This is a genomic window from Pantoea sp. Lu_F5_004 (genome assembly GCF_051136245.1).
GTDB classification, from domain to species: Bacteria; Pseudomonadota; Gammaproteobacteria; order Enterobacterales; family Enterobacteriaceae; genus Pantoea; species Pantoea agglomerans.
Genome location: NZ_CP194946.1, coordinates 3,316,457 through 3,374,127, shown reverse-complemented (window position 1 = coordinate 3,374,127; position 57,671 = coordinate 3,316,457). Strand labels below are relative to the sequence as shown.

The 57,671-nt window shown below is 56.8% G+C and carries 49 protein-coding genes (2 of these 49 running past the window's edge); 22 read left to right on the top strand and 27 right to left on the bottom strand.

What is annotated here, in order from left to right; all coding sequences use genetic code 11:
- The 3 genes from ACR8BN_RS15775 to aroP all read right to left on the bottom strand — a co-directional run.
- Positions 1 to 202, bottom strand: the 5' portion of a protein-coding gene (locus ACR8BN_RS15775) for a glycoside hydrolase family 43 protein (RefSeq protein ID WP_039386521.1). 758 nt of this gene lie to the left of the window's left edge; 202 of the gene's 960 nt are visible here — the first part of the coding sequence; the start codon lies at positions 200 to 202; its stop codon lies beyond the left edge, outside the window.
- The gene (locus tag ACR8BN_RS15770) at positions 199 to 1,611 is read right to left on the bottom strand and encodes a glycoside-pentoside-hexuronide (GPH):cation symporter (protein WP_010253935.1); all 1,413 of its coding nucleotides are present in this window, start codon (positions 1,609 to 1,611) and stop codon (positions 199 to 201) included. Before ACR8BN_RS15770 ends, ACR8BN_RS15775 begins: the two co-directional genes overlap by 4 nt.
- Before the next feature lie 198 nt (positions 1,612 to 1,809).
- Positions 1,810 to 3,165: an aromatic amino acid transporter AroP gene (gene aroP, locus ACR8BN_RS15765; RefSeq protein ID WP_010253939.1), complete on the bottom strand. Its 1,356-nt coding sequence runs from the start codon at positions 3,163 to 3,165 to the stop codon at positions 1,810 to 1,812.
- 515 nt (positions 3,166 to 3,680) lie between these two features.
- Between aroP and pdhR the strand changes: the two genes are divergently transcribed.
- From pdhR to lpdA, 4 genes are all read left to right on the top strand, one after another.
- Positions 3,681 to 4,445: a pyruvate dehydrogenase complex transcriptional repressor PdhR gene (gene pdhR / locus ACR8BN_RS15760; RefSeq protein WP_010253942.1), complete on the top strand. Its 765-nt coding sequence runs from the start codon at positions 3,681 to 3,683 to the stop codon at positions 4,443 to 4,445.
- A gap of 103 nt (positions 4,446 to 4,548) precedes the next feature.
- Complete coding sequence (gene aceE, locus ACR8BN_RS15755; RefSeq protein ID WP_010253944.1) at positions 4,549 to 7,215, top strand: pyruvate dehydrogenase (acetyl-transferring), homodimeric type; 2,667 nt, start codon at positions 4,549 to 4,551, stop codon at positions 7,213 to 7,215.
- Between the two features lie 14 nt (positions 7,216 to 7,229).
- A complete protein-coding gene (gene aceF / locus ACR8BN_RS15750) occupies positions 7,230 to 9,131 on the top strand; it encodes a pyruvate dehydrogenase complex dihydrolipoyllysine-residue acetyltransferase (RefSeq protein WP_039386527.1) in 1,902 nt (633 codons plus the stop codon).
- Between the two features lie 160 nt (positions 9,132 to 9,291).
- On the top strand, positions 9,292 to 10,716 hold the full coding sequence (lpdA, locus tag ACR8BN_RS15745; RefSeq protein ID WP_010253950.1) for a dihydrolipoyl dehydrogenase: 1,425 nt from the start codon (positions 9,292 to 9,294) through the stop codon (positions 10,714 to 10,716).
- Positions 10,717 to 11,058: 342 nt separating this feature from the next.
- On the opposite strand, the gene ACR8BN_RS15740 is transcribed toward lpdA, so the two are convergent.
- Positions 11,059 to 11,958, bottom strand: a complete 900-nt coding sequence (locus ACR8BN_RS15740) for a LysR family transcriptional regulator (RefSeq protein ID WP_083070548.1) — start codon at positions 11,956 to 11,958, stop codon at positions 11,059 to 11,061.
- Between the two features lie 105 nt (positions 11,959 to 12,063).
- On the opposite strand from ACR8BN_RS15740, the gene ACR8BN_RS15735 reads away from it, so the two are divergent.
- From ACR8BN_RS15735 to yacL, 4 genes are all read left to right on the top strand, one after another.
- On the top strand, positions 12,064 to 12,573 hold the full coding sequence (locus ACR8BN_RS15735; protein WP_010253965.1) for a phenolic acid decarboxylase: 510 nt from the start codon (positions 12,064 to 12,066) through the stop codon (positions 12,571 to 12,573).
- A gap of 86 nt (positions 12,574 to 12,659) precedes the next feature.
- Positions 12,660 to 13,517 carry an MBL fold metallo-hydrolase gene (locus ACR8BN_RS15730; protein ID WP_064703404.1) on the top strand — a complete coding sequence of 286 codons (858 nt, stop codon included), beginning with the start codon at positions 12,660 to 12,662 and terminating at the stop codon, positions 13,515 to 13,517.
- Positions 13,518 to 13,942: 425 nt separating this feature from the next.
- Positions 13,943 to 16,540 (top strand): bifunctional aconitate hydratase 2/2-methylisocitrate dehydratase, encoded by a 2,598-nt coding sequence (gene acnB / locus ACR8BN_RS15725; protein WP_031593569.1) that lies wholly within the window; start codon positions 13,943 to 13,945, stop codon positions 16,538 to 16,540.
- Between the two features lie 190 nt (positions 16,541 to 16,730).
- Positions 16,731 to 17,108, top strand: a complete 378-nt coding sequence (gene yacL / locus ACR8BN_RS15720; protein ID WP_010253973.1) for a protein YacL — start codon at positions 16,731 to 16,733, stop codon at positions 17,106 to 17,108.
- Between the two features lie 61 nt (positions 17,109 to 17,169).
- On the opposite strand, the gene ACR8BN_RS15715 is transcribed toward yacL, so the two are convergent.
- From ACR8BN_RS15715 to ACR8BN_RS15695, 5 genes are all read right to left on the bottom strand, one after another.
- On the bottom strand, positions 17,170 to 17,841 hold the full coding sequence (locus ACR8BN_RS15715) for an SDR family NAD(P)-dependent oxidoreductase (RefSeq protein ID WP_031593571.1): 672 nt from the start codon (positions 17,839 to 17,841) through the stop codon (positions 17,170 to 17,172).
- Positions 17,842 to 17,849: 8 nt separating this feature from the next.
- A complete protein-coding gene (locus tag ACR8BN_RS15710; protein ID WP_031593573.1) occupies positions 17,850 to 19,046 on the bottom strand; it encodes a sialidase family protein in 1,197 nt (398 codons plus the stop codon).
- 1 nt (position 19,047) lies between these two features.
- Positions 19,048 to 20,463, bottom strand: coding sequence for a sodium:solute symporter family protein (locus tag ACR8BN_RS15705; protein WP_031292876.1), 1,416 nt, complete (start codon positions 20,461 to 20,463; stop codon positions 19,048 to 19,050).
- Positions 20,464 to 20,542: 79 nt separating this feature from the next.
- A complete protein-coding gene (locus ACR8BN_RS15700) occupies positions 20,543 to 21,427 on the bottom strand; it encodes a dihydrodipicolinate synthase family protein (RefSeq protein ID WP_064703405.1) in 885 nt (294 codons plus the stop codon).
- A gap of 11 nt (positions 21,428 to 21,438) precedes the next feature.
- Positions 21,439 to 22,587 (bottom strand): iron-containing alcohol dehydrogenase, encoded by a 1,149-nt coding sequence (locus ACR8BN_RS15695; protein WP_143789958.1) that lies wholly within the window; start codon positions 22,585 to 22,587, stop codon positions 21,439 to 21,441.
- Positions 22,588 to 22,774: 187 nt separating this feature from the next.
- Here ACR8BN_RS15695 and dtnK point away from each other — a divergent pair, with 187 nt between their 5' ends.
- From dtnK to ACR8BN_RS15680, 3 genes are read left to right on the top strand one after another with little or no spacing between them, the layout of a single operon-like run.
- Positions 22,775 to 24,034: a D-threonate kinase gene (gene dtnK / locus ACR8BN_RS15690; protein WP_434747095.1), complete on the top strand. Its 1,260-nt coding sequence runs from the start codon at positions 22,775 to 22,777 to the stop codon at positions 24,032 to 24,034.
- Positions 24,027 to 25,007 carry a D-threonate 4-phosphate dehydrogenase gene (locus ACR8BN_RS15685; RefSeq protein ID WP_191922660.1) on the top strand — a complete coding sequence of 327 codons (981 nt, stop codon included), beginning with the start codon at positions 24,027 to 24,029 and terminating at the stop codon, positions 25,005 to 25,007. The genes dtnK and ACR8BN_RS15685 overlap by 8 nt, the downstream gene beginning before the upstream one ends.
- A 6-nt stretch (positions 25,008 to 25,013) precedes the next feature.
- Positions 25,014 to 25,778, top strand: coding sequence for a DeoR/GlpR family DNA-binding transcription regulator (locus ACR8BN_RS15680; protein ID WP_033756597.1), 765 nt, complete (start codon positions 25,014 to 25,016; stop codon positions 25,776 to 25,778).
- An 88-nt stretch (positions 25,779 to 25,866) separates the two neighbouring features.
- Here the strand turns inward: ACR8BN_RS15680 and ACR8BN_RS15675 are convergent, their stop codons facing one another.
- The 4 genes from ACR8BN_RS15675 to ACR8BN_RS15660 form a co-directional block, all read right to left on the bottom strand.
- Positions 25,867 to 27,159 carry a glycoside hydrolase family 28 protein gene (locus ACR8BN_RS15675; RefSeq protein ID WP_434747094.1) on the bottom strand — a complete coding sequence of 431 codons (1,293 nt, stop codon included), beginning with the start codon at positions 27,157 to 27,159 and terminating at the stop codon, positions 25,867 to 25,869.
- A 176-nt stretch (positions 27,160 to 27,335) separates the two neighbouring features.
- Positions 27,336 to 28,145 carry an adenosylmethionine decarboxylase gene (gene speD, locus ACR8BN_RS15670; protein ID WP_010253978.1) on the bottom strand — a complete coding sequence of 270 codons (810 nt, stop codon included), beginning with the start codon at positions 28,143 to 28,145 and terminating at the stop codon, positions 27,336 to 27,338.
- 28 nt (positions 28,146 to 28,173) lie between these two features.
- Positions 28,174 to 29,037: a polyamine aminopropyltransferase gene (speE, locus tag ACR8BN_RS15665; protein WP_083070542.1), complete on the bottom strand. Its 864-nt coding sequence runs from the start codon at positions 29,035 to 29,037 to the stop codon at positions 28,174 to 28,176.
- A 102-nt stretch (positions 29,038 to 29,139) separates the two neighbouring features.
- Complete coding sequence (locus ACR8BN_RS15660) at positions 29,140 to 29,487, bottom strand: YacC family pilotin-like protein (protein ID WP_003854673.1); 348 nt, start codon at positions 29,485 to 29,487, stop codon at positions 29,140 to 29,142.
- A 182-nt stretch (positions 29,488 to 29,669) separates the two neighbouring features.
- Between ACR8BN_RS15660 and cueO the strand changes: the two genes are divergently transcribed.
- Positions 29,670 to 31,265: a multicopper oxidase CueO gene (gene cueO, locus ACR8BN_RS15655; RefSeq protein ID WP_434747093.1), complete on the top strand. Its 1,596-nt coding sequence runs from the start codon at positions 29,670 to 29,672 to the stop codon at positions 31,263 to 31,265.
- On the opposite strand, the gene ACR8BN_RS15650 is transcribed toward cueO, so the two are convergent.
- Positions 31,266 to 32,549 carry a cystathionine gamma-synthase family protein gene (locus ACR8BN_RS15650; RefSeq protein ID WP_010671844.1) on the bottom strand — a complete coding sequence of 428 codons (1,284 nt, stop codon included), beginning with the start codon at positions 32,547 to 32,549 and terminating at the stop codon, positions 31,266 to 31,268.
- A gap of 235 nt (positions 32,550 to 32,784) precedes the next feature.
- Here ACR8BN_RS15650 and hpt point away from each other — a divergent pair, with 235 nt between their 5' ends.
- Positions 32,785 to 33,321 (top strand): hypoxanthine phosphoribosyltransferase, encoded by a 537-nt coding sequence (gene hpt / locus ACR8BN_RS15645; RefSeq protein WP_010254010.1) that lies wholly within the window; start codon positions 32,785 to 32,787, stop codon positions 33,319 to 33,321.
- Positions 33,322 to 33,401: 80 nt separating this feature from the next.
- Here hpt and can read toward each other — a convergent pair whose 3' ends face one another.
- A complete protein-coding gene (can, locus tag ACR8BN_RS15640; protein ID WP_029519477.1) occupies positions 33,402 to 34,058 on the bottom strand; it encodes a carbonate dehydratase in 657 nt (218 codons plus the stop codon).
- A 108-nt stretch (positions 34,059 to 34,166) separates the two neighbouring features.
- Here can and ACR8BN_RS15635 point away from each other — a divergent pair, with 108 nt between their 5' ends.
- Positions 34,167 to 35,096 (top strand): ABC transporter ATP-binding protein, encoded by a 930-nt coding sequence (locus tag ACR8BN_RS15635; RefSeq protein WP_010254017.1) that lies wholly within the window; start codon positions 34,167 to 34,169, stop codon positions 35,094 to 35,096.
- Positions 35,093 to 35,863, top strand: coding sequence for an ABC transporter permease (locus ACR8BN_RS15630; RefSeq protein WP_010254018.1), 771 nt, complete (start codon positions 35,093 to 35,095; stop codon positions 35,861 to 35,863). The genes ACR8BN_RS15635 and ACR8BN_RS15630 overlap by 4 nt, the downstream gene beginning before the upstream one ends.
- Before the next feature lie 228 nt (positions 35,864 to 36,091).
- Here the strand turns inward: ACR8BN_RS15630 and panD are convergent, their stop codons facing one another.
- From panD to thpR, 9 genes are all read right to left on the bottom strand, one after another.
- Complete coding sequence (gene panD / locus ACR8BN_RS15625; RefSeq protein ID WP_010254022.1) at positions 36,092 to 36,472, bottom strand: aspartate 1-decarboxylase; 381 nt, start codon at positions 36,470 to 36,472, stop codon at positions 36,092 to 36,094.
- A 47-nt stretch (positions 36,473 to 36,519) separates the two neighbouring features.
- Positions 36,520 to 37,374 (bottom strand): pantoate--beta-alanine ligase, encoded by an 855-nt coding sequence (panC, locus tag ACR8BN_RS15620; protein WP_115757997.1) that lies wholly within the window; start codon positions 37,372 to 37,374, stop codon positions 36,520 to 36,522.
- Positions 37,375 to 37,389: 15 nt separating this feature from the next.
- Positions 37,390 to 38,184, bottom strand: coding sequence for a 3-methyl-2-oxobutanoate hydroxymethyltransferase (panB, locus tag ACR8BN_RS15615; protein WP_069025835.1), 795 nt, complete (start codon positions 38,182 to 38,184; stop codon positions 37,390 to 37,392).
- A gap of 83 nt (positions 38,185 to 38,267) precedes the next feature.
- Positions 38,268 to 38,753 carry a 2-amino-4-hydroxy-6-hydroxymethyldihydropteridine diphosphokinase gene (gene folK / locus ACR8BN_RS15610; RefSeq protein ID WP_031591236.1) on the bottom strand — a complete coding sequence of 162 codons (486 nt, stop codon included), beginning with the start codon at positions 38,751 to 38,753 and terminating at the stop codon, positions 38,268 to 38,270.
- Complete coding sequence (pcnB, locus tag ACR8BN_RS15605; RefSeq protein ID WP_203583884.1) at positions 38,750 to 40,168, bottom strand: polynucleotide adenylyltransferase PcnB; 1,419 nt, start codon at positions 40,166 to 40,168, stop codon at positions 38,750 to 38,752. Before pcnB ends, folK begins: the two co-directional genes overlap by 4 nt.
- 86 nt (positions 40,169 to 40,254) lie before the next feature.
- Entirely contained in the window at positions 40,255 to 41,133 is an 879-nt protein-coding gene (gluQRS, locus tag ACR8BN_RS15600; RefSeq protein ID WP_434747092.1) for a tRNA glutamyl-Q(34) synthetase GluQRS, read from the bottom strand.
- A 73-nt stretch (positions 41,134 to 41,206) separates the two neighbouring features.
- On the bottom strand, positions 41,207 to 41,662 hold the full coding sequence (dksA, locus tag ACR8BN_RS15595; protein WP_010254035.1) for an RNA polymerase-binding protein DksA: 456 nt from the start codon (positions 41,660 to 41,662) through the stop codon (positions 41,207 to 41,209).
- A 247-nt stretch (positions 41,663 to 41,909) separates the two neighbouring features.
- Entirely contained in the window at positions 41,910 to 42,614 is a 705-nt protein-coding gene (gene sfsA, locus ACR8BN_RS15590) for a DNA/RNA nuclease SfsA (protein WP_143991217.1), read from the bottom strand.
- Entirely contained in the window at positions 42,592 to 43,149 is a 558-nt protein-coding gene (gene thpR, locus ACR8BN_RS15585) for an RNA 2',3'-cyclic phosphodiesterase (protein ID WP_031591232.1), read from the bottom strand. The genes sfsA and thpR overlap by 23 nt, the downstream gene beginning before the upstream one ends.
- 36 nt (positions 43,150 to 43,185) lie before the next feature.
- On the opposite strand from thpR, the gene hrpB reads away from it, so the two are divergent.
- The 6 genes from hrpB (at position 43,186) to fhuB (ending at position 54,429) form a co-directional block, all read left to right on the top strand.
- Positions 43,186 to 45,669 (top strand): ATP-dependent helicase HrpB, encoded by a 2,484-nt coding sequence (gene hrpB, locus ACR8BN_RS15580; RefSeq protein WP_434747091.1) that lies wholly within the window; start codon positions 43,186 to 43,188, stop codon positions 45,667 to 45,669.
- Between the two features lie 98 nt (positions 45,670 to 45,767).
- The gene (mrcB, locus tag ACR8BN_RS15575; protein ID WP_031591230.1) at positions 45,768 to 48,308 is read left to right on the top strand and encodes a bifunctional glycosyl transferase/transpeptidase; all 2,541 of its coding nucleotides are present in this window, start codon (positions 45,768 to 45,770) and stop codon (positions 48,306 to 48,308) included.
- 199 nt (positions 48,309 to 48,507) lie between these two features.
- The gene (gene fhuA, locus ACR8BN_RS15570) at positions 48,508 to 50,727 is read left to right on the top strand and encodes a ferrichrome porin FhuA (protein ID WP_434747090.1); all 2,220 of its coding nucleotides are present in this window, start codon (positions 48,508 to 48,510) and stop codon (positions 50,725 to 50,727) included.
- A gap of 39 nt (positions 50,728 to 50,766) precedes the next feature.
- Positions 50,767 to 51,561, top strand: a complete 795-nt coding sequence (gene fhuC / locus ACR8BN_RS15565) for a Fe3+-hydroxamate ABC transporter ATP-binding protein FhuC (protein ID WP_033756619.1) — start codon at positions 50,767 to 50,769, stop codon at positions 51,559 to 51,561.
- Positions 51,562 to 51,571: 10 nt separating this feature from the next.
- Complete coding sequence (gene fhuD / locus ACR8BN_RS15560) at positions 51,572 to 52,450, top strand: Fe(3+)-hydroxamate ABC transporter substrate-binding protein FhuD (protein ID WP_425000906.1); 879 nt, start codon at positions 51,572 to 51,574, stop codon at positions 52,448 to 52,450.
- A complete protein-coding gene (gene fhuB, locus ACR8BN_RS15555) occupies positions 52,450 to 54,429 on the top strand; it encodes a Fe(3+)-hydroxamate ABC transporter permease FhuB (protein ID WP_434747089.1) in 1,980 nt (659 codons plus the stop codon). Before fhuD ends, fhuB begins: the two co-directional genes overlap by 1 nt.
- A gap of 252 nt (positions 54,430 to 54,681) precedes the next feature.
- Here the strand turns inward: fhuB and hemL are convergent, their stop codons facing one another.
- Entirely contained in the window at positions 54,682 to 55,962 is a 1,281-nt protein-coding gene (hemL, locus tag ACR8BN_RS15550) for a glutamate-1-semialdehyde 2,1-aminomutase (protein WP_039391370.1), read from the bottom strand.
- A gap of 203 nt (positions 55,963 to 56,165) precedes the next feature.
- Between hemL and erpA the strand changes: the two genes are divergently transcribed.
- Positions 56,166 to 56,513: an iron-sulfur cluster insertion protein ErpA gene (gene erpA, locus ACR8BN_RS15545; protein ID WP_010254064.1), complete on the top strand. Its 348-nt coding sequence runs from the start codon at positions 56,166 to 56,168 to the stop codon at positions 56,511 to 56,513.
- Between the two features lie 30 nt (positions 56,514 to 56,543).
- On the opposite strand, the gene ACR8BN_RS15540 is transcribed toward erpA, so the two are convergent.
- Together ACR8BN_RS15540 and btuF are read right to left on the bottom strand one after the other, a co-directional pair.
- A complete protein-coding gene (locus ACR8BN_RS15540; RefSeq protein ID WP_010254068.1) occupies positions 56,544 to 56,795 on the bottom strand; it encodes a hypothetical protein in 252 nt (83 codons plus the stop codon).
- A gap of 123 nt (positions 56,796 to 56,918) precedes the next feature.
- Positions 56,919 to 57,671, bottom strand: partial view of a vitamin B12 ABC transporter substrate-binding protein BtuF gene (gene btuF, locus ACR8BN_RS15535; RefSeq protein ID WP_434747088.1) — the 3' portion only. The gene runs 42 nt beyond the window's last position; 753 of the gene's 795 nt are visible here — the last part of the coding sequence; its start codon lies off the right edge, out of view — the gene reads right to left on this strand; its stop codon occupies positions 56,919 to 56,921.

The window sequence follows — 57,671 nt, the reverse complement described above, 5'->3', positions numbered from 1 at the left end:
ACTCGCTAAAGGGGCCGCTCTCGGGCTTGCGCCAGACGACCACCGGCTCGGCGCTGCGCAGGCCAGCCAGCGTCGTGGCGCGACGGATCTCCAGCCGGTCATACTCTGGCACCGATGCCACAAAGTAATAGTACTGTTCATGGCGCAGGATAAAGGGGTCGGCGCGCTGCTCGATAAAAGGATTCGGCAAGATTGCGGTCATTTAACATCTCCGGTTGGCGTGACAACACCGTCGCGCAGGCGAACGGTGTGTAACTCATGGAAGTTTTCGCGGCGCAGCGCGAGATCCTGCTGGATGGTAATCATCATTTTGCGGTCGACCTTCATCAGTCGTACCACACCGGCGGTAATCAGATAGCCGACACCCGGAATAATGGTGAACAGCAGCATGATGCCGTTAATTGCCTCAGGGGACTGTTGTTTAGCGCCCGCATTGTAGCCATAGATCGACAGCAGAAAGCCGACCATCGCACCGGCAACCGCCAGTCCCACCTTGAGGAAGAACAGGTTGCCGGAGAAGCTGATGCCGGTGATGCGTTTGCCGGTTTTCCATTCGCCGTAGTCATCCACATCGGCCATCAGTGACCAGTGCAGCGGAGAGGGGATCTGATGCAGGATATTCAGCACAAAGTAGGCGACCACGACCATCACGGTGGCATGGGGATCGATCCAGTAGAATCCGCTGGAGAAGAGTGCCAGCGCGATATTGGTCCAGAAGAAGACTTTGAGTTTGCACCAGCGATCGGTGAGCAGTTTCGCCAGCGTGCTGCCGACCATCATGCCAATCACACCCAGGCTGATAAACAGCGTGGCGAAGTGCGTTGACTGGCCCATGACCCAGGTCACGTAATACATGGTGGCCGCCATGCGGATGAAGCCGGGACAGACGTTACAGAAGGTCAGCAGGAGAATGCGTACCCACTGGTCATTCTTCCAGACGTCACGCAGATCTTTTTTCAGGTCATCATTGCTCGGCACGGCAGGCCGGATACGTTCACGTACCGTGGCAAAGCAGAACAGAAACATCGCCAGGCCAATGGTTGCCAGTACCGCCATCGCCATCTGGTAGCCGCGCGCTTTGTCTTCGCCACCAAACCACTCTGCCATCGGCAGCAGGGACAGAGAGAGTATCAGCGTGGCGATGCCGACCATGACAAAGCGATAAGACTGGCAGGAGACGCGCTCACCGGGATCGTTGGTAATCACGCCGCCCAGAGAGCAGTAAGGAATGTTAATCGCCGTGTAGGTCAGCGACATCAGAAAGTAGGTGACGAAGGCCCAGATCACCTTGTTGTGGTAGGTCCAGTCTGGCGTGGTGAACATCATTACGCTGAAGACGACATAAGGCACGGAAACCCACAGCAGCCAGGGACGAAAACGGCCCCAGCGGCTCTGGGTGCGATCGGCGATCGCGCCCATAATCGGATCGGTTACCGCATCGAGCACTCTGACCGAGAGCAGCAGGGTCCCCACCAGCGCCGGGGCAAGGCCGAAAACGTCGGTATAGAAGTAGTTCAGGAACAGCATGATGGCACCGCCAATCATGTTGCATCCGGCATCGCCCATGCCATATCCCAGTTTTTCCCGAAACGGGAGGGCTGTACCTTTCATGGTTTTCTCCTGCGCATCCAGTGTGAACAGGAATTATTGTCAGGAAATCAGCGAGATGAACGGGAGTAATTCGTTATGAAGATGGACAAAACAGTTGCAGGCAGAGAAGTGTGAACTGGATCGGGGCAGTTGAGACGGGCAGGAGGGCGTGAGTAACGTGCTGCAACCCCGCAGGAGGTCACAGCACGTGGTAAAGCATCAGGCTTTCTGTGTCTGGTTCTTGATAAAGTAACCTACGCCCAGAATCACCAGCCAGACCGGAATCAGCCAGACAGAGATCGCCATGCCCGGCGTGGTCGCCATCAGTACCAGAATCGCCGCCAGGAAAATCAGGCAAATCCAGTTACCCGCCGGATAGAGCAGCGCTTTAAAGCGGGTGGTTACGCCCTGCTGATCTTTCTTACGACGGAACTTAAGGTGCGCCAGGCTGATCATCGCCCAGTTGATCACCAGCGCAGAGACGACCAGCGACATCAGCAGGCCAAACGCTTCACCCGGCATCAGATAGTTGATCAGCACACAGAGTGCAGTGGCGACAGCAGAGACCAGAATCGTTAACACCGGCACACCGCGACGATCGACTTTCAGCAGCGCTTTCGGCGCATTACCCTGCTGTGCCAGACCAAACAGCATACGACTGTTGCAGTAAACGCAGCTGTTATAGACCGACAGCGCCGCCGTCAGGATCACCACGTTGAGCGCATTCGCTACCATGGCATCGCCCAGTTCGTGGAAGATAAAGACAAACGGGCTGACTTCTGACGTGACACGCGTCCACGGCATCAGTGACAGCAGCACCGCCAGCGAACCAATGTAGAAAATCAGAATACGCCACAGCACCTGGTTGGTCGCTTTTGGAATGCTCACTTCCGGGTTATCCGCTTCAGCGGCGGTGATACCTACCAGCTCCAGCCCACCAAACGAGAACATGATAATCGCCATGACCATCACCAGACCGCCGATGCCATGCGGGAAAAATCCGCCCTGTTCCCACAGGTTGCGCACGGTAGCCTGCGGACCCGCGTGACCGCTGAACAGCAACCAGCCACCGAACAGGATCATGCCAATCACCGCAACCACTTTAACGATGGCGAACCAGAACTCCATCTCACCAAACACTTTCACATTGGTCAGGTTGATAGCGTTAATCATCACGAAGAAGATGGCAGCCGAAGCCCAGGTCGGAAAGTCTGGCCACCAGAACTGGACATATTTGCCAACGGCGGTGAGTTCCGCCATGGCGACCAGCACATAGAGCACCCAGTAGTTCCAGCCCGAGGCGAAGCCTGCAAAGTTGCCCCAGTATTTATACGCGAAGTGGCTGAAGCTGCCGGCGACCGGCTCTTCCACGACCATTTCCCCTAACTGGCGCATGATTAAAAAGGCAATAAAACCGGCAATCGCATAGCCCAGAATAACGGCCGGTCCGGCGGATTCAATGACCGATGCACTGCCCAGAAACAGGCCGGTTCCCACTGCACCACCCAACGCGATGAGCTGAATATGGCGGTTTTTGAGACCACGTTTCAGCGCTTCGCCTTGCTGTTGTTCCATACAAACCTCGTGATGTTTTTATTCTTCGTTCGCAGCGCAGGACGCTGTAATGAAGTAGTTACAATAACGTATTGATTATTTTACGGTATCTGGCGTGCTGAATAGTGCCATCTGCTACCCTGGCGACAAGAATAGTGATAAGCGAATCGCTTTGCACCTGCTTTCGCCTTTCGTGCTGAGAGTTGACTGAAAAAACGCCGTCCTGGTCACGTCTGCCCATAGCAACTTCTGCCATGAAATTCCGTTAATGACGAATAGGTTTCACTTATGCCTGCCGCTGCGCTAACGCGCTAAGCGGGTGTAAGGTTTGGTAAAAGTGAAATTATTTAACATTTGCGGTAACGCGAATTTTTCATTTTTTTAACCGCAAGTTAGCGCCAGCACAGGCTTTGGGGGCAGGTGAATGTCGAAGACACCATATAGACACAAGGTGAATACTTTGTTACTTTACCGGCACCTCTTTGCAATTGGTATTACCAATTTACTCCGGACGATTGGCTTAATAAGAAGGGATGATGGCTTACAGTAAGATTCGCCAACCTAAGCTCTCCGACGCTATCGAGCAACAGCTCGAATCGCTGATTATGGAAGGGACCCTGCGTCCGGGAGAGAAGCTGCTGCCTGAGCGCGAACTCGCCAAACAATTCGATGTCTCACGTCCGTCTCTCCGCGAAGCGATCCAGCGCTTAGAAGCCAAAGGATTATTGCTGCGCCGACAGGGTGGCGGAACGTTCGTGCAGGAGAATCTCTGGCAAAGCTTAAGCGATCCACTCGTTGAGCTTCTCGCCGACCATCCGGAATCACAGTTTGATCTGCTGGAAACGCGCCATGCCTTAGAAGGCATCGCCGCCTATTACGCGGCACTGCGCGGCACAGAGGAAGACCTGCTGCGCATTCGCGACTGCCATGTGAATATCCAGCAGGCGCAGGACAGCGGCGATTTAGACGCCGAAGCGGACGCAGTGATGCAGTATCAGATCGCTGTCACAGAAGCGGCCCATAATGTTGTGCTTTTACATTTGCTACGCTCAATGGGCCCTATGCTGGAACAAAACGTTCGCCAGAATTTCGAATTGCTCTACTCGCGCCGGGAAATGCTGGCAAAAGTGAGCGGTCACCGCGCCAGAATCTTTGAGGCGATTGTGGCTCGTGAGCCAGAAAAAGCGCGCGAGGCTTCACACCGTCACCTGGCGTTCATAGAGGAAATCTTGCTGGACAGAAGTCGGGAGCAGAGCCGTCGAGAACGCTCCCTGCGTCGTTTACAGCAACGTAAGGAATAACGTGCGACAAAGATCGTACGGACATGTGCGACGAGCCTGCCTGCATCTGCTTTAACAGGCTCCCGATTATTCAACGTATTAGACACAGATAAGGAACACACCCATGTCAGAACGTTTACACAATGACGTGGATCCGATTGAAACTCGTGACTGGCTACAGGCGATCGAATCGGTCATCCGTGAAGAAGGTGTTGAACGTGCACAGTATCTGATTGATCAGGTACTGGGTGCAGCCCGCAAAGGCGGCGTAAACGTGGCTGCAGGATCTTCTGCAATCAGCAACTACATCAACTCTATTGCCGTTGAAGATGAACCCGACTATCCGGGCAATACCTCTCTTGAACGTCGTATCCGTTCCGCAATTCGCTGGAACGCCATCATGTCGGTGCTGCGCGCATCGAAGAAAGATCTGGAACTCGGCGGCCACATGTCCTCCTTCCAGTCTTCTGCGACGATTTATGAAGTGTGCTTCAACCACTTCTTCCGCGCGCGCAGTGAGAAGGATGGCGGCGATCTGGTCTATTTCCAGGGCCACATCTCTCCCGGCATCTATGCCCGTGCGTTCCTTGAAGGTCGTCTGACCGAAGACCAGATGAATAACTTCCGTCAGGAAGTTGACGGTAAAGGCCTCTCTTCTTATCCGCACCCGAAATTAATGCCGGAATTCTGGCAGTTCCCGACCGTATCAATGGGTCTGGGTCCGCTGTCGGCTATCTACCAGGCGAAGTTCCTGAAGTATCTGGAACACCGTGGCCTGAAAGATACCTCTGCTCAGACCGTTTACGCCTTCCTGGGTGACGGTGAGATGGATGAGCCAGAATCTAAAGGCGCAATCACCATCGCGACCCGTGAAAAACTGGATAACCTGGTCTTCATCATCAACTGCAACCTGCAGCGTCTGGATGGCCCGGTTACCGGTAATGGCAAGATCATCAACGAGCTGGAAGGCATCTTTGCCGGCGCTGGCTGGGAAGTGATCAAGGTCATCTGGGGCGGTCGCTGGGATGAGCTGCTGCGCAAAGATACCAGCGGCAAGCTGATTCAGCTGATGAACGAAACCGTTGATGGCGACTACCAGACCTTCAAATCCCGTGATGGTGCCTATGTGCGTGAGCACTTCTTTGGTAAATATCCGGAAACCGCCGCGCTGGTTAAAGATCTGTCCGATGATGAAATCTGGGCATTGAACCGTGGCGGTCACGATCCGAAGAAAATCTACGCGGCACTGAAAAAAGCGCAGGACACCAAAGGCAAGCCAGTACTGATCCTGGCGCATACCATTAAAGGTTATGGTATGGGCGACACTGCGGAAGGCAAAAACATTGCCCACCAGGTGAAGAAGATGAACATGGATGGCGTGCGCTATATCCGTGATCGCTTCAACGTGCCAGTCGCAGATGACAAAATTGAATCACTGCCGTACGTGACCTTTGAAAAGGGCTCTGAAGAGCACACGTATCTGCACGGTCAGCGTGAGAAGTTAGGCGGCTACCTGCCAACGCGTCAGCCGAAGTTCACTGAAAAGCTGGAAATGCCAGCACTCGAAGAGTTCAGTGCGCTGCTGGATGAGCAGAACAAAGAGATCTCAACCACCATCGCCTTTGTGCGTGCCCTGAACGTGATGCTGAAGAACAAGTCGATCAAAGATCGCCTGGTTCCGATCCTCGCAGATGAAGCGCGTACCTTTGGTATGGAAGGTCTGTTCCGTCAGATTGGTATCTACAGCCCGAACGGTCAGCAGTACACCCCGCAGGACCGCGAGCAGGTTGCTTACTACAAAGAAGACGAGAAAGGCCAGATTCTGCAGGAAGGGATCAACGAGCTGGGCGCAGGTTCATCCTGGCTGGCTGCGGCGACCTCTTACAGCACCAACAACCTGCCGATGATCCCGTTCTACATCTATTACTCGATGTTCGGCTTCCAGCGTATCGGCGATCTGATGTGGCTGGCGGGCGACCAACAGGCGCGCGGCTTCCTGGTCGGCGGCACCTCAGGTCGTACTACCCTGAACGGCGAAGGTTTGCAGCATGAAGATGGTCACAGCCACATTCAGTCGCTGACTATTCCGAACTGTATCTCCTACGATCCTTCTTACGCCTATGAAGTGGCTGTCATCATGCATGACGGTCTGGTGCGTATGTATGGCGAAGCGCAGGAGAACGTTTACTACTACATCACCACGCTGAACGAAAACTACCATATGCCAGCAATGCCCGCTGGTGCAGAAGAGGGTATCCGTAAGGGTATCTACAAACTGGAAACGGTAGACGGCAGCAAAGGCAAAGTGCAGCTGCTGGGCTCAGGTTCTATCCTGCGTCATGTGCGTGAAGCTGCGCAGATCCTGGCGAAAGATTACGGTATCGGCTCTGATGTCTACAGCGTCACCTCGTTCACTGAACTGGCACGTGATGGCCAGGATTGTGAGCGCTGGAACATGCTGCATCCGACAGAAGAAGCGCGCGTACCTTACATCGCTCAGGTGATGAACGACGCACCTGCTGTCGCCTCAACCGACTACATGAAACTGTTCGCTGAGCAGGTTCGTAGCTATGTCCCGGCCAGCGATTATCGCGTACTGGGTACCGATGGCTTTGGTCGCTCTGACAGCCGTGAGAACCTGCGTCATCACTTTGAAGTTGATGCATCTTATGTGGTGGTTGCCGCGCTGGGTGAGCTGGCTAAACGCGGCGAGATCGAGAAGAAAGTGGTGGCCGACGCGATCACCCGATTCAATATCGATGCCGATAAAGTTAACCCGCGTCTGGCTTAAGAGGTAATAGAGTAATGGCTATCGAAATTAAGGTACCGGATATCGGGTCTGACGAAGTTGAAGTCACCGAGATTCTGGTGAAAGTTGGCGACAAGGTGGAAGCCGAGCAGTCGCTGATCACCGTGGAAGGCGACAAAGCCTCAATGGAAGTGCCGTCGCCGCAGGCTGGCGTAGTGAAAGAGATCAAAATCTCTACCGGTGACAAAGTTGAGACCGGCTCACTGATCATGGTGTTTGATGCTGAAGGCGCTGCGGAAGCAGCACCTGCCGCCGCCGAAGAGAAAAAAGCGGACGCGGCGCCAGCGCCAGCCGCTGCTGCGGCCACAGCCAGCAAAGAAGTGGCTGTGCCGGATATCGGCGGTGACGAAGTTGAAGTCACTGAGATTCTGGTTAAGGTTGGCGACAAAGTCGAAGCCGAGCAGTCACTGATTGTGGTGGAAGGCGATAAAGCGTCGATGGAAGTCCCGGCTCCGTTCGCGGGTGTGGTCAAAGAGATCACTATTTCCACCGGCGACAAAGTCAGCACCGGTTCAGCCATCATGGTCTTTGAAGCAGAAGGCGCAGCACCGGCCTCTGACGCGAAGCCAGAAGTGAAAGAAGAAGCGGCATCGGCACCTGCCGCGGCTGCAGGCGCAAAAGACGTTAACGTTCCGGATATCGGCGGTGATGAAGTTGAAGTTACCGAGATCCTGGTCAAAGTCGGCGACAAAGTTGAAGCTGAGCAGTCACTGATTGTGGTTGAAGGCGACAAAGCCTCTATGGAAGTTCCTGCGCCGTTTGCAGGTACCGTCAAAGAGCTGAAAGTAGCGACCGGCGATAAAGTCAGCACCGGCTCACTGATCATGGTGTTCGAAGTCGAAGGTGCTGCTCCGGCTGCCCCTGCGGCCGCGAAACAGGAAGCCGCACCGGCTCCTGCTGCCAAATCTGAAGCTAAAGCCGCGGCACCCGCTCCAGCTAAAGCGGATAGCAAAGGTGAGTTCGCAGAGAACGACGCTTACGTTCACGCTACCCCGGTGATCCGTCGCCTGGCGCGCGAGTTCGGTGTTAACCTGGCGAAAGTCAAAGGCACCGGCCGTAAAGGTCGCATTCTGAAAGAAGACGTGCAGACTTACGTGAAAGAGGCCGTGAAACGCGCTGAAGCAGCACCAGCTGCAGCCAGCGGTGGCGGTCTGCCTGGCATGCTGCCATGGCCAAAAGTTGATTTCAGTAAGTTTGGCGAAATCGAAGAAGTCGAACTGGGTCGTATCCAGAAAATTTCTGGCGCGAACCTGAGCCGTAACTGGGTGATGATCCCGCACGTTACGCATTTCGACAAAACCGATATCACCGATCTGGAAGCTTTCCGTAAGCAGCAGAATGCTGAAGCAGAGAAGCGTAAGCTGGATGTGAAGTACACCCCGGTGGTGTTCATCATGAAAGCGGTCGCGGCGGCGCTTGAGCAGATGCCACGCTTCAACAGCTCGCTGTCTGAAGATGCGCAGAAGCTGACGCTGAAAAAATATATCAACATCGGTGTGGCGGTTGATACGCCAAATGGCCTGGTGGTTCCGGTCTTCAAAGACGTGAACAAGAAAGGCATCACCGAGCTGTCTCGTGAACTGATGGCGATTTCGAAGAAAGCGCGTGACGGTAAGCTGACAGCGGGCGACATGCAGGGCGGATGTTTCACCATCTCCAGCCTGGGCGGCCTGGGCACCACGCACTTCGCGCCGATCGTGAACGCGCCGGAAGTGGCTATCCTGGGTGTCTCTAAATCGGCGATGGAGCCGGTGTGGAACGGTAAAGAGTTTACTCCGCGTCTGATGATGCCGATTTCTCTCTCCTTCGACCACCGCGTAATCGACGGTGCTGATGGTGCGCGATTCATCACCATCATCGGCAATATGTTGTCTGACATTCGTCGTTTAGTTATGTAAATGTAAAGAAGGCCGGCGGAAGCCGGCCTTCCTGTAACGATTCGTCGCGCCGCGGTTGGCAGTTTGTTAACAATTCTGTAAACTCTTGCGGTGAAAGTCCCGGTGGAACAAGGGCATTATAAGAAAGTCTGACCCGCCGGATATCAATTAAGAGGTCATGATGAGTACAGAGATTAAAACCCAGGTCGTAGTACTTGGGGCAGGTCCTGCAGGTTACTCTGCAGCCTTCCGTTGTGCGGATTTAGGTCTGGAAACCGTACTGGTAGAGCGTTACAGCACCCTGGGTGGTGTTTGTCTGAACGTCGGTTGTATCCCATCTAAAGCGCTGCTGCACGTTGCTAAAGTGATTGAAGAGGCGAAAGCCCTTGAAGAGCACGGCATTGTGTTTGGCCAGCCATCTACTGATATCAACAAGATTCGCAGCTGGAAAGAGAAGGTTATCAACCAGTTGACTGGCGGCCTGTCAGGAATGGCAAAAGGTCGTAAAGTCACCGTGGTTAACGGCCTCGGCAAATTCACCGGTGCTAACACCCTGGTGGTTGAAGGAGAAGGCGGCGCGACCACCATCAACTTCGATAATGCCATTATCGCTGCGGGTTCACGTCCAATCGAACTGCCATTCATTCCACATGAAGATCCACGCGTCTGGGACTCTACCGATGCGCTGGAACTGAAAGAAGTGCCGAAGCGCTTGCTGGTCATGGGCGGCGGCATCATCGGTCTGGAAATGGCGACGGTTTATCATGCGCTGGGTTCAGAGATCGATGTGGTTGAGATGTTCGACCAGGTTATCCCGGCTGCAGATAAAGACGTGGTGAAAGTCTTTACTAAGAAAATCAGCAAGAAATTTAACCTGATGCTGGAAACCAAAGTGACCGCCGTTGAAGCAAAAGACGATGGCATTTACGTTTCAATGGAAGGTAAAAAAGCACCAGGCGAAGCGCAGCGTTATGACGCGGTGCTGGTGGCCATCGGTCGTGTGCCGAACGGTAAAGGTCTGGATGCCGGTAAAGCGGGCGTGGAAGTGGACGATCGCGGCTTTATTCGCGTCGACAAGCAGATGCGCACTAACGTGCCACACATCTATGCTATCGGCGACATCGTCGGTCAGCCAATGCTGGCGCACAAAGGCGTGCACGAAGGCCACGTGGCGGCAGAAGTGATCTCCGGTCTGAAGCACTACTTCGATCCGAAAGTGATCCCTTCAATTGCCTATACTGAGCCAGAAGTTGCCTGGGTCGGTCTGACCGAGAAAGAAGCGAAAGAGAAAGGCATCAGCTACGAGACCTCCACCTTCCCGTGGGCAGCCTCAGGCCGTGCTATCGCTTCTGATTGTGCAGACGGTATGACCAAACTGATTTTCGACAAAGAGACGCACCGGATTATTGGTGGCGCGATTGTCGGTACTAACGGCGGCGAGCTGTTAGGCGAAATCGGTCTGGCGATTGAGATGGGTTGTGATGCGGAAGATATTGCGCTGACTATCCACGCTCACCCGACCCTGCATGAGTCAGTTGGTCTGGCAGCAGAAATCTTCGAAGGCAGCATCACCGATCTGCCTAACGCGAAAGCGAAGAAGAAATAAGTTTCTGCTACTAAAGAAAAAAGCTCCCGTTTTGGGGGCTTTTTTTTCGCCTGGATTCTGGTGCTGTACATGCCGGATTCTGTCCTGGATATTAAGTGTGCATTCAGGTTAAGTCAGGGTGTAAAATCTGGTGGAATTATCTGGCCTAGGAAAATTCAGTTTAATCAGCAGCATAGTTTTAGAGTGTTCCCCGCGCCAGCGGGGATAAACCGCCGTGGTGTTGGCGTTCTGCTGTGACATGTTGGTGTTAACCACGCCAGAGGGGTATACTCCGGCAGTTCCCCGCCGATATTATTTTCCAATGCCCGGTCTATCCTTCACAAACCACGACTAACCCTTCATCTAACCACGCATCTCCCATGCAGCCACCCGTTCAATAAACATCTGTGCCAGTGCAGCAATGGCGCTGTTGCCGGGCAGTCTCTCTTCGTTCATATGCATCACCAGCGAACTACTGCGTCGGCGGCCCTGTAACAGTGGCAGTGGACGGAGCTCACCGCTCTCTAAGAGCGCGGCGATATTCTGTTCCGGCAGCCAGCCATAACCTAACTGATGCTGGACCGCTTCAATGGCTGCCGACAGCGTCGTGAAGGACCAGTTTTCCGCCTGATCGCCATTGACCTCTGACTGCTGCTGTTGCTGACGATCCAGAATGGTAATGCAGGGCCAGCGTGCCAGCGTAGCAGCATTAAGCGGGGCGGATTCGCGGTGCAGCGGGTGGTCGCGATGGGCGACGGCGACGAAATCGACACTCATCAGGCTTTCGCCTGCTAACGGCGTGTCGCCATATTGTGCCACCAGCCAGAGATCAGCCTGATTTTCCGCCAGTCTGTCAGGCGTTTCGCTTCGGACGATTTCGCTAAACCAGATGCGGACATGCGGATAGCGTTGCTGAAAGGTCTGAAGCACATCAAACAGCAAGGGTTTGGGCAGCGTCGCATCGACCATCAGATCGATGCGCGACCGTTCGCCGCGTTGCAGTGCACTGGCCTGCGCCTCAAGCGCGCCGAATCCCTCCAGCAGCGGACGCACCTGCGCGAGCAACTGATGTCCCTCTGCACTCAGAACAGCGCGGCGGCCCTCCTGCTGTAACAGTGTCAAACCCAGTCGCTGTTGTAACAGGCTCAGCTGATAACTCAGTGAGGACTGGCTGCGATTGTTCTTCTCCGCTGCCAGCGCAAAACTCCCTTCATTCACTACTGCATCAAGCAGATACCACTGTTCGAGTGTTGTCTTGTACATGATAACTCATCTAAAAATTAAATGATTTAGTGCTAAAAATAGCGTTATTAATCGGTTTTGTAACGCGCAATAATCTTCTCAAGGAAAACAAATGAGGAATTAACTATGAGCACTTTCGATAAACATGACCTGTCTGGCATCGTCGGCAAACATCTGGTTTACACCTATGACAACGGCTGGAATTACGAGCTCTACATTAAAAATGCCAGCACCATCGACTATCGCATTCACAGCGGTATGGTCGGTAATCGCTGGGTTAAAAATCAGCATGTCTATGTCGTTCGTCTGGCGCAGGATGTCTATAAAGTTTCCTGGACTGAACCAACCGGTACCGATGTCAGCCTGGCCGTTAATCTGGCTGATAAAATTTTCCACGGCACCATCTTCTTCCCGCGCTGGGTAATGAATAATCCGGAGAAAACCGTCTGCTTCCAGAATGATCATCTGGAAGAGATGGCAAAATTCCGCGAAGCGGGTCCGGCTTATCCAACCGAAGTGATTGATGAGTTCGCGACGCTGACCGTAATCCGCGATGTGGGTGAAAATAACGAAAGCGTGATCGACTGTCCACCTGACCAGCTGCCCGCCAATTTTCCGGAAAATCTGAAAAATTAAGCATGCACAGAAGAGGTCATGACGACCTCTTCTGAATAGCAGTTTCTGTTTTGTAGCTTCTGACGTGTAACTTGCGAGGACGAAAAATGGATTTATCGACGAAGGTTTTTATCAGTAGTGACCAGCACGACGGTTTCGGTGTCAGTTCCACCCTCATCATGGGCGAGAAAGAGGCGATGTTAGTTGATGCCCAGTTTACGCTGGCGAATGCGCATCGGTTAGTCGCTGAAATTATCGAAACTGGTCTCGACCTGAAACGCATTTTTATTACGCATCTGCACCCCGATCATTTTCTGGGTCTTGAAGTGATTAAATCCGTCTTTCCGGATGCCGAAATTTTCTCTTATAAGCAGGTCGCCGAAGACGTTAATGATGCCTTCGACTTCAAAATTGATTACTGGGGTAAACAGGTATTAAAAGAGAATGGTGCCCGCACCACCTTTCCGATTACTGAACTGGAAGAGGATACAATCTGGCTGGAAGGGCAGCAGATTAAAATTCTGAGCGATCTCAGCGGCGATTGTATCCGGGTCACACCGCTCTGGATCCCCTCGACCAAAACGCTGATTGCCTCAGATGTGGTCTTCGCTGACGCACACGTCTGGATTGCCGATATGCGTACGCCGGAGCGTATGGCGAAATGGATGGAAAGTCTGGATACGCTCGAAGCGCTGGAGCCGAAAGTGCTGATTCCCGGGCACTCGCGAACCACGCCAAGCCTTAGCCCGTCGGCAATTGGCTTTACCCGCACCTATATCAAAGATTTCATTAAGACGCTGCATAAGGTCAATAACAGCGAAGAGCTGGTGCAGGAGATGGAGCGAATTTATCCCAACCTGCCAGTGAAAATCTGTCTCGACTACAGCGCCCGGATTCTGAAAGATCACTACGTCTGGCCGGGTGACTGGCCGGAATCCCTGCGGGAAATGAAAACGACGCTGTAATCCTCTTAAGCGCAAAACAGACCAGGCTGATTTCCGGCCTGGTGTTGTTATCCTCCTGAGCTCACCTCCGCTATAAACCCGATGCGCGCCGGCTTCTATTCCTGTCAGTTATCTATTTCACTGAATCACTTCGCTAAAGTCACGGCAAAGCTGACGTAAACCTGCAGCCATTTGTGCGGAATGCGGTACGCTGCAGAGAGACCCATTCAGCCGACTCAGCTGGCTGATGCGGGGAGTTAAGCGGGCAGAATGGCCGTAGTGGATTATGTTGTATTTTTGTAAACAGATTAACAAACAGACGAAATACTGCTATTCTGCCCTCCGCGAAACCGGGCACCTCAACCTGGACGAGAAAGGGAAGATTGTTCTCCATAAGTGAGCAAGGTGGTCGGAAAGCCCTACATAATGAGAGCGAGGATAACGTCGTGCTAGAAGAATACCGTAAGCACGTTGCCGAGCGTGCTGCCCAGGGAATTGTACCTAAGCCTTTAGAGGCTTCCCAAATGGCCGCGCTGGTTGAACTGCTAAAAAATCCACCTGCGGGTGAAGAAGAATTTTTGATCGATTTATTGGTCAACCGCGTCCCACCTGGCGTCGATGAAGCGGCGTATGTCAAAGCTGGTTTCCTGGCGGCTGTCGCTAAAGGCGAAGCAACCTCTCCTCTGATATCTTCTGAAAAAGCGGTTGAACTGCTTGGCACCATGCAGGGCGGTTACAATATTCATCCGCTGATTGAGGCACTGGACGATAGCAAACTGGCTCCGATTGCCGCTAAAGCCCTTTCACACACGCTGCTGATGTTCGACAACTTCTATGATGTCGAAGAGAAAGCGAAAGCGGGTAATGAATACGCGAAGCAGGTGATGCAATCCTGGGCAGATGCAGAATGGTATCTGTCACGGCCTGAACTGGCAGAGAAAATCACGGTTACCGTGTTTAAAGTCACTGGCGAAACCAACACCGACGATCTCTCTCCGGCCCAGGATGCCTGGTCACGTCCAGACATTCCTCTGCATGCCCTGGCGATGCTGAAAAATGCCCGTGAAGGCATTGAGCCTGATGACGCGGGTAATATCGGCCCTATTAAACAGATCGAAGCTCTGAAGACCAAAGGCTTCCCGCTGGCGTATGTCGGTGATGTTGTCGGAACCGGTTCTTCACGTAAATCCGCCACCAACTCGGTGCTGTGGTTTATGGGCGACGACATCCCGAACGTGCCAAATAAAAAAGGCGGCGGCGTGGTGCTGGGCAGCAAAATTGCACCCATCTTCTTTAACACCATGGAAGATGCGGGCGCACTGCCCATTGAAGTGGACGTAAACAACCTGAACATGGGCGATGTGATCGACATCTATCCATTCAAAGGCGAAGTCCGCAACCACGAAACCAATGAGCTGCTGGCCAGCTTCGAGCTTAAAACCGAAGTAGTGATTGACGAAGTGCGCGCCGGTGGCCGTATTCCGCTGATCATCGGTCGCGGCCTGACCACCAAAGCGCGCGAGTCGCTGGGTCTGCCGCACAGCACCGTATTCCGTCAGGCGAAAGATGTCGCGGAGAGCACCCGTGGTTTCTCACTGGCGCAGAAAATGGTTGGCCGCGCCTGTGGCGTTACCGGCGTTCGTCCGGGTGCCTATTGCGAACCTAAGATGACCTCGGTTGGCTCGCAGGATACTACCGGCCCGATGACCCGTGACGAGCTGAAAGATCTGGCTTGCCTGGGCTTCTCGACCGATCTGGTGATGCAGTCGTTCTGTCACACCGCCGCGTATCCGAAGCCGGTGGATGTGAGCACGCACCATACGCTGCCAGACTTCATCATGAACCGCGGTGGTGTGTCACTGCGTCCGGGTGACGGCATTATCCACAGCTGGCTGAACCGTATGCTGCTGCCGGATACCGTTGGTACCGGTGGTGACTCGCACACCCGTTTCCCTATCGGCATCTCTTTCCCGGCGGGCTCAGGCCTGGTGGCGTTTGCCGCCGCGACCGGCGTTATGCCGCTCGACATGCCGGAATCGGTTCTGGTGCGCTTCAAAGGTAAGATGGAGCCGGGAATTACCCTGCGCGATCTGGTTCACGCCATTCCGCTGTATGCCATCAAACAGGGGCTGCTGACCGTTGAGAAGAAAGGTAAGAAAAACATCTTCTCTGGTCGCATCCTGGAGATTGAAGGTCTGCCGGATCTGAAAGTCGAGCAGGCGTTTGAGCTGTCCGATGCGTCAGCAGAACGTTCCGCTGCGGGCTGTACCATCAAGCTGGATAAAGCGCCGATTATCGAATACCTCAGCTCCAACATTGTGCTGCTGAAGTGGATGATCGCAGAAGGCTACGGCGATCGTCGTACGCTGGAGCGTCGCATTGAAGGTATGGAGAAATGGCTTGCCGATCCTCAGTTGCTTGAGCCGGATGCCGATGCTGAATATGCCGCGGTGATCGAAATCGATCTGGCTGAAATCAAAGAGCCAATCCTCTGTGCGCCAAACGATCCGGACGATGCACGTCTGCTCTCTGACGTTCAGGGTGAGAAGATCGACGAAGTGTTTATCGGCTCATGCATGACCAACATTGGTCACTTCCGTGCAGCCGGTAAACTGCTGGATAGTCACAAAGGCCAGCTGCCAACCCGTCTGTGGGTGGCACCGCCAACCAAGATGGATGCGGCGCAGCTGACCGAAGAAGGCTACTACAGCGTATTCGGTAAGAGCGGGGCGCGTATTGAGATCCCAGGCTGTTCACTCTGCATGGGTAACCAGGCACGTGTTGCAGATGGTTCGACGGTGGTCTCGACTTCGACCCGTAACTTCCCGAACCGTCTGGGTAACGGCGCTAACGTCTACCTGGCGTCAGCGGAGCTGGCTGCAGTCGCGTCTCTGCTTGGCAAACTGCCAACGCCGGATGAGTATCAGCAATTCATGGCGCAGGTCGATAAAACGGCCAGCGACACGTATCGCTATCTCAACTTCGACCAGCTGACGCAGTACACCGACAAAGCTGATGGCGTGATTTTCCAGACCGCGGTCTGATTCTTCACCTTGCAGGCATGAATAAGGGGCGATGATTCGCCCCTTTTTTTCGTCTCAGCATGGGGGAGAGAGACGATCAAAAGCTGGCTTTCGGCAGACAGCCTGTAATAATGCGCGACGTGTCACACTTTGCAGCGAGAGCAGCACGGACACTTATCAGGTGAGGCGACGACGTTGAGAGGAACGGGCGATGGAATATGAATTTTTACGCGATGTGACCGGACAGATTAAGGTTCGCATGTCGATGGATCATGAAGCGGTCGGCCACTGGTTCAACGAAGAGGTCAAAAACGATCCGGGATTGCTGGATGAAGTTGAAGCCGCCATTGAAGATGTCAAAGGCAGCGTACGTCAGTGGCAACGGATCGGCAGCGAGTACACTATTCTGCTGGATGAAGAGGAAGTGATGATCCGCGCCAACCTGCTGGCTCTGGAAGATGACGGTATGGAAGAGGGGATGAACTACTACGACGAAGAGAGCCTCTCATTCTGCGGCATTGAAGATTTTCAGCTGGTGATCGCCGCGTATCGGCAGTTTATGAACCAGTACGGCAAACCCGTACGGTAAGACAGTAAGGCAATCCCTTACGGTTATAAGGCCGGGCGACATCAGCAGCCCGGCCTGTTAACTAACTCAGCGATGCACCGCCGCACATGACCAGCTGCTGGCCGGTGATCGCCGCCGCCGCAGGGGAGAGCAGGAAATCGACCAGTCCGGCCACTTCCTGCGGCTGAATATAGCGGCCAATGGGTGGCAGACGGGGCGGTGAACTGGCCCGGCCCGGCTGTTGCAGCATCGGTGTTTCGGTGGCGCCTGGCGCCACAATATTGGCAGTAATGCCGCGCGGAGCGAGTTCCGCTGCCCAGCTGCGCACCATACCGATCATCGCCGATTTGGTGGCGACATACTGACTGCGGCCTGCCGCGCCGCCTGACGTACGACTGCCCAGCAGCACAATTCTGCCGCCCGCACGCATCCGCGGTGCAAAATGATTCGCCAGCTGTTCTGCGGCGGCAACATGCAGTTGCCACAGACGTGCGCTGGCGCTCAGATCCAGCTCTCCAAGCGGTGCCGCCTGCATCATACCGGCTGCATGGATCACCGCCTGCGGCACCGGCAGCGCGTCCAGCAAAGCCTGCAGTGCCGCGCTGTCGCTGATATCGATCTGATGGCTCTGCCAGCCCGCTTCTGCCCGGCTTATCGCCGAGCGGCTCAGGCCGGTCACATGCCAGCCTTCATTTAGCAGGCGATCCACAACCGCCTGACCGATGCCGGAGCTGGCCCCGGTCACCAGCGCCATCCGTTCAATCACGCATCACCTCCCTGCACCCATGACTCCTCAACCCGTACATATTTAATCGCCTGACGATACCAGGTGTAGGCGATATGCAGTTCGCCATCCAGGCCCTGTTTAATGCTGGGATAGGAGAACTCACGGTTTAATTTCTGCTGGGAGTTATTGGTCATGCAGTAGCCATCGCCCTCATCCAGATTGCGCTGCAGCGGCCAGCTTTTACCGCCATCCGTTGAGATAGCCAGCGTCATCGGCGCACGAGGCGCACCCCAGAAAGCGGTGCGGCCGCTGTGCACCACCGGCTCAGCGGCGACGGCAACATCACTTTCCTCTTCATCATCTTCAATTTCGTCATACAGCGACAACCGGCGTTCGCTGGCACCTTCGGCGCTCATAGCATTGAACACCAGCGCCAGATGACCATTGCGCAGCGTTGTGACCTGAATTGAGGAGTTATTGTTGGGCAGCGACATCGGCTGTGGCGCGCTCCAGCTTTCGCCCTGATCAAATGAGCGGCTCTGGTAAATGTGGTCGGCCCAGCGGCTGCGGTAGAGCGCCAGCAGCGAGCCATCATCCAGCAGGGTAACGTTCATATGAACGCAGCCGGTGCTGTCAGGCACGCTGACGTCACGCCAGCTCTGGCCTTTATCTTCTGAGATTTTTACCGCGCTGACGTCATAGCTGCCGACCCACTTTTCGCCGGGCTGCGTCAGGCAGTAAAACACCGGCAGCAACCAGTTACCGTTGGGCAGCACCACAATCGGCTGACGAATAAAGGTGCCGGGCTTATCCAGCAGCGTTTTGATCTCCCCCCAGCTCTGGCCCAGATCGTGAGACTGGCGATAGCGAACAATCGCGGTGTCCTGATTGCCCGATTTCTGCGCCGTCCACAGCAGCCACAGCACCTGGTCGGGATCGAGAAACAGCACCGGATTCTGTTCTGAACGGCCCGGATCGTCAGAGAGTTTTTGGGCTTCACTCCAGCGATCGCTGCCTTTTTGCAGCCGTGAACACCAGACAGAGATATCGGCAATCCCTTCCTGCGTGCCGCCAAACCAGACGCAAAGCAGATCGCCATCGGGCAGCGGCAGCAGGTTAGCTGCGTGGTTTTGCGGGCAGGAGGAGGGCAGCATCGCAACCTGCTGCGCGCTATCCTGCGGGTGAGGCGCAAGCAGGCCGGTGCGTTCTGCGGTGACGGTTTCCTGAGTCATATTAGGCTCCACTGTTTTGTGCATTGTGTTGCGATTGAGGCTGAGACTGGCGTGACGGGATACAGCGGTCAATCACCATAATAATTGCCGGGGTGATCAGCGCCACGTACATATTGTCGATACCAAACGGGTTACCCATCAGGAACCAGACGGAGGTGACAACGCAGGCGCCAATCAGACCGGCATTGGCGCCGCGTGTGCTCTTAAACCACGGCAGGTAGAACGCCATGATCGCCACAACGGTAATGGACAGGCGAATCGCACGGGTAAAGAACGAGAGCTTCAGCACTTCCGGGAAGAACAGAACAAACAGCAGCGGGAAGAAGCCGATGCCAATCGAGATCCAGCGCGTCATTTTAAATTCGCGCTCTGGCGTAGGATTACGATAAGGCACGTAAAAGTCTTTCACCACCAGCGAGGCGATGGCCAGCGCCACGGTACCGACGCTGACGAATATCGAGGCCACCAGCGAGGTGGTGACAATGCCCGCCAGCCACGGTGACATATCCTGCAGAAATACCGGCAGCGCATAGAGGCTCTTGATATCCGGGTGAGCAAACTTCGCTGCCACGCCAATCAGCGCCATCGCCAGACCAATCGGCAGGCAGAAGAAGAAGGCGACCCAGGTAGCGCGCTTCGCTGACTTCACATCTTTGGTGGAGGAGATCGCCTGGATCACAAACTGGGTACAGAAGATCGAACCTACAGTCCCGATCAGCCAGGCCACAATCGTACTGGCACCGACGTGACCATCCCATGTCCAGTAGAACGCCGGCATTTTCTCCATCATTGGGGCGACGCCCCCGGTCATCTTCAGCGCCACATAGAGGATAATCAGGATCCCCATATACTTGATGGCGCTGTGCAGCAGCGTGACCCAGGCCACGCCTTTCATGCCGCCAAACGCAAAGTAGAAGGTGCTGACCACCGCAGTGATAAAGGCAGCCTGGGTCAGGTCGATCTTCAGCACGGTGGAGATTGCCGCCGCGCCGCTGATGTAGTTACCGACGTTCACCAGCAACAGCGCATAGATCATGATCAGCGAGATAATATTCTTGGTCGAGCTGCCATATTTCTCGGCGATAGCACCGGAGATAGTGATCTTTCCGGTGTTGTAGATGCGCTTAACCAGAATCAGGCCAAACAGCGGGAAACCAATAGCCGCACCAATCACCGACCATGAGGCGGCGAAGCCATCTTCAAACGCCGCCTGCGCGGTGCCGATGGTGGATTTTGCCCCGATATATTCAGACATCAGCATAATGCCGACGATAAAAGCAGGCATGGCGCGCGAGCCTTCCATAAAGTCGCCGCTGGTTTTACTGCGCAGCCGCCAGGTGAGCCAGGTGGTGAACAGGATATAGGCGACCACCATGCCGACGATCAGTAAGGTGCTCTCAGTTGAAAATGCTTTCATCATGACCTCGATTGTTCTGGCAGATGGCGACCATCAGGTTCGTTCTCATCTGACCGGTAGGGTGCAAAGGTGATGGACGTTATCGCAGGTAGTGGTTCACGATTTGACGGATCTGCTGCTGCTCTTCGGCGCTGAACTGCACCGCATAGCGGCTTTCACCCACCTCAAAGCCCTGCAGGCTGACCGCTTTTTTCACGGCGGCCGGTGAGAAACCGATGCTGTAAAGCGCGGTGCGCAGGCCGGTGACGTTCTCCTGTGCCTGATGCGAACCGGTAATATCGCCCGCATGGAAGCGCGCCCAGATGGCGTTAATCGCCTCTGGCGCCACGTTTGCCAGCCCGGAAATTGAGGCGGAGCAGCCATCCACGAAACCCTGGTGGATCAGCGAGTCCGGGCCGTTCAGCACATCAAAGTCCTGACAGTCGGCGGTGGCCTGCAGAAAGCCGCTCAGACTTTCATAGCTGCCTGCTGAATCTTTAATGCCGATGATGTTCGGGTGCGCGGCCAGCGTACGAACGGTCTCTGGCTGCAAGGTATTGCCAGTACGCGCCGGGATGTTGTAGAGGAACAGCGGCACCGTAAGCGCGTCAGCCACGCGCTGATAGTGGTCGATCAGCTCCTGCTGTTTAAGCGGAACAAACCACGGCGTGATCGCGGAGACGGCATCTACGCCAAGATTGGCAATCTGTTTGCCTAGCCGGATAGTTTCACGGGTCGAAATCTCTCCGATGTGCGCCACCACCGGCATCCGGCCGTTAACTTCATCGACGCAGGTGGTGGTAACCGCGATCTTCTCCTGCTCGTTCAGCACAAAGAATTCGCCGTTGGTACCGCCGCAGAAGATGCCGTTACCGGCATTGATCTGGCGTCTGACCTGTTCGCGCTGCCTCTCCGGATCAAAGGCACCTTCCCGGTCAAAAGTGGTGACGATGGCGGTCAGTACGCCGTTTATTTTCTTATTCATGACAATCCTCATTACGCCTGGCAGGAAGGGAAAAGCGTCAGGTAGACGGCGCGCACATCGTCGGCGGTGACCGCCATCGGCACGTTGTTCATCAGACGCTGGACGTCGAGCGCGGCTTCCACTAACCAGGGCAGGTGATCCGGGCTGATGCCCAGGGCTTCCAGGCTGGCAGGCAGCTGCAGCCGCGCTACCAGCGCGGTGAAGTAGTCGACCAGCGCGTGTGATTTCGCTTCATCGCTTAAACGGACGTCGGCGTCGGGCAGCAGATCATAGGCCTGAGCGAATTTGCTCACCGCCGCCGGACGGACAAAGCGCATGCAGGGAGCCAGCAGGATGGCGTTGGCGACGCCGTGTGGCAGGTGATATCTGCCGCCGAGCGGGTAAGAGAGGGCATGCACCAGATGTGTCCCGGCATGGGCAATCGATGCACCGCCATAATAAGAGGCCCAGAGCATCTCCAGGCGTGCCTGCAAATTTTCTGGCTCGCGCAGGGTGGTTTCGAGATTAGCGAACAGTTTCTTCATCCCAGTCAGCGCATAGTTGTCGCTGACCGGGTTGGCGACATTGGCGGTAAAGCACTCAATCAGATGGCAGAGGGCGTCAATACCGGTTGAAGAGGCGATGTGGGCCGGCATGCTGGTGGTCAGTTCCGGCACCAGGGCCACCACATCGGGCAGCATCACCGGTGAAATAATGCCGACTTTGGTCTCTTTCTCCGGGATCGCCAGGATCGCATTGGGCGTCGCTTCAGAACCCGTGCCTGCGGTGGTGGGGATTAGTATTGAACGGGTACGGCGCTGCGGTTTTTCGCCTGCCAGCAGGGCGTCCAGAGAAGGCGCGGCGTCGATGCACAGCACTGAGAGCAGCTTCGCCACATCCAGCACGCTGCCGCCGCCGATGCCAATCACCATATCGACATGGGGCCGGGAGAGCGTCGCGATAATCGCTGCCACATCATGCTGGCTTGGTTCAGGCGGGACGCTGTTGACCACGCTGATACCCGGAATCTGATCCCGAAGTTGACCCATCAGCGCCTGCACTGCCGGAATCGCCTCAATGTTCCGGTCAGTGACCACGACTGCTGTCGATATCCCCTTCAGCAGATAGCGCATGTCGTTTAACGCCTGATAACCGCTAATCACCGTGCTGTTAATGTTCATCTCATACCCTTATTTCTGTCCTGTCTGAGCAGATGATTAATCTTGCTCAGCGCAATGCGAAGTCAGTCACTCTCAGTGGCTAATTTTATAAGGCATATCGATTTCGATTAATTTGAACTTGCTCACATATAATCAATCATGATTGAATATAATCAAATGCAGCGGCAATCGCCTGACAGGAGTGAGGATGGGCTCATCATTATGGAAAACCCCGGTGCTGGTCATCGCCGATGACTTTACCGGTGCCAACGATGCGGGTAGCGGACTGGCACAGGCTGGCGCCCGCGTACATGTGCTGTTTGGCACTAAGGCACCGTTGCCAGACGACGCTGCGGATGTGCTGGTTATCAGCACCGACAGCCGGGCAGTCAGCGCCAGCCAGGCCGCAGAGCGCGTCGCTCAGGTGGTGCAGCACTTCGCCGCACAGCTTCGGCAGGGCTGGCTGTTTAAAAAGATCGACTCCACGCTGCGCGGCAACGTCGGTGCTGAAACCGTGGCTGCGCTGCGGGCCAGCGGCAAAAGACTGGCGCTGGTTGCGCCGGCCGTGCCACGACTGGGCCGCACCACACGCGAGGGTAAAGTGTGGGTTAATCAGCGTTTACTGACAGACACCGAATTTGCCAGCGATCCGAAAACCCCGATCCTCAGCGCCCACGTACTCGATCAATTGCAGATCGACGGCACGGAGATCGATCTCCCGACGCTGCGCAGCGATCGGCTTGATGCGGTGTTAGCGGCGGCGCACGGCGTGGTGGTGGTGGATGCCGAAAATGAAGCCGATCTGGCGCGACTGATAATCGCTGCGGCGCGGCTGACAGAGAAGCCGCTGCTGGTGGGAGCAGCCGGGTTAAGCGATGCGCTGGGCGCAGCGCTCTCTGTTCGCCCGTCGCGGCCCGTGCTGGCGGTAGTGGGATCGATGAGCAGCAGCGCGCAGCAGCAGATCGCCACGCTGCTTAACCAGCGGGCAGTTGAGATCGTGGATGTCGATATCCGTCAGCTGTTTCAGCAGCCCGCCTGGCCTGACCGGGATCGCTGGATCGAACAGGCTGCCGCCGCACTGCGTGCCGGTCGCCATACGGTGATCCGCACCTGCCAGCATGAATCCCAGCGTCACGACATTGAGCATCTCAGCCAGCAGCACAGCGTGACCCGCCAGCAGCTGGGCGAAGCGATCAGTCTGTTGCTGGGCGAAATGACTCACAGCCTGTGCCGGACACAACTGCCGCATGCGCTCTATCTGTCGGGAGGCGACGTGGCGATTGCCGTTGCCCAGGCACTGGGGGCCAGCGGCTTTAAAATTCAGGGTCTGGTGGCGGGCTGTGTGCCGCACGGGGTTCTGCTTAACAGTGAATTTACTCTGCCGGTGATGACCAAAGCGGGTGGCTTTGGTGATGAAAATACCCTGGTAGCAGCCATTGGTTTTATTGAGGAGAAGTCGAGTGAGTAAAATTATTGCGATCACCATGGGCGATCCGGCGGGCATCAGCCCGGAAATCATCATTAAGTCACTCTCTGAAGGTGAGCTGAATGGCATCCCTGCGGTGGTGATAGGCTGTGCCAGTACGCTGCGCCGCATTATGGCAATGAACATTACGCCACAGGCCGAGCTGCGGGTGCTGGACCGGGTGCAGGATGCGCGGTTTGCGCCCGGCATCATCAACGTCATCGATGAGCCCCTGGCCGATCCCGACGCGCTGAAACCTGGCGTGGTGCAGAAAGAGGCGGGAGATCTGGCATGGCGTTGCGTGAAGCGTGCTACCGAGCTGGCACTGGCGGGCGACGTGCATGCCATTGCCACCGCGCCGCTGAACAAAGAGGCGCTGCATGCGGCGGGCCATCTCTATCCTGGTCACACCGAACTGCTGGCGCATCTTACCGGGACCAAAGATTACGCCATGGTCCTCTACACCGATAAGCTGAAAGTGATTCATGTCACGACCCACATTGCGCTGCGTAAGTTCCTGGACACGCTGAACCAGACGCGCATCAAGACCGTGATTGCTATGGCAGACACTTTCCTGCGTCGTGTCGGTTACAGCGCCCCGCGTATCGCCGTGGCGGGCGTAAATCCGCACGCCGGAGAGAACGGCCTGTTTGGCGATGAGGAGATCACCACCGTGGCGCCCGCTATTGAGGCGATGAAAGCGCAGGGGATTGATGTCTACGGGCCTTGTCCGCCGGACACGGTGTTCCTGCAGTGCCAGGATGGACGGTATGACATGGTGGTCGCGATGTACCACGATCAGGGGCATATTCCGCTTAAACTGCTGGGCTTTTATGATGGCGTCAACATCACCGCAGGCCTGCCGTTTATCCGCACCTCTGCTGACCATGGCACCGCATTTGATATCGCCTGGACAGGTAAAGCGAAGTCTGACAGCATGGCGATCTCTATTAAACTCGCGATGCAGCTCGCATAGGGATATATGAAGGGACAGAGCCGTCTTGACCAGATTATGGATTACCTGAAAAGCCATAATCTGGTGACTGTTGAGCAACTGGTCAGTGCGATTTCCGCCTCACCCGCCACGATTCGCCGTGATTTGATTAAGCTGGATAAAGAGGGCGTGATCAGCCGCAGTCATGGCGGCGTTACCCTGAATCGTTTTATTCCTGCCCAGCCGACCACGCTGGAGAAGATGCAGCGTAACCTGGCCGAGAAGCAGGCGATTGCAGAATGTGCCGCCAGCTTTGTCCGGGCGGGCGATGCGGTCGTGCTGGATGCAGGCACCACCATGCTGGAGCTGGCGCGGCAGCTTACGCATCTGCCGCTGCGGGTGATCACTGCCGATCTGCACATTGCACTGTTTTTGTCTGAGTTTAAGCAGATCGAAGTGACGATTATCGGCGGACGTATCGACGACTCCAGTCAGTCCTGTGTGGGCGAACATGGACGGCGGTTGCTGCGCAGCATCAATCCCGATATCGCCTTTGTCAGCTGTAACTCCTGGAGCCTTGAGCGCGGCATTACCACGCCGACTGAGGAGAAAGCGGGGCTGAAACACGATCTTCTGGCCAATGCGGCTCGCCGGGTCTTGCTGGCGGACAGCAGTAAATATGGCTCCTGGTCGCTATTCTGCGCTTCTCCGGTGGATGACCTGACCGATGTGGTGACCGATAGCCGGTTAGATGAGGCTGTCTGCCGCACGCTGCGCGAGCGCGGGATTACGCTGGCGCTGACCTCCGCCTGAACAGAACGCGCCGTGTTGCTCTGACCTGATCAGCAGGACGAGAACAGCACTGCGCGTTTATCTTTAACTCTCGCCGTTAAACGCGCCGTTATCGTGCGTAGGTATCATTTTCTTCACGCGTAATCGCGGGTGCGTCCACCGTAACCCGTTCAAACCTCAGATTATTTACGCCCGCTATTTTGCCAAACTCCTGCGCCTGCAGCGTGATATCGCTAAAACTCAGCTGCTCAATCGGATTTTCCGGCGTGCCTTCAATAAAGAAGGCGCGGGAAAAGGTCGCGGGCTGAGTCAGGCTGCTGCTGATATGGCTGATGCGGATATTCTCTAATCTCGTCAGTCCGGCATCGCCCGTGACGCCCGCAGCCAGCTTACGCCAGTGCGGAGGCTGTTCTGTGTCGCCAGGCTGCTCGCTGTAGCTGTATTGTGGGAACCAGTTCAGCTGCAGCATAAACGGATAGCCGACATCTTCCATCATCAGATGGCGAACAATGATGTTTTTAATCCAGCCGCCGCGATTGCGGGCTGACTTGATGCGGAAGCCGACGCCGGTGCCGGAGAAGCGGTTATGTTCGATGATGACATTTTCGATACCGCCAGAGGTTTCACTGCCCAGAGTGATGCCCGAGCCTTTCAGCAATGTGCAGTCGCGAATAATAATATCGCGCGCGGTTCTGGCCAGCTGTTGCGCTTCTGCGCCGCGCCCCGATTTCACGCAGATATTGTCGTCATTACAGGAGACCGTACAGCCCTCAACGCGAACTAACTGACTGGAGTCGATATCAATGCCGTCAGTGCTGGGGCCGGTGGCGTTCATCACATTGAGTCTCTGCAAATTAACCTGTTTCGAGTAACAGACGTGCAGGTTCCAGAAGCCGGAATCCTGTGAGGTAAAGTCCTGCAGCGTCACGCATTCGCTCTGATAAACCACCAGATTACGCGGGCGCCTGCAGTCGTAATCCACCACCCAGCGCAGCCCGCGGTGGGTATAGTCCGCCAGCATTCCGCTGTTTTCATCGTCGCCCCAGAACTTATGCCACCAGACCGCGCCCTGGCCATCGAGAGTGCCGCTGCCGCAGACGGTGACATTGCGACACTGATTGATGTTAAGCATTGCTGCGGGCCAGACCATATCAATCCCCGCCACGCGGGTAGCGATTTCCGGATAATCCTCCAGCCGCTGGCTGCCGAGCAACACGGCATCTTTTGCCAGCTCCAGCGTCATCTCACTTTTCAAAAACAGCGCGCCAGTCAGAAAGCGGCCTGCCGGGATTAGCACCGTGTCGCCTTCTGCTGCGCTGTCGATCGCGCGCTGTATCGCCGGAGTGGAAAGTGAGGTGGCGTCCGGGACGGCATCGAAATCAATGATGTTAATTCTTGCCATTTTTTTGCCTGTCGTGGATTAATAAATAAGCGTTCAGCGCTGAAAGTAGCACGCCCGGACAGGAAAATTATTGCTGGCGATCAGGGAATTCCGGCGGTTGCCGTGATGAAAAAGCAGGGGGAACAAGAGGGAAGGAGACGCGCAGGTTATGAGCTATAACGCTGCGCGCCTGATAATCAGAGGGTCTTCAGGCCCACTGAGGGGATATTTCTGCCGTAGTAGATCTCGCGCATCTCTTTCCAGAGCAGATCGGTAATGCGCTTGTGCTCCTGCGGAGTGAGATCTTCCGGGCGGGTGTTAAACAGGTAGTGTTTAAGGTCGAACTCTTTCAGCAACATCTTGGTATGAAAGATGTTTTCCTGATAGACATTCACATCCACCATGTCATACATCGCTTTCATATCTTCAGACATGAAGTTCTGAATCGAATTGATCTCGTGATCGATGAAGTGCTTCATCCCTTTCACGTCACGGGTAAAACCGCGCACCCGGTAATCGACGGTGACAATATCGGACTCCAGCTGATGGATCAGATAGTTCAGCGCTTTCAGGGGCGAAATGACGCCACAGGTTGAGACTTCAATGTCTGCACGGAAGGTGCACAGACCGCCTGCCGGATGGCTCTCCGGATAGGTGTGCACGCAGATATGACTTTTATCGAGATGAGCCACCACCGAGTTGGGCAGCGGACCGGGGTGCTCTGAGTTATCTATATCTTTCGGATCGATCGGCTCTTCGCTGACCAGAATCGTGACGCTGGCCCCCTGCGGCTCATAATCCTGGCGCGCAATGTTGAGCACGTTAGCCCCGATAATGGAGCAGGTCTCGGTCAGGATTTCCGTCAGACGGTTAGCGTTATATTGTTCGTCAATGTAGGCGATGTAACCATCGCGTTCAGCTTCAGTATTCGCATAGCAAATATCGTAAATACAAAAACTCAGGCTTTTCGTCAGGTTGTTGAAGCCATGTAGTTTTAGCTTTTGCAATTTCGTTCACCCCCTTAGAAATGCACTATCAGCACGCGGCAGATAACGCATTCAACAGATATTGCGGCAGGGCAAAGCTGCCGGTATGGATTGCTGGCGTGTAATAACGGCAGGTCAGGCCAGCGGCCTCGAAACGCGCCTTTAAGGTCGCGGTGTCGAGCTGGCGCAGCGCCGGATTATCACTCGCCCAGGCAAAGGTCATAATGCCGCCGTAGTAGGTCGGAATCGCCGCCTGATAGAAACTGACGTCCGCAAAGTAATGTCCCAGCTTGCGATGGCTGTTAACGGCCTCCTCCTGCTGCAGGAAACAGACGCCATTTTGCGCCACAAAGATGCCATTTTCATTAAGGGCCGCTTTGCATCCGGCATAAAATTCCGAGGTAAACAGACTCTCACCCGGACCAATCGGATCGGTGCAGTCGGAGATAATGACATCAAACTTTTCCTGCGTCTGATTAACGAAGTTCACCCCGTCATCAATTACCAGCGTAAAGCGCGGATCGTCATAGGCACCCGCGCTGTGGTTCGGCAGATACTGGCGGCAAAAGGTCACCACGCCCGCATCGATCTCCACCATGGTAATCTTTTCGATCCCGGGATGACGTGACACTTCACGCAGCATGGCGCCGTCACCGCCGCCAATGATCAGAACGCTCTTCGCCGCGCCGTGCGCCAGCAGCGGAACGTGGGTCATCATTTCATGGTAGATAAATTCGTCGCGTTCGGTGGTCTGAACGACGCCGTCCAGCGCCATTACGCGGCCCATCGCGGCATTTTCGAAAATGATTAAATCCTGATGCGCAGTCTTCTCACGGTACAGCTCTTTATCAACCGTGAAATACTGGCCAAAACCGGCATGAAGGGTTTCATACCACGTTTCATTGTGGGCCATGGTGCTCTCCTCTGATGACATCGCCATGAAGATGGGCGGCATATGATAGCTAACACTGACCGTGGTTGCACGGTCAATGTCCGGCTGCAGAGGGAAGAATCGTTACCTGACGTAGGCCAGCAGGCTCAGCGAATCGCGGGCCAGTGACTTGCACTTTTTGTCGTTGGTGATGGCGATGCCGCTGAGATCGCGATAGCTATCTTCACCCAGCGCTTTCATGTTGTAGTTGCTGTAGTTGCTTAAATCCCAGCGGTTCTGCTGAGCAAAAAAGACCAGCGCTTTGCGAATCTGCGCGTCCGGTAAATCCTGATAGCCACAATCATTTTTCAGATAGACGAAAACCGCCGTGAGATCGGCCAGATCTTCCGCTTCGGATTCGCTCAGGGCAAAACTGGTGGAGGAGAAGCCAAGGAGTCCCGTCAGCAGCAGGATCCTGATACTTTGCTTCATAGTCGTTCTCTTCAATGGATATTGTTAATGACGTTAGCACAGTTGCTCTCAGGTTTTCGATTAATTTGCCGCTGTGGGCTGCTGCACCGCCTTTTTTTCGTCAGATTCGCACGGTCAGGACTTGACCTTCCCATAAGGTCAGGGTTTAGGCTGTGCGCTCTGATGCCACAAGGATGATCACCATGCAACGTCGCCATTTCCTGAAACTTACTGCCGCACTGAGTGCAGCCGGAGCATTGCCGCTCTGGAGCCGTTCGCTGATGGCAGCCACCCGTCCGCTGCTGCCGATTCCGTCTCTGCTGGAACCCGATGCCAGGGGCAGCTACAGCCTCACCGCGATGCAGGGTACCACCCAGTGGAACGGCAAAGCGGTGCCGACCTGGGGCTATAACGGCAGCCTGCTGGGGCCGGTGCTGAAAATGCAGAGTGGCAAACCGGTGACGGTGAACATTCATAACCGGCTCAGCGAAGCGACCACCCTGCACTGGCACGGGCTGGAAATCCCTGGTGCAGTGGATGGCGGCCCGCAGGCGGTGATTGCGCCTGGCGGCTCGCGTCAGGTCTCTTTTACGCCCGATCAACCCGCCGCAACCTGCTGGTATCACCCGCATCTGCATGGCAAGACCGGGCATCAGGTGGCTCAGGGGCTGGCGGGACTGATCATGCTGGAAGATAAAGAGAGCGGAACGCTGCGATTGCCCTCGCAGTGGGGGGTGGATGATGTGCCGCTGATTTTTCAGGATAAGCAACTGACCAAAGATGGCAGCCGCATTGATTATCAGCTCGACGTGATGCGCGCCGCGGTGGGCTGGTTTGGCGACATGATGCTGACCAACGGCGTGCACTATCCGCAGCATGCGGTGCCGCGCGGCTGGCTGCGTCTGCGTCTGCTCAACGGCTGCAATGCTCGTTCGCTGCATGTTGCCGCCAGTGATAAACGTCCTCTCTACGTGATCGCCAGCGATGGTGGCCTGCTGGCCGAGCCGGTAAAGCTCGACTCGCTGCCGATCCTGCCGGGCGAGCGTTTTGAGGTGATGATCGATACTTCTGACGGTAACAGCTTCGATCTGGTGACGCTGCCGACAGAGCAGATGGGCATGACGCTGCCGCCGTTTGACCAGCCGCTGCCCCTGGTGCAGATCCTGCCGCTGCGGGTGATGGCCAGCGGCACGCTGCCGGATCAGCTGGCGACGCTGCCAGCGCTGCCCTCAACCGACGGCCTGACGACACGCTGGCTGCAGCTGATGATGGACCCGCAGCTGGACCAGCAGGGCATGCAGGCGCTGATGCAGCGCTACGGCGAGAAAGCGATGGGCAAGGGCGGTCATCACACGATGCCGGAAAAAACGTCTGCCGAGCCGATGCCACCAATGGAAAATATGGCAAGCATGGATCACAGCATGCACGGCAATACGCCGCCCGCCGGTTACGATTTCCGCAACGGCAATAAGATTAATGGCCAGGCCTTTGATATGACGAAGCCGTCGTTTGCGGTGAAGCTGGGTGATTACGAGAAGTGGACGATTTCAGGTGAGGGCGACGCGATGCTGCACCCGTTCCACATTCACGGTACCCAGTTCCGTATTCTTTCAGAAAACGGCAAACCGCCAGCCCCGCACAGGCAGGGCTGGAAAGATATGGTGAATGTCGACGGCTGGCGCAGCGAAGTGCTGGTACGCTTCAACTATGTCGCCGCCGCAGAACACGCTTACATGGCCCACTGCCATCTGCTGGAGCATGAAGACACCGGCATGATGCTGGGCTTTACCGTCAGCTGATTACGCTTGCTCCAGCGCCAGCTTCACATCTTCAATCAGGTCGCCGGCGTTTTCGATGCCAATCGACAGCCGCACCGTGGCGTCAGTGATCCCAATACGCTGACGCACCGCCTGCGGCACGCCGGAGTGGGTGGTGCTGCCAGGATGGCTGGCCAGCGACTCGGTTCCGCCCAGGCTTACCGCCTGCTTAAACAGCGACAGCGCATTAAGAAAACGGAACGCAGCGGGCTGATCGCCGACGATATCAAATGAGAAGGTCGAACCGGCACCGCTGCACTGCTCGCGATAAGTTTTCCCTTCGGCGCTCTCCGCATCCAGATAGGGCAGCCAGTGCAGCTTCGCCACTTTCGGGTGATCGCGCAGAAACGCCGCGACCGCTTCCGCATTCTGCCAGGCTTTCTCCATGCGTAGCGACAGCGTTTCCAGCGAGCGGCTGAGCATCCAGCTTGAGTGCGGATCCAGCTGCGTGCCGATTGCGCTGCGCAGGGCGCGCACTTTCGCCATCAGCGCTTTACTGCCCATCGCCGCGCCTGCAATCAGGTCAGAGTGACCGCCAACATACTTGGTCAGTGAGTAGAGCGACAGGTCAGCGCCCAGCGTCAGCGGCTGCTGGAACAACGGGCCGAGCAGCGTGTTGTCACAGGCGATAATTGGTCGTGAACCCTGCTGCTGGTCGATCTCATCAGCGATACGCGCCATCAGACGGATATTAACCAGGCTGTTGGTAGGATTCGCTGGCGTTTCAATCAGGATCACCGCTACCCGGCCCTGGGCCATCGCCTGCTGAGCGGCTTCACGCACTTTGACTTCATCATTGCCGTCGCTGAAACCCACCGCTTTGATGTCCAGATTGTGCAGCGTCTTGCTAAGCAGGGTTTCGGTGCCGCCATACAGCGGCTGGGAATGCAGGATCACCTCGCCCGGACGGGCAAACGTCAGCAGGGCAGTGGAGATGGCGGCCATACCGGAAGAGAAGAGCGAACAGCTCTCCGCCTGCTCATAGACCGCCAGCCGATCTTCTACAATTTCGCTGTTAGGGTGGTTAAAGCGGGAATAGACCAGCCCACCCGATTTGCCTTCCGGCGGCTCACGTCGGCCAGAGACGTAATCAAAGAAATCCCGTCCCTCTTCGGCGCTGTCAAAGACAAAGGTCGAGGTCAGAAACACCGGCGGCTTCACCGCACCCTCAGAGAGGCGGGGATCATAGCCATAGTTCAGCATCTGGGTTTCCGGGTGCAGCGGCCTGTCGCCGATATGCGTTTTTTTGCTTGAAGATGAAGTCATTGTGATCTCCGGCCAGCGGCGCGAGTAGGGTAACGATCTGTTGGATAAAGGCTACCATGCAGCGAATCATGCTGGTAAATGCCAGAATGTTCTAAGGTAATGCGCATTTCAGCGAGCCGCAGGCGGCGGGTAATAATTTTCGCGACGTAATCGTTTGCTTATGGGGCCGCGCAGCCGTCGCTGCTGCGTCTGTGATAGACTCCGGGGCTTTTCTGACGTAACCGGGCTGAACGCAATGAAACACACTGTTGAAGTGATGATCCCTGAACAGGCAATCGCCACGCGCATCGCTGAACTGGGCAAAGAGATTAACGACCACTACCGCGACAGCGGCAGCGATATGGTGCTGGTGGGGCTGCTGCGCGGCTCCTTTATGTTCATGGCTGATCTCTGTCGCGCCATCGATGTGCCGCATGAAGTCGACTTTATGACGGCTTCCAGCTACGGCAGCGGGATGTCCAGCACGCGTGATGTGAAAATCCTGAAAGATCTGGATGAAGACATTCGTGGCAAGGATGTGCTGATCGTCGAAGATATCATCGACTCCGGCAACACCCTGAGCAAAGTGCGTGAGATTCTGCAACTGCGTCAGCCAAAATCCCTGGCGATCTGTACGCTGCTGGATAAGCCAGAGCGCCGTGAAGTCGAAGTGAACGTCGAATATGTCGGCTTTGCGATTCCGGACGAGTTCGTGGTGGGCTTTGGTATCGACTATGCTCAGCACTATCGCCATCTGCCTTATATCGGCAAAGTGGTGCCGCTGGAATCCTGATACCGCTCTACCGCACATTCTTCCAAGGCCTGCACCGGTTGCCTGGTGTAGGCTATGCCGCGCTTTACGCTGCGACAGGCTCAGGCCTCGCCGTTCTTCCGCAGATTAGCAATGCCGTGGCGGTAGCGCTGTTCGAGGATCTCCCGGCTGTTTGCTGTCACATCAAGGTTACGCAGACAGCCGTCCTGAATGCCGTATACCCAGCCGTGCAGGGAGACATCCTTACCGCGTTTCCAGGCAGATTGCAGTACGGTCGAGTGCCCCAGGTTGTAGACTTGTTCAATAACGTTGATTTCGCACAGTTTGTCCAGGCGCTTATCCGGCGGGAGTTCCCCCAGCAACACGCTATGCTTGTACCAGAGGTCGCGGATGTGCAGCAGCCAGTTGTCGATTAATCCCAGCTCCGGGTTATCCATCGCCGCCTGCACGCCGCCGCAGCCGTAATGGCCGCAGACGATAACGTGTTCCACTTCCAGCACTTCGATAGCGTACTGCACCACGGACAGACAGTTCAGGTCGGTGTGGATAACCAGATTGGCCACGTTGCGGTGAACAAAGAGTTCGCCGGGTTCCAGTCCGGTCAGACGTTCGGCAGGAACACGGCTGTCAGAACAGCCAATCCACAGGAAGCGCGGTTTTTGTGCCTGGGCGAGCCGCTCAAAAAAGCTGGGATCTTCTTCAACCAGTAATTTTGACCATTCGCGGTTGTTTCTGATCAGGGTGTTGATGTCTGTCATGGTGTTGAGCGACCGGTTACTGCGCAGAGTGCGCGCGCGTACTATATGACAGGGCCTGATAAATTTAAACGGCATTGCAATGCCATCAAAACAGGGTATGGATGCAGAATGACTTATGCACTGGAACTTTCCCGGCTGACCAAGACCTATCCCGGCGGCGTGCAGGCGCTGAAGGGCATCGATCTTAACGTTGAAGCGGGTGACTTTTATGCGCTGCTGGGGCCAAACGGTGCCGGTAAATCGACCACCATCGGAATTATCAGTTCGCTGGTTAACAAATCCGAGGGCAGCGTGCGGGTGTTTGGCTACGATCTCGAAAAAGATGTGGTGAATGCCAAGCGCCAGCTCGGCCTGGTGCCGCAGGAGTTTAACTTCAACCCGTTTGAGACGGTGATGCAAATCGTCGTTAATCAGGCGGGTTACTACGGCGTTGAGCGTCGTGAAGCCAATGAACGGGCAGAAAAGTATCTGAAGCAGCTCGATCTGTGGGGAAAACGCGCTGAACGTGCACGCATGCTTTCCGGCGGGATGAAGCGTCGCCTGATGATCGCCCGTGCGCTGATGCATGAGCCTAAGCTGCTGATTCTGGATGAACCCACCGCTGGCGTGGATATCGAACTGCGACGCTCGATGTGGGTGTTCCTGAAAGATCTCAATGCCAAAGGCACGACCATTATTCTCACTACCCATTATCTGGAAGAGGCGGAGATGCTGTGCCGCAACATCGGCATCATCCAGAGCGGTGAGCTGGTGGAGAACACCTCAATGAAAGGGCTGCTCTCCAAGCTCAAATCAGAAACCTTTATCCTGGATCTGGCACCCCGCAGTCCGCTGCCCACGCTGGAAGGGTTCCAGTACCGGCTGACCGATACCTCAACGCTCGAAGTGGAAGTGCTGCGTGAGCAGGGGCTCAACAGCGTCTTCAGCCAGCTTAGCGCGCAGGGTGTGCAGGTGCTGAGTATGCGTAATAAAGCCAACCGCCTTGAAGAGCTGTTTGTGGGTCTGACGACGCAGGGAAAAACAGGAGCAAAAGCATGACACATCTCTACTGGGTGGCGCTGAAGAGCATCTGGGCCAAAGAGGTTAACCGTTTCGCCCGCATCTGGATCCAGACGCTGGTACCGCCGGTCATCACCATGACGCTCTATTTCATCATTTTTGGCAACCTGATCGGGTCGCGCATCGGTGAGATGCACGGCTTTAGCTATATGCAGTTCATCGTGCCGGGATTGATTATGATGGCGGTCATTACTAACGCCTATGCCAACGTGGCGTCGTCGTTCTTCAGCGCCAAGTTCCAGCGCAACATTGAAGAGCTGCTGGTCGCGCCGGTGCCGACCCACATCATTATTGCCGGTTATGTTGGCGGCGGGGTGGCGCGTGGTGTCTGCGTGGGTATTCTGGTGACGGCCATTTCGCTGTTCTTTGTGCCGTTCCACGTGCATTCCTGGACAATGGTGGCGGTCACGCTGCTGCTGACCGCGATTCTGTTTTCACTGGCAGGTCTGCTGAACGCTGTCTTCGCGCGCACGTTTGACGATATCAGCCTGATCCCGACCTTTGTGCTGACGCCACTGACTTATCTGGGCGGCGTATTCTATTCGCTGAGTCTGTTGCCGCCGATCTGGCAGGCTGTTTCCAAACTCAATCCAATCGTTTATATGATTAGCGGATTCCGTTATGGCTTCCTCGGCATTAATGATGTGCCGCTGGTGTTTACCCTCTCGGTGCTGGTGGCCTTTATTCTGGTGTTCTACTGGCTGGTCTATGCGCTGATACAGCGCGGGCGCGGATTACGCACCTGACGTTAAGCTGAATGGTAAGGGCCACGCTGCGATAAGGGCGTGGCTTTTTTTTGGGTGGAGAGTAAATCACGCTGACTACGGTTCTGACTGGCCTTAAAAATCACCCTGAAATCGACTTGCGATTAAAAAGTCATCGAAGCCGATGACAACCAAACCGGTTTAATTACTGCAGCAGAAATGAAAAGGGCCGCCCGTTTTAACGGCGGCCCTTTTTTAATCAGGTTTTAATCAGGCGATCTGCACCGGCAGCGCTTTCGCCAGACGCTTCATCTGGTTGTCACCTTCAAAATAGGCGACCTTAGGCTGCCACTGACGCGCTTCGGCATCGTCTACCTGCACATAGGAGCAGATAATTAAAATATCGCCTTCGCAGGCGCAGCGGGCGGCCGCACCGTTGACCGAGATGATTTTCGAGCCACGCTCAGCCGCGATAGCGTAAGTGGAAAAGCGCTGACCGTTGGTGACGTTATAAATATCGATCGCTTCATATTGCAGAATGCCGGAAGCATCCAGGAAATCCTGATCGATAGCGCAGGAACCTTCATAATTGAGGTCCGCCTGCGTCACCTTCACGCGGTGCAATTTGCCTTGCAGAACTGTGCGAATCATAGCCAGAAACCTTGTCAGAGAAATAAAATAACCTGCAGCGGGATGAATTACTGCGTCAGGTCAACGGTTTGATTATCAATCAGGCGGGCCTTGCCCAGCCAGGCGGCCATCAGCACCACCGCGCGCTGGCTGTCCACCGTCAGCGGTTGCAGCGTTTCCGCATCACAGATCGCCAGGCCATCAGGACGCAATCCCTGCGCCAGCAGTGCCTCACCGGCTGCCTCAATGATCTCGTCAATATGACGCTCGCCATTCTCCAGCTGCGTCGCCATCTGATGCATCACCTGGCTCAGGGCCGGTGCCAGCTTACGCTCATCTGCCGTCAGGTAGCCGTTGCGCGAACTCAGCGCCAAACCATCTTTAGCGCGCACCGTAGGCACACCAACAATCTCAATGTCGAAGCCCATATCGGCCACCATCTTACGAATGATAGCCAGCTGCTGAAAATCCTTTTCACCGAAACAGGCAATATCGGGCTGTACCAGATTAAACAGTTTGCTGACGATAGTGGCTACACCGCGAAAATGGCCTGGACGGGTGGCCCCTTCCAGCAGGGAAGAGAGCACCGGCACCTCAACAAAGGTCTGATTCTGCGCGCCCTGCGGATAGACTTCAGCAGGTGAGGGGGCGAAGACGACATCAACCTGGTGGCGATTCAGCTTTTCACAATCTTCCTGCAGCGTGCGCGGGTAGCGCGCTAAATCATCGGCGCGATCGAACTGCATCGGATTGACAAAGATCGAGACAATCACGATGTCGCCGCGCGCCCGTGCTTCATCCACCAGCGTCAGATGGCCTTCATGCAGGTTGCCCATGGTCGGCACCAGCGCAATGCGTTTACCCTGCAGACGCCAGCGACGGACTTCCTGGCGCAGCATCAGCAGCGTTTCAATGATCAACACGGTGACTCTCCTGGATTACTGGAAACTGTGCTCTGCCGCCGGATAGGTTCCGGCCTCGACTTCGGCGATATAGTGGCGAATCGCCGCGCGAACATCGCCGGTCTCCGCCAGGAAATTTTTGGCAAATTTGGGAATGTGGCCGCCGGTCACGCCCAGCGCGTCATGCATCACCAGAATCTGACCATCAGTGACATTGCCGGCACCGATGCCGATCACCGGTATGGTGAGCGCGTCGGTAATCCGCTGCGCTACCGACACCGGCACGCACTCCAGCACCATCAGCTGTGCACCTGCGGCTTCCAGCGCCAGCGCATCGGACAGCAGCTGCTCTGCACCGGCTTCATCCCGGCCCTGCACTTTATAGCCGCCAAAGATATTGACCGACTGCGGTGTCAGGCCCAGATGACCACACACCGGAACGGCCCGCTCGGTCAGCATCTGCACGGTCTCAGCCAGCCAGCTCCCGCCTTCCAGTTTCACCATGTTAGCACCGGCACGCATCAGCTGCGCGGCGTTGTCAAAGGTCTGCTGTGGCGTGGCATAACTCATAAACGGCAGGTCGGCGAGCAGCAGTGCCTGTGGTGCGCCACGGCGCACGGCGGCGGTGTGATAGGCGATGTCGCTGACCGTGACCGGCAGGGTGGAATCATGTCCCTGCACCGTCATCCCTAAAGAATCACCAACCAGCAGCACCTGAATGCCTTCATCGGCAAACAAGCGGGCAAAACTGAAATCGTAGGCGGTCAGGGTCGCGAATTTTTTACCGCTGGCTTTCGCCTGACGCAGATGTGAAATCGTGGTGGGTTTCATGGCGCTCTCAACTCAGGAATTCTGATGGGCGCAGTTTACTGGATAGCGTGAAAGAGCGGAATCAGAGATGTGCGTTTGTCTGCTCAGCCGTGCCACAGCACGATGCTGCTGCTGTCGAGGGTTGCCAGGATTGTACTGAGTGCGCGACCGTCGGGCAGGCGGGCGTCTGGCGCAATCGCCAGCAGGGGCACCAGCATAAACGCGCGATTCAGCAGATCATAGTGCGGCACAATCAGCCGCTCCGTGTTGATTTGCGTCTCGCCAAACAGCATCAGATCGATATCCAGCGTGCGCGGACCCCAGCGTTCTGCCTTGCGCACCCGACCATGCTCCCGCTCGATCCGCTGGGTATGGTCAAGCAGCGCTTCTGCACTGAGATCGGTCTCCAGCGCCACGGCGGCATTGAGAAAATCGGGCTGATCGGGCGGGCCATAAGGCGGCGTGCGGTAGAATGGCGAGGTAGCGATGCGTTGCGTCTGCGGCAACGCATCCAATGCGGTCAGCGCTGCATCAACCTGATGCAGCGGATCGGCCAGGTTACTGCCTAACGCGAGGTAAACCCGTGTCATGAGACGTTCTGGTTGTCACGACGCGGCGCGGAAGGGCGGCGGCGCGGACGACGCGATTTATTACGCGGCACCGGATCGTCACCCAGGTTATTGAGCATGTTTTTCTGATGCGGCGGCGCAGCTACCTGGAATTCACCCCACCACTGACTCAGGCGCAGCAGTTCCGGGTTATTTTCCACTTCCGCCCGCAGCGCCAGCAGATCGTAAGCGGCGCGGAATTTCGGATGCTCCATCAGTTTCCAGGCGCGTTTACCGTGACGGCGGGACATACGTAACTGCAGCAGCCAGATATCGCGAATTAGCGACGTAATACGTTTTGGAATCGCCAGCGCACGGCAGGCTTCGTCCAGCGTATCGTTCATCGCCATCGCAAAAGCTTCGAAGTAGGTCAGGCCACTCTCCTGCGCAATGCGTTCTGCCGTTTCAAGTTGCGGATACCAGAACATTGCGGCAAACAGGAACGCCGGGTTAACGCGCATGTCGTTGTGAATGCGGTTATCGGTGTTTTTCAGCACCTGCGCCAGCATCCGCTCCATGTGACTGTCGCTGTTTTCTGTGAAGTTGCGCGCCAGCGTCGGGAACAGTGGCTGGAACAGCTGATATTCACACAGCTTGAGATATGTGCTGTAGCCGTAGCCAGCCTGCAACATCTTCAGCGATTCTTCAAACAGGCGAGCAGGCGGAATATCACGCAACAGCGAGGCCAGACGTGGAATTGGCTCGGCGGTTTCCGGCGCAATGCTCATATTGAGCTTGGCGGCAAAGCGTGCGACGCGCAGCATGCGGACCGGATCTTCGCGGTAGCGGGTTTCCGGATCGCCAATCAGGCGAATGATGCCCTGTTCGAGATCGCTGATGCCGCCGACATAGTCACGCACGCTGAAATCAGCCACGCTGTAGTAGAGGCTGTTTATGGTGAGATCGCGTCGCTGGGCATCATCTTCGATAGAGCCGAAGATGTTGTCGCGCAGCAGCATGCCGCTCTGTGCACGCTGCGAGCTGTTGCGATCCTCTTCCGGCTCTTCCGCCTGATGATGTCCACGGAAGGTGGCAACTTCGATCACTTCCGGGCCAAACATCACGTGCGCCAGACGGAAACGACGGCCAACCAGGCGACAGTTGCGGAACAGCTTACGCATCTGCTCAGGCGTGGCATTGGTGGTCACGTCGAAATCTTTGGGTTTTTGCCCCAGTAGCAAATCGCGCACGCCACCGCCTACCAGATAGGCTTCATAACCGGCTTTGTTCAGGCGATAGAGCACTTTGAGGGCATTTTCGCTGATGTCTTTACGTGAGATGGTATGGCTTTCACGAGGGATGATGGTCATCAGACGCTCTGGTTCAACCTCTGCTGGGGCTTCCTCTTCATCACGCTTCAGGACTTTCCGGCAAAAATTAGCTACTCGGGTAAAAATGGGACACCTCGACAGTGGCAATTAGGGTGTAGGTAAAATCAGCGGCTAATCATAGCCTGTTGAGAACCGTTTGAGAATGCTGTTGTCTATGCATCCGGTTTCAGGGCGTTCTCTTGCGGCATCAAAGCGATATTCCACTGCGACACCGCATCAGACAGCAGTTTGTCCTGCGTTAAGTCCTGCCAGCCGCCTGAAACCGGCTGTCCGAGGAAGCGTAACGCCGCTACCAACAGGGGTCTGGCATCGTCATCCGGCAGCGCAGGTGCATGATTCTGCTTCGACAACTTATGGCCATCGTGGTTAAGCGCCAGCGGCAGATGCAGCCAGTCAGGCACCGGCCAGCCAAATTGCTGGTAAAGCGCAATCTGTCGCACCGTCGGCTCAATCAAATCTGCGCCGCGAACCACTTCGGTAATGCCCTGAAAATGATCATCGACGACGACCGCCAGGTTATAGGCAAACAGGCCATCACGGCGGTGAATAATAAAATCTTCCTGTGCCAGACGTCTGTCCGCCTCCACACGGCCACGCAGACGATCGTCAAACGCAAAGACCGGCGCATGCTGGCGTAAACGCAGCGCGGCATTCTCCGGTCCGCGTTGCCGTTCACGGCAGTAACCATCATAGAAACCGCCAATCTGCTGAATGCGACGCCGGGGGCAGGTGCAGTAATAACTCTGACGATGCTGCTGCAGCCAGGCCAGCGCGTCACGGTAGGCCTTATGACGTTGTGACTGCCACAGCACCTCGCCATCCCACTTTAAACCGTAGTGCTCCAGCTGATGCAGGATACGGCTGGCGGCACCCGGCACTTCCCGTGGCGGATCGATATCTTCAATCCTCACCCGCCAGACGCCGTTTTGCGCACGAGCGCTCAGGTAACTGCCCAGGGCAGCAATCAGCGATCCGAAGTGGAGTTCACCAGAGGGAGAAGGGGCGAAGCGACCGATACAGGAGGATGACATAGGTTTCAGAAGTGACCACGCAGCGGACAAAACAGCAGTTGTTCCACTGCGTGGTAACAGGCTGGACGCGGCATCAGCCGGCCATTTGCTTCTCACGAATTTCTGCTAACGTCTTACAGTCGATGCAGAGATCGGCAGTAGGACGGGCTTCGAGACGGCGGATACCAATCTCAACGCCACAGGAATCGCAATAGCCGAAGTCGTCATCTTCAACTTTCTTCAGCGTCTTCTCGATCTTTTTGATCAGTTTACGTTCGCGATCGCGGTTACGTAGCTCCAGGCTGAACTCCTCTTCCTGCGCGGCACGGTCAACCGGGTCCGGGAAGTTAGCGGCTTCATCCTGCATATGAGAAACGGTACGATCGACTTCGTCCCGTAATTGATTACGCCAGGCTTCCAGAATCTTGCGAAAATGGGTCAGCTGCGCATCATTCATATACTCTTCGCCAGGCTTCACCTGATAAGGTTCAACGCCAGCAATAGAGAGAATACTCAGGGACGATGTTTTACGGTTTTGACCTTCTTGCATGTTGCTTCTCCTGGATAACACGCACTATACCCTTCGAATTTCGTCTCGCAGGGGCCTTGCTGCCAGCCTGCATTTGACGTCTGCGGGGTACATCGATCCCCCATTGGGGAAAAAAACAGGCCGCTATAAATAACAGAAGCAGTCAGGGTTGGCAATTCTTCATGAACACACCTTGACAAGCCTGTGAGGAACAGCGTAATTGGCCCTTAGCTCAGAACATTCTTAACACATAAAATTGCAAAAGATATTACAAGGTTACGTTGATCGGCGATTTAAGAAACATTCCCTCCGCCGATAAGTCTGCCTGATACGCTAAAACCTCTACGCCCTCCTGCTGCGCCTGAGCCAGTTGTTCTGCATACGCCACATCAATGTGCCGTGCCGGGGAAACGTCCTCAATCCCCGAGTGCAAAACGGCAAACAACAAAACGGCCCGATGACCCTCTGCCGCAACTGTCGCCAGTTCACGCAGGTGTTTCTGTCCTCGAATCGTCACCGCATCCGGAAAATAACCTTTTCCTTCATGTAGAAGGGTTACGGATTTCACCTCAATATAGCAGTTGCGCCGGGCCTCTGCTTTGAGCAGGAAATCAATTCTGCTTTTTTCAGTGCCATATCTCACTTCCGCCTGACGATGCGTATAACCAGCCAGCGCCGGCAGCCGATCGTGCTCCAGCGCCTCAGCCACCAGTTGGTTGGCGCGCAGCGTATTCACGCAGATCCAGTGGCCCTGTTGGGTTTCGGTCAGCTCCCAGCTGTGGGGGTATTTGCGCGTCAGGCTGTCGGACGTCGAATACCAGACCCGATCGCCCGGCGTGGCGCAGCCGGTCATGGCGCCGGTATTGGCGCAGTGAATCGTCAGAACGTCGCCCTCTGGCGTCACCACATCGGCCAAAAAACGTTTGTATCGGGCGATCAGACGGGCGGGTTTAAGGGGCGGAGAGAAGTGCATGTGGATCCTGAGAATGTAATGGCCAGCTTGCCAGGGCGCGATAGCGGGTGCGGCCCCGGGCATATTCAGAGGCGAACAGAGAAAAGGTAGAGACGCGAAAACGCCAGTGAAAGCCGCGCGGCGGTAACGTCACCGGCTGCGTGGCGTGGCGTAACAGCGTGATGTGCGGATGAAACGGCTGGGGGCTCTGGTAACAGCCATGCCGGGCGGCTTGGGCCCGCAGCAGGCTGGCGAGCTGCAACAGACCGCGTGGCGCGCGCTGGCAGCCGAGCCAGACCACGCCGGGGCGCGGCCAGTGTCCGGCATCATCAAGGTCGAGATCAAAACCGGGCTGTACAATACGCGAGGCCAGCGTCTGCAGGCGCTGTGAGATTTCCGGCGCAACTTCACCCAGAAACGCCAGCGTCAGGTGCAGATTCGCCGCGACCACCGGCTGGCCCGCCTCCGCAGGAAAGGTATCGGCCCGCCAGCGCACCAGCTCTTGCTGCATCTCGTCAGGCAGGCTGATGGCAAAAAATAAGCGTTGTGTCGCCATGGCGCTCTCCGGCAAATATCACGGATGGATGCTACAATGCGCGCCATCTTAGCACAGGCAGAAGCGGAGTTTGCTGTGAGCGATTTACCGGTCAGCGCGGTGCTGCCTGACATTCTGGCGGCGCTGAGTGACGCCTCTCAAATCCTGCTGGCCGCACCCACGGGGGCGGGCAAATCGACCTGGCTGCCGCTGCAGTTGTTACAGCAGGCGGCGCTGCCGGGACGGATCATCATGCTGGAGCCACGTCGGCTGGCGGCGCGTAATGTGGCGCAGCGGCTGGCGGAGCAACTCGGCGAGCAGCCGGGTGGCACGGTGGGATTCCGGATGCGTGGCGAAAGCTGCGTCGGGCCACAGACCCGGCTGGAGGTGGTGACCGAAGGGATGCTCACGCGCATGCTTCAGCACGATCCGATGCTGGAGGGCGTGTCGCTGGTGATCCTTGATGAATTTCACGAGCGCAGCCTGCATGCCGATCTGGCGCTGGCGCTGCTGCTTGATGTACAGCAGGGGCTGCGCGACGACCTTAAAATCATGCTGATGTCCGCCACGCTGGACAATGCCCGGCTGGCGGCGCTGCTGCCGGATGCGCCACTGATCGTCTCAGAGGGGCGCAGCTATCCGGTTGAGCGGCGTTACGCGTCACTGAATCAGAATGTGCGTTTTGAAGAGGCGGTCGCGCGTGAAGTTGCCCAGCTGCTGCGGGATGAGAGCGGTTCGCTGCTGCTGTTTCTGCCGGGTGTGGCGGAGATCGAACGGGTGAAGCGCGAGCTGGAATCACGCATCAGTGACGACGTTGATCTGACGCCGCTCTATGGCGCACTGCCGCTGGCGGCGCAGCGCCGGGCAATTCTGCCTGCCGCCGCCGGCCGCCGCAAAGTGGTGCTTGCCACCAATATCGCCGAAACCAGCCTGACCATTGAGGGGATTCGGCTGGTGGTCGACAGTGCGCTGGAACGCAGCGCACTGTTTGACGCCCGCAGCGGCGTGACGCGTCTGCAGACCCAGCGAGTCAGCCAGGCATCGATGATCCAGCGAGCGGGTCGCGCCGGGCGACTGATGCCGGGGCTCTGCCTGCATCTGGTGCCGCAGGAGCAGGCATCACGAGCGGCGGCGCAGAGTGAACCAGAAATCGTTAACAGCGATCTCTCGTCACTGTGGCTGGATCTGCTGCAGTGGGGCTGTACCCAGCCGCAACAGCTGCAGTGGCTGGATCAGCCGCCCGCCAGAAATCTGGATGCGGCGCAGAAGCAGCTGACCCGACTGGGAGCACTGGACAACAACGGCCTGCTCAACACGCTGGGACGGCGCATGGCGCAGCTGGGATGTGATCCCCGACTCGCCGCCATACTGTGTGCCGCAGGCGATGAGCCGGATGCGGTCGCCAGCGCCGCGCTGCTGGTGGCGATTCTGGAAGATCCTCCCCGCAGCGGCAGCGCCGACCTGCGTGATGCGCTGCATCGGCCGCAGGCGCAATGGCAGCGGCGGGCGCAGCAGTGGCAGCAGCGGCTTAAGATCCGTGGCGGGCGCATCGATGAAGATCGTTTCGCCGGATTGCTGGCGGTGGGCTTTGGCGATCGGCTGGCGCGGCGACGCGATCAGAGTGGTCGCTATCAGCTGGCCAACGGGCTGGGCGCCAGACTCGATGAGCAGGATGGCCTGACGCGCAATGAATGGCTGATTGCGCCTGCTCTGTTGCAGGGCAGTGCCACACCAGATGCCCGGATGTTGCTGGCACTGCCGGTGAATATTGAAACGCTGTGCCAGCAGCAGCCTGCGCTGATTGAGCGACGGACCGAAGTGGAATGGGACGAAGAGAAAGGCACGCTGCGTGCGTTCAGACGTGAGCAGATTGGCGCGCTGATACTGAAAACTCAGCCGATGGCGCGCCCGGAACCGGAGGTGCTGCACGCGGCCATGCTGCGCTGGATCGCCGAAAAAGGTCTGTCGGTACTGGGCTGGACGCCGGACGCCGAACAGCTGCGTCTGCGCATCCAGTGTGCGGCCCGGTGGCTGCCGGAAGAGAGCTGGCCCGCGACCGATGATGAAACGCTGCTTGAGAGCCTGTCGCAGTGGCTGTTGCCGCAGATGTCAGCGGTGCGCGATCTCCGCAGCCTGCAGGCAGTGAACCTGACCACGGCGCTCTTACATTTACTCACATGGTCACAGCGTCAGCGGCTGGATACTGTGCTGCCAACTCATTACACTGTGCCCACCGGAAGCCGGCTGCCAATCCGCTACGATGCGGAGAAGCCGCCCGCGCTGGCGGTCAGGATTCAGGAGATGTTTGGCGAGGCGCAGAATCCCACCGTAGCGGAAGGACGTATTCCGCTGGTGCTGGAGCTGTTATCGCCCGCCCAGCGGCCGTTGCAGATCACCCGCGATCTGGCGGCGTTCTGGCGCGGTGCCTGGCCGGAGGTCAGGAAAGAGATGAAGGGACGTTATCCTAAACATCCCTGGCCCGAGGATCCGGCCACTGCCTTGCCAACAAGGCGAACCAAAAAAATGTCCCCGCAGGGTTGAGTCCGCTGGTTCGAATTCAGAGGGTTCTGCCATGCGGCACGCGAGAAAGCAGTTAGAGTAGCGGCGCTGCCGTAAGCACTGCCTGGAGAAGAAAAGTAATGTCTGGGAACGATCGCGAACCAATAGGGCGCAAAGGTAAACCGTTGCCGCCGCGCAGCAGTGCGGGCCGGGGACGACGCAGGGATATCGAACAGGATATCGATCAGGACGATTTTAATGATGACGAGGAGGAAGCGCCGGTGCCACGTAAAGGTAAAGGTGGAAAACCGCCGCGCGGCAAACGCCGTTGGCTGGGATGGGTAATCAAACTGTTCCTGGTGTTTGTGGTGGTCATGGCCGCGTGGGGCATCTACCTCGACTCGGAAATTCGCAGCCGGATTGACGGTAAAGTGTGGCAACTGCCCGCCACCGTCTATGGCCGCATGGTCAGCCTGGAACCCGGCATGGCCTACAACAAAAGTGAAATGGTAGCGCTGCTGGAAGGCACTCAGTATCGCGAAGTCTCCCGTATTACCCGCCCTGGCGAGTTTTCGGTGAAGGGCAACACCATCGATCTGCTGCGTCGCCCGTTTGATTTCCCCGACAGTAAAGAGGGGCAGATCCACGCGCGCATGAGCTTCAGTAAAGATGAGCTGAGCGAGATTAAAAACCTCGAAACCGGCCGTGATTTTGGCTTTTTCCGCCTCGATCCGCGCCTGATCACCATGCTGCAGTCGCCGAATGGTGAACAGCGACTCTTCGTACCGCGCGCCGGTTTCCCGGATCTGCTGGTCGATACGCTGATCGCCACCGAAGATCGCCATTTCTATGAGCATGATGGCATCAGCCCTTATTCCATCGGCCGCGCCTTCCTGGCGAACATCACGGCCGGTAAAGCGGTGCAGGGCGGCAGTACGCTGACGCAGCAGCTGGTGAAGAACCTGTTCCTCACCAACGAGCGTTCGCTGTGGCGTAAAGCGCGTGAAGCCTATATGGCGGTGATCATGGATGCGCGCTACAGCAAAGATCGCATCCTGGAGCTCTACCTGAACGAGGTCTATCTCGGTCAGGCTGGCAGCGATCAGATCCGCGGTTTCCCGCTGGCCAGCCTCTACTACTTTGGCCGTCCGGTTGATGAACTGAGTCTGGATCAGCAGGCGATGCTGGTCGGCATGGTGAAAGGTGCGTCGCTCTATAATCCGTGGCGTAACCCGAAACTGGCGCTGGAACGACGCAACCTCGTACTGCGCCTGTTGCAGCAGCAGAAAGTGATTGACCAGGAGCTGTATGACATGCTGTCGGCCCGTCCGCTGGGCGTGCAACCGAAAGGCGGCGTGATTACGCCGCAGCCGGCCTTTATGCAGATGGTGCGTAACGAGCTTCAGGCAAAACTGGGCGACAAGGTGAAAGATCTCTCCGGGGTGAAAATCTTCACCACGCTGGATCCGGTGTCGCAGGATGCGGCCGAAAAGGCGGTGATCGATGGCATTCCGACGCTGAAAAAACAGCGTGGCCTGAAAGATCTGGAAACCGCGATGGTGGTGGTTGACCGTTTCAGCGGCGAAGTCCGCGCTATGGTCGGCGGTGCCGATCCACAGTATGCGGGTTACAACCGTGCGCTGCAGGCACGCCGCTCAATCGGCTCCCTGGCGAAACCGGCGACTTACCTGACCGCGCTGAGTCAGCCAAACAGCTACCGGCTGAACAGCTGGATCGCCGATGAGCCGATTGCGCTGAAGCAGCCAAACGGCAGCATCTGGAAACCGATGAACGACGATCGTCGCTTCAGCGGCAAAGTGATGCTGGTGGATGCGCTGACCAACTCAATGAACGTGCCGACCGTAAACCTCGGCATGACGCTGGGGCTGGATGCGGTGGTGGATACCTGGAACAAGCTGGGCGTGCCGAAAGAGCAGCTGCATCCGGTGCCATCGATGCTGCTGGGCGCCTTAAACCTGACGCCGGTTGAAGTGGCTCAGGCGTTCCAGTCGATCGCCAGCGGCGGCAACCGCGCGTCGCTGTCAGCAGTGCGTTCGGTGATTGCGGAAGATGGCAGCGTGCTCTATCAGAGCTATCCGCAGGCGCAGCGTGTTGAACCAGCGCAGGCCGCTTATCTGACGCTCTACACCATGCAACAGGTAGCTGACCACGGTACCGCCCGTGCGCTGGGCGCGCGTTTTCCGAATGCGCATCTGGCGGGCAAAACCGGTACCACCAACGATCTGGTGGACAGCTGGTTTGCCGGTATTGATGGCAAAGAAGTGGCGATCACCTGGGTGGGACGCGATAACAATCAGCCGACCAAACTCTATGGTGCCAGCGGCGCGATGCAGCTCTACCGTCGCTACCTGGATATTCAGGCCCCGATGCCGTTGCAGCTGACGCCGCCGGAAGATGTGTCGCTGATGAATGTGGATTCTGCCGGTAACTTTGTCTGCGGCACGGGCAGCAGCACATGGCGTTCTCTGCCGGTGTGGGCGCTGGATCCGAATGCACTGTGTCAGCAACAGCAGCAGCAGGTTCAGCAGCAACAACAGCTCTTCGATCAGCAGCAGCAACAACAACAGCAGCAGCAGCCGCAACAACCGACCCAGCAACAGCAGGAGCAGAAAGATAGCGACGGCGTAGCAGGGTGGATAAAAGATATGTTTGGCAAATAAATCAGTCAGACAGGTTAAAAAGGGCGCTTCGGCGCCCTTTTTTTGTTCCTGATCAATACGCGTCAATCGGCCTGCAAACGGCGTCACTACTGGGATTTCTTCTTGCAGTGCCTGCTGAATTTCGCATATTATCTAAGCGTTATAATAATCATTATCGTTTCGATTCGCCTGCCTGAGCCTATTGTTAAGAGACACTTTTATGAATGCGCGAACGACTTTTTCTGACAACACCAAAAAAACATTTTCCCGACCGCTTCTGGGCATCATGATCTCACTGAGCCTGAGCTCCTCTCTTTACGCCGCGCAGGCGGAGACGATGGTCGTCTCGGCTGATGGCGGCAGCGGCGTCGAGGCGGAAAGCGCCTGGGGACCGGCACCCACCGTGGCAGCGAAACGCAGCGCCACCGGGACCAAAACTGATACCCCCATTGAAAAAAATCCGCAGTCCATCTCCGTGGTCACCCGTGAAGAGATGGAGATGCGTAACGTAACCAGCGTGAAAGGGGCGTTTAACTACACGCCTGGCGTGCTGACCGGTAACCGGGGCAGCTCAGACGTAATTGATGCACTGTCGATTCGCGGTTTCAGCGAAACCAACACCAATCAGTATCTGGATGGTCTGAAACTGCAGGGTGATAACTACTCTGAGTTTGCCATCGATCCTTACTTCCTGGAACGCGCTGAACTGCTGCGCGGCCCGGTTTCGGTGCTCTACGGTAAGAGCAATCCCGGCGGCGTGGTCTCGCTGGTGAGTAAGCGTCCGACCCAGGAAACCCTGCGCGAAGTGCAGTTCCAGATGGGCAACGACAACCTCTTCTCGACCGGCTTTGACTTTGGCGGCGCGCTGGACGACGACGGCGTCTACAGCTATCGCCTGACCGGCCAGGCGCGCAGTCAGGATGCGCAGCAGGCGATGAACAAAGAGAAGCGCTACACCATCGCACCGGCTTTTAGCTGGCGTCCCGACGATCGCACCCGCATTGACCTGCTCACCTATTTCCAGAACGAGCCAGAAACCGGTTATTACGGCTGGCTGCCGCGTCAGGGCACGGTGGTACCGATCACCCGTGCCGATGGCAGCCAGTACAAACTGCCGACCAACTTCGATGAGGGCGAGCAGAGCAACAAGATTTCACGCAACACCAAAATGGTCGGTTATAACGCCGAGCACAGCTTCAACGACACCTGGACGCTGCGCCAGAACCTGCGTTATGCCGACCTGCGCACCGATTACCGCAGTATTTACGGCAATGGTTTCCTGCCGGCGACTCAGGAAATCACGCGCGGTTCGGCGGTTTCAGAAGAGAAACTCAACCAACTGGCGGTCGATACCCAGGCGCAGGCGAAGTTTGCCACCGGCCAGGTTGATCATACGCTGCTGCTGGGCGTGGACTTCCAGCGTACCCGCAATGATATCGACGCACAGTTTGGCACTGCCTCCAGCCTGAACGCGGTTAATCCGCAATATGGTGATAACAGCGTAACGCCATTTGGTCCTTATCAGCATCTCAACAAGCAGCGTCAGACCGGCCTCTATGCTCAGGACCAGATGGAGTGGAACCGCTGGGTGCTGACGCTGGGTGGCCGCTACGACTATGCCATGAACTCGGTTTACGATCGGGTGGCGGATAGCGTTGATCGGCAGAACGATCAGGCCTTTACCTGGCGCGGCGGCCTGAACTATGTATTTGATAACGGCATCGCGCCTTACTTCAGCTACAGCGAAGCCTTTATTCCGAATGCGGGTTCGACCTATGAGGGTCAGGCATTTGATCCGTCACGCGCTAAGCAGTATGAAGCGGGCGTGAAGTATGTGCCGAAAGATCGTCCGGTGGTGCTCACCGCCGCGCTTTATCAACTGACCAAAACCAAAAACCTGACTGCCGATCCCGATCCTGACAGAACTCTTTTCAGCGTTCAGAGCGGTGAAATCCGCTCGCGCGGCGTAGAGCTGGAAGCTAAAGCGGCGCTGAATGCCAACGTTAACCTGACGGCGTCCTACACCTACACCGATGCGGAATATACCGAAGATACCCAGCTCAAAGGCAAAACGCCGGTGCAGGTGCCGAAGCACATGGCTTCACTGTGGAGCGACTACACCTTCCACGAGACCGCTTTGTCAGGGGTGACGATCGGCGCTGGGGTTCGCTACGTGGGTGAAAGCCAGGGGCTGTATGCTGATACCACAGATAATAGCGCTGCTGGACTCTCGAACCAGAACTTTAAAGTTGCCGGCTACACCACGGTGGATGCGGCGCTGAAATATGATCTGGGTCGTTTCGGTTTGCCGGGTTCGACCGTGGGCGTCAACGTCAACAATCTGTTTGACCGCGACTACGTCGCCAGCTGCTATCGTGAATACGCCTGCTACTGGGGTGCGGAGCGCCAGATTGTCGGCACCGCGACCTTCAGATTCTGATTTAACCGGGCGCTTCGGCGCCCGTTCACAGGGATAACCATGCCGCATCCGCACGCAGAAGAGGCGACCTTTACGCTGAAAAACGCCAGTTTTGAAGTGCCGGGCCGGACTCTCCTTCAGCCACTGTCGCTGACCTTTCCGCCGGGAAAAGTGACCGGGCTAATCGGTCACAACGGCTCGGGCAAATCAACACTGTTAAAAATGCTGGGTCGTCACCACGCGGCCAGCAGCGGAGAGGTGCTGTTGAATCAGCAGCCCGTCGGGCGCTGGAACAGCAAAGCCTTTGCCCGTCAGGTGGCCTATCTGCCGCAGCAGTTACCGGCAGCCGAAGGGATGACGGTGCGTGAACTGGTGGCGATTGGCCGCTATCCCTGGCACGGCGCGCTGGGGCGCTTTGGTCAGGAAGATCGCGACCGGGTAGAGGATGCGATTGCCCAGGTCGGGCTTAATGCCTTTGCCGGACGGCTGGTAGATAGCCTGTCGGGCGGCGAGCGTCAGCGCGCCTGGCTGGCGATGATGGTGGCGCAGAACAGCCGCTGTCTGCTGCTGGATGAACCGACGTCGGCGCTGGATATTGCCCATCAGGTTGAGGTGCTGGCGCTGATAAAAGCGCTGAGCCAGCAGCGCGGCTTAACCGTGATTGCGGTGCTGCACGATATCAATATGGCAGCACGCTACTGCGATCATCTGGTGGCGCTGCGTCAGGGCGCGATGATTGCCGAAGGTGACGCAGAGGCGATTATGCAGGCTGAGGTGCTCGGTGCGATTTATGGCATTCCGATGGGCATTTTACCGCACCCGCAGGGCGGCGCGCCGGTCAGTTTTGTCTGTTAAGGAGAGGATGATGCCCGATCTTAATCGCCGCCGACTGATGCTGGCGCTGGCAGTCTCTCCGCTGTTTTGTGCGCTTCCCCTGTGTGCCGCCACGCCAAATCCGGGTCGGATTATTGCACTGGAGTGGTTACCCACCGAACTGCTGATAGCACTAGGCGTCACGCCCTGGGGCGTGGCCGATCTGCACAACTACAACATCTGGGTAGGGGAGCCGCCGCTTCCTCAGGGTGTGATCGATGTAGGTCTGCGCACCGAACCCAATCTTGAGCTGATGGCGCAAATGCAGCCGTCACTGATCCTCTGCTCCAACGGCTACGGCCCGCCTAAAGAGAAACTGACGCGCATTGCGCCCATTATGGGCTTCGACCTCCACAGCGGCGACGGGAAACCCCTCACTGCCGCGCGCGCATCGCTGCGTCAGCTGGCGGCGCGCATTGGATTAAGCGCGCGAGCGGAACAGCATCTGCGCGAAGTTGATGATCAGCTGGCGGCGGCGCGCCAGCGGCTGGCGCCCTATGCCGGACGCACTATCCTGCTGATGTCGCTGCTCGACAGTCGTCACGCCATTACCTTCGGCAAAAACAGTCTGTTTCTGGAAGTGATGACTCTGCTGGGCCTGAAAAATGGCTGGCAGGGCGAAACGAATTTCTGGGGCAGCGCGGTGATCGGCATTGAAAAGCTGGCGCAGGTCGGGGATGTGGATGTCATCTGCTTTGATCATGACAACGATGCGGAGATGCAGCAACTGATGCGCAGCCCGCTGTGGCAGTCGCTGCCGTTTGTACGCACCGGACGCTTTCAGCGCGTCCCGGCCGTCTGGTATTACGGTGCGACGCTCTCGGCGCTGCACTTTGTTCGCGTGCTGGAACGCGCGCTGGAGACGCACTGATGCGCCATGCTCTGTTTCCCGCAGGCCTCCTCAGCCCGCTGTTTCTGCTGGCGCTCAGCCTGACGCTGGTCAATCTGCATCAGGCGTTGCCACAGGCTGAATGGTGGCAGGCACTCTGGTCACCGGCGGTCGATAGCCTGCCGCAGATGGTGTTTCACCACAGCCTGCTGCCGCGTATCGTGCTGGCGCTGCTGGTGGGGAGTGGACTGGGGTTAGCCGGTCTGCTGTTTCAGCAGATATTGCGTAATCCGCTGGCGGAGCCAACCACGCTGGGTGTTTCTTCCGGCGCACAGCTGGGCATTACCGTAGCAACGCTGTGGCATCTGCCGGGCGGTGCGCTGACACAGCAGTTTGCCGCGCTTAGCGGTGCGCTGCTGGTGGGGGCGCTGGTGTTTGGTGTAGCCTGGGGCAAACGTCTGTCGCCGGTCACGCTGATTCTGGCCGGGCTGGTGCTGAGCCTTTACAGCGGCGCGGTGAATCAAATCTTCGCGATCTTCAATCACGATCAGCTGCAGAACATGTTTCTGTGGAGCACCGGTGCGCTGAATCAGATGAGCTGGGAAAATGTGCAGCAGCTCTGGCCGCGCCTGCTGCTGGCGTTTGTGCTGGCGCTGGCGCTGCTGCGTCCCCTGACGCTGATGGGGCTGGATGATGGGGTTGCGAAAAACCTTGGTCTGGCGCTTTCCGTGGCGCGTGTCGGTGGCCTTGGACTGGCGATCCTGCTCAGCGCACAGCTGGTCAACGTCGCCGGTATCATCGGCTTTATCGGGCTGTTTGCGCCGCTGCTGGCGAAGCTGCTGGGTGGACGACGGCTCATCACCCGGATGCTGCTGGCTCCGCTGACTGGCGCGCTGCTGCTGTGGCTGGCGGACAGTTGCGTGTTGTGGCTCAGCACCCACTGGCGCGATATTCCGACCGGCACCGCCACGGCGCTACTCGGCGTCCCGATTCTGCTGTGGCTGCTGCCGCGACTGCGCACCGGTTCGGTGCCGCCTGCGCTGAATCAGGGTGATAAGGTGCCCGCCGAGCGACAGAACCTGCTGCGTTGGGTACTGACGGGGCTTGCCATCCTGGCGCTGCTGGGGTGGGGTGGTCTGGCGTTTGGGCGAGATGCGCAGGGCTGGGTCTGGTCTGCGGGTGAGATGCTGCAATCTCTGCTGCCGTGGCGCGCACCGCGCGTGCTGGCCGCGCTGGTCACCGGCCTGATGCTGGGCGTGGCGGGGAGTCTGATTCAGCGGCTGACCGGCAATCCCATGGCCAGCCCGGAAGTGCTGGGCATCAGTTCGGGTGCCGCTTTTGGCGTGGTGATGATGATGTTCTTTGTGCCAGGCGATGCGCTGGCCTGGCTGCTGCCCGCCGGTGCGCTGGGCGCGGCGCTGACGCTGCTGGTGATCATGGCGGTAGCCAGTCGGGGCGGCTTTTCGCCGGAACGAATGCTGCTGGCGGGCATGGCGCTGAACAGCGCCTTTGTCACCCTGTTGATGCTGTTGCTGGCGAGTGGCGATCCGCGTATGGGTGGGCTGCTGAGCTGGATCTCCGGCTCGACCTATAACATTAGCGGCACTCAGGCGATTCAGAGCGCAATCTGCGCACTGGTGCTGGTGTCGCTGGCCCCGCTGGCCAGTCGCTGGCTGACGCTGCTGCCGCTGGGAAGTGCTACCGCACGCTCGGCCGGTATGGCGTTGACGCCTGCGCGGCTGAGTCTGCTGCTGCTGGCGGCCGCGCTGACCGCCAGCGCGACACTGACTATCGGTCCGCTGAGTTTTGTCGGACTAATGGCGCCCCATATGGCACGTATGCTGGGATTCCGGCGAGCGTTGCCGCAACTGCTGCTGTCAGGATTACTGGGGGCGGGATTGATGGTGCTGGCTGACTGGTGCGGACGGATGCTGGCATTCCCGGATCAGATCCCAGCCGGGCTGATGGCGACCTTTTTAGGCGCGCCTTACTTTATCTGGCTGTTGCGGCGTTCAGGTTAAAAAAAGACCGGCGCAAACCGGTCTGAGATTATTAACAAAGTCTGGCCCGATTGGCTGTGAGACTGAGCCTGCGAAGGGAACACGGTCAGATCGGAAAGACGCAAAAGCCGTCATCCCTGACACGCTCGGCCCGCGCCGTCCCTGGCGCGGGACGCTTTCCTCCTCTGCCCGTGTTCCCTGCGCGTTGAGTTTTATGTTGCTGTGAGATCCCGGACCGGCTGCTGCCGGTCTTCATCTTTAACACTGCCGCAATTACAGCTTCGCGAAACAACGACGCGCGGCGTCCACAGTGCGCTGAATATCCTCTTCGCTGTGCGCCAGCGACATAAAGCCCGCTTCATAGGCTGAAGGCGCAAAGTAAACTCCCTCCTCAAGCATCAGGTGGAAGAAGGTTTTAAAGCGCTCCACATCGCAGCGGGTCACATCGGCGTAACAGGTTACACTGTCAGCATCGGTGAAGAAGAGGCCGAACATCCCGCCAACATGGTTAATCACCAGCGGGATATTTTGCTGTTGTGCTGCTTCGCGCAGACCCTCTGCCAGCTTGCGGGTCAGGGCATCCAGCTTCTCATGGGTGCCCGGCTGCGCGATCTGCGTCAGGCAGGCGAAACCCGCCGCCATGGCGATCGGGTTGCCGGAGAGTGTACCTGCCTGATAAACCGGACCGGTCGGAGCCAGCGCCGCCATCACTTCGCGACGGCCACCGAACGCACCGACCGGCATCCCGCCACCAATGATTTTCCCAAGACAGGTCAAATCAGGGCGCACATTGTAATGAGCCTGCGCGCCACCCAGCGCGACACGGAAACCGGTCATCACTTCATCGATAATCAGCAGTGCGCCGAACTCATCACACAGTGAACGCAGACCCGGCAGGAACTCCGGCAGCGGTGGGATGCAGTTCATGTTGCCAGCGACCGGCTCAACGATGATGGCAGCAATCGACTCAGGATATTGCTCAAAAGCGCTGCGCACTGAATCGAGATCGTTAAAGGTGCAGGTCAGGGTATGTTTAGCGAAATCGGCCGGTACGCCCGGCGAGTTTGGCTGACCCAGTGTTAACGCACCTGAGCCAGCTTTCACCAGCAGATGATCGGCGTGGCCGTGGTAGCAGCCTTCAAATTTGATGATTTTATCGCGGCCGGTAAAGCCACGCGCCAGACGAATAGCGCTCATAGTCGCTTCGGTGCCGGAGTTGACCATCCGCACCATCTCCATGCTCGGCACCAGCTCACACACCAGCTGCGCCATGGTCACTTCCATTTCGGTCGGTGCGCCAAAACTTAATCCGCGCTGTGCCGCTTCAATCACGGCGTTACGGATCGCCGCGTTGTTATGACCCAGCACCATCGGACCCCATGAGCCGACATAGTCGATATAGGCTTTGCCGTCAGCGTCATAGAGATAGGCGCCATCAGCGTGTTCAATAAACAGCGGAACGCCGCCCACACCAGTAAATGCGCGTACTGGCGAGTTTACCCCACCCGGGATCAGGCGTTGTGCCTCGGCAAACAGTTGTTCGGACTTACTCATTTTCGGCTCCAGCGGTTCAGAAAAATATTGCGCCATTCTACGGAAGAGGGGCAGCAGACGAAAGGTGGATTCGCCCCCTGTGCCCTTAACAGGAGTGAATGCGGCACAGAGTGCGAAGGGCAGAGCTTGATTGCGCTGAGGTGCTGGCTGATAATAGCGTAATTAAGGTCGTTTTCTGACCTGGGCGTTTACCGGAGTAAAACATGAGTGATGAAGTAGTAGCACTGCCGTTGCAGTTTACCGACGCCGCAGCCACCAAGGTGAAGAACCTGATTGCCGACGAAGAAAACCCGGCGCTGAAACTTCGCGTCTATATCACCGGTGGCGGTTGCAGTGGTTTCCAGTACGGCTTCACCTTTGACGATCAGATGAATGATGGCGACATGACCATTGAAAAGCAGGGCGTCTCACTGGTGGTTGATCCGATGAGCCTGCAATATCTGGTGGGCGGTTCAGTGGATTACACGGAAGGTCTGGAAGGCTCACGCTTTATCGTGACCAACCCGAATGCCAAAACCACCTGTGGCTGTGGCTCTTCCTTCAGTATCTGATAATGCAGGCCGTCATACAGACGGCCTCGTTTACCATTCTATTGTGACCAGCCGGTTACTTTGCTTCACACTTCCCTGCGATTGAATCTGGCCGTTTGTTACGCGCGGCTGCGCGCTTGCCTGTCTGCCGCAGTTGATCTGCGGTGCGGGCTGACCGTTAGCCGTGTTGATTTCACAGCGTGAATAGATGACAAGCCTGGCGCCAATAGAGCCATTTATCGATCCTGCAAAGGCAGAACCGGCGATCGACAGCCCTATGGCCAGCAGCAGTGCTCTGGTCATATAAGGTTCCTGGTGTTTTAAAAAAGCGCCGGGGCGCTAAAAGGACGGCGAGCATACGTGGCGCGTTCGTCTCTGGTATTGATCAACGGCAAAAATCGCAGCGACTTTAATCAATTCGCCGATTTATTCATCGGGATGCAGGGCCGTACAGAGTTGCTGCGCTGCCAGCAGCAGTCGCGGGCCTGGCCGGCTAAGCCAGTCCTCGTTGATGGCAATCACCGGTACATCCAGCTGCGGTCGCCAGAACACCCGGATGTTTTCCGCCTGCTGCGCACTGCCACCCGTCACAACGGCCTGAGGATGGCGCATCAGCACCTGCTCACGGCTGACCTGCGGCCAGATGACGCGGCTGTCAGCAAAGATGTTCCTGCCGCCACATAACGTAATAATTTCATTCTGCAGCGTGGCTCTGGCGGCGGTAAACAGGGGCTGCTGACCAAACTGCAAAAAAAGCGGAACCGCAGTCAGATGAGCATAGCGCTGACGCAGCGCGGCTTCCTGCTGACGTAACTGGCGGGCAGCGCGAGTTGCCTGCTCCGGTCTGGGACTCCAGTGGCCCAGATCGGCCAGCGCCGTGAACATCTCATCCAGCGTCAGCGGATCAATCCATTTAACCGGCACGCCGAGCTCCTGTAGCTGGTCAATCTGCCGCTGCGGATTACCGCCTCGCCAGGCTAATACCAGATCCGGCTTAAGCTGCAGAATACGTTCAGCCTTGATGCCCTGCCAGTTTGCGACCTGTTCAATCTTTTTGGCCTGCGGCGGATAGTCGGACCAGGCGCTGACCGCAATCGGGGTAATCCCGGCAGCAAATGCGAGTTCGGTAAGGTGAGGGGAGAGGGTAATCACGCGTGGCGGGGAAGCCAGCAGGCTGCC

Excerpts from the sequence above, each read along its gene's own strand:
- ACR8BN_RS15715 (WP_031593571.1), bottom strand. The coding sequence starts at position 17,841 with ATGGCGCTGGTGACCGGGGCCAGCTCCGGCATCGGTCAGGCGGTTGTG.
- yacL (WP_010253973.1), top strand. The coding sequence starts at position 16,731 with ATGGAATATGAATTTTTACGCGATGTGACCGGACAGATTAAGGTTCGC.
- fhuD (WP_425000906.1), top strand. The coding sequence starts at position 51,572 with ATGCCCGATCTTAATCGCCGCCGACTGATGCTGGCGCTGGCAGTCTCT.
- fhuB (WP_434747089.1), top strand. The coding sequence starts at position 52,450 with ATGCGCCATGCTCTGTTTCCCGCAGGCCTCCTCAGCCCGCTGTTTCTG.
- ACR8BN_RS15680 (WP_033756597.1), top strand. The coding sequence starts at position 25,014 with ATGAAGGGACAGAGCCGTCTTGACCAGATTATGGATTACCTGAAAAGC.
- aceF (WP_039386527.1), top strand. The coding sequence starts at position 7,230 with ATGGCTATCGAAATTAAGGTACCGGATATCGGGTCTGACGAAGTTGAA.
- aroP (WP_010253939.1), bottom strand. The coding sequence starts at position 3,165 with ATGGAACAACAGCAAGGCGAAGCGCTGAAACGTGGTCTCAAAAACCGC.
- cueO (WP_434747093.1), top strand. The coding sequence starts at position 29,670 with ATGCAACGTCGCCATTTCCTGAAACTTACTGCCGCACTGAGTGCAGCC.
- ACR8BN_RS15630 (WP_010254018.1), top strand. The coding sequence starts at position 35,093 with ATGACACATCTCTACTGGGTGGCGCTGAAGAGCATCTGGGCCAAAGAG.
- fhuA (WP_434747090.1), top strand. The coding sequence starts at position 48,508 with ATGAATGCGCGAACGACTTTTTCTGACAACACCAAAAAAACATTTTCC.
- gluQRS (WP_434747092.1), bottom strand. The coding sequence starts at position 41,133 with ATGTCATCCTCCTGTATCGGTCGCTTCGCCCCTTCTCCCTCTGGTGAA.
- ACR8BN_RS15660 (WP_003854673.1), bottom strand. The coding sequence starts at position 29,487 with ATGAAGCAAAGTATCAGGATCCTGCTGCTGACGGGACTCCTTGGCTTC.
- ACR8BN_RS15710 (WP_031593573.1), bottom strand. The coding sequence starts at position 19,046 with ATGACTCAGGAAACCGTCACCGCAGAACGCACCGGCCTGCTTGCGCCT.
- speE (WP_083070542.1), bottom strand. The coding sequence starts at position 29,037 with ATGGCCCACAATGAAACGTGGTATGAAACCCTTCATGCCGGTTTTGGC.
- ACR8BN_RS15675 (WP_434747094.1), bottom strand. The coding sequence starts at position 27,159 with ATGGCAAGAATTAACATCATTGATTTCGATGCCGTCCCGGACGCCACC.
- mrcB (WP_031591230.1), top strand. The coding sequence starts at position 45,768 with ATGTCTGGGAACGATCGCGAACCAATAGGGCGCAAAGGTAAACCGTTG.
- folK (WP_031591236.1), bottom strand. The coding sequence starts at position 38,753 with ATGACACGGGTTTACCTCGCGTTAGGCAGTAACCTGGCCGATCCGCTG.
- ACR8BN_RS15700 (WP_064703405.1), bottom strand. The coding sequence starts at position 21,427 with ATGAATAAGAAAATAAACGGCGTACTGACCGCCATCGTCACCACTTTT.
- dksA (WP_010254035.1), bottom strand. The coding sequence starts at position 41,662 with ATGCAAGAAGGTCAAAACCGTAAAACATCGTCCCTGAGTATTCTCTCT.
- pdhR (WP_010253942.1), top strand. The coding sequence starts at position 3,681 with ATGGCTTACAGTAAGATTCGCCAACCTAAGCTCTCCGACGCTATCGAG.
- erpA (WP_010254064.1), top strand. The coding sequence starts at position 56,166 with ATGAGTGATGAAGTAGTAGCACTGCCGTTGCAGTTTACCGACGCCGCA.
- fhuC (WP_033756619.1), top strand. The coding sequence starts at position 50,767 with ATGCCGCATCCGCACGCAGAAGAGGCGACCTTTACGCTGAAAAACGCC.
- ACR8BN_RS15770 (WP_010253935.1), bottom strand. The coding sequence starts at position 1,611 with ATGAAAGGTACAGCCCTCCCGTTTCGGGAAAAACTGGGATATGGCATG.
- ACR8BN_RS15735 (WP_010253965.1), top strand. The coding sequence starts at position 12,064 with ATGAGCACTTTCGATAAACATGACCTGTCTGGCATCGTCGGCAAACAT.
- hpt (WP_010254010.1), top strand. The coding sequence starts at position 32,785 with ATGAAACACACTGTTGAAGTGATGATCCCTGAACAGGCAATCGCCACG.
- aceE (WP_010253944.1), top strand. The coding sequence starts at position 4,549 with ATGTCAGAACGTTTACACAATGACGTGGATCCGATTGAAACTCGTGAC.
- ACR8BN_RS15650 (WP_010671844.1), bottom strand. The coding sequence starts at position 32,549 with ATGACTTCATCTTCAAGCAAAAAAACGCATATCGGCGACAGGCCGCTG.
- ACR8BN_RS15695 (WP_143789958.1), bottom strand. The coding sequence starts at position 22,587 with ATGAACATTAACAGCACGGTGATTAGCGGTTATCAGGCGTTAAACGAC.
- hrpB (WP_434747091.1), top strand. The coding sequence starts at position 43,186 with ATGCGCGCCATCTTAGCACAGGCAGAAGCGGAGTTTGCTGTGAGCGAT.
- ACR8BN_RS15730 (WP_064703404.1), top strand. The coding sequence starts at position 12,660 with ATGGATTTATCGACGAAGGTTTTTATCAGTAGTGACCAGCACGACGGT.
- lpdA (WP_010253950.1), top strand. The coding sequence starts at position 9,292 with ATGAGTACAGAGATTAAAACCCAGGTCGTAGTACTTGGGGCAGGTCCT.
- panB (WP_069025835.1), bottom strand. The coding sequence starts at position 38,184 with ATGAAACCCACCACGATTTCACATCTGCGTCAGGCGAAAGCCAGCGGT.
- ACR8BN_RS15635 (WP_010254017.1), top strand. The coding sequence starts at position 34,167 with ATGACTTATGCACTGGAACTTTCCCGGCTGACCAAGACCTATCCCGGC.
- ACR8BN_RS15740 (WP_083070548.1), bottom strand. The coding sequence starts at position 11,958 with ATGTACAAGACAACACTCGAACAGTGGTATCTGCTTGATGCAGTAGTG.
- dtnK (WP_434747095.1), top strand. The coding sequence starts at position 22,775 with ATGGGCTCATCATTATGGAAAACCCCGGTGCTGGTCATCGCCGATGAC.
- ACR8BN_RS15705 (WP_031292876.1), bottom strand. The coding sequence starts at position 20,463 with ATGAAAGCATTTTCAACTGAGAGCACCTTACTGATCGTCGGCATGGTG.
- panD (WP_010254022.1), bottom strand. The coding sequence starts at position 36,472 with ATGATTCGCACAGTTCTGCAAGGCAAATTGCACCGCGTGAAGGTGACG.
- hemL (WP_039391370.1), bottom strand. The coding sequence starts at position 55,962 with ATGAGTAAGTCCGAACAACTGTTTGCCGAGGCACAACGCCTGATCCCG.
- ACR8BN_RS15540 (WP_010254068.1), bottom strand. The coding sequence starts at position 56,795 with ATGACCAGAGCACTGCTGCTGGCCATAGGGCTGTCGATCGCCGGTTCT.
- can (WP_029519477.1), bottom strand. The coding sequence starts at position 34,058 with ATGACAGACATCAACACCCTGATCAGAAACAACCGCGAATGGTCAAAA.
- thpR (WP_031591232.1), bottom strand. The coding sequence starts at position 43,149 with ATGGCGACACAACGCTTATTTTTTGCCATCAGCCTGCCTGACGAGATG.
- sfsA (WP_143991217.1), bottom strand. The coding sequence starts at position 42,614 with ATGCACTTCTCTCCGCCCCTTAAACCCGCCCGTCTGATCGCCCGATAC.